Source organism: Kitasatospora sp. NPDC059327 (assembly GCF_042752535.1).
In the GTDB taxonomy this organism is placed as follows: Bacteria; Actinomycetota; Actinomycetes; order Streptomycetales; family Streptomycetaceae; genus Kitasatospora.
Window position 1 is genome coordinate 1 of the sequence record NZ_JBHYYB010000037.1, and the last position, 57,671, is coordinate 57,671.

Genomic DNA, 57,671 nt, shown 5'->3' on the forward strand with positions numbered 1-57,671 from the left:
GTCCGGGGGAGCTCCCGGACCGCCCCGCCGCCGCGTGTGCGCTACGGGACGTTGGCCTTCACCAGGCCGTTGAGGGCGGCGACCGGGTCGAGCGGGTTGGCGAACGACCCGCCGGGGACGGTCAGCTCGACGTTGGCCCCGCGCAGCGTGGTGGTGAGGCGGTAGCCGCCGTCGTCGAGCTTCTCGGACCACCAGGTGACGCCGTCGATGGTGGGGGAGATGTCCTTGGCGTGTTCGCCGTTCAGCTGCTCCGGCCGCTCCACGCCGCAGCGCAGCACGACGCGCGGCGAACTGGCCCAGGCGGCCACGTACGGGGAGGCGGGCGACGGATCCTTGCGGGCGTGGCCGAGCAGCTCCTGCGGCAGTGCCGCGGCCAGCGCCTGGCAGTACGTGGCGGCTCTGCCCGTGGGCGTCGGCACCTCGATCTTCGCGGGCGCGCCCCAGCTGCCGAGCAGTACCACGACGGTACAGCTCAGCGCCAGGGGCAGGGCGAGCCACCGGACGGGGGCGGGCAGGGCCGCCAGGAAGCGGGGGACGCGGGGTTCTCGGGCCACCCGGCGATGGTAACGGGGGCTTACAGGTGGACCACCGGACAGGTGAGGGTGCGGGTGATGCCCTCGACCTGTTGGACCTTGGCCACCACCAGGCGACCGAGGTCGTCCACGGTCTCGGCCTCGGCCCGCACGATCACGTCGTACGGGCCGGTGACGTCCTCGGCCTGGAGGACTCCGGGGATCCCGGCGATGGACCGGGCCACGGAGGTGGCCTTGCCGACCTCGGTCTGGATCAGGATGTATGCCTGTACCACGGGGGGACCTCCCGGCGGCTGGGTACGGGGGACGGCGCCGTGCTCGCCCGTTCGGGCGTCGGGGGTGGGGAACGGGCTCACCGGCATTCCGATCACCACGCTACCGCGCAGCGGGCCGGGGAGGGGAGACTTCGGCACCTCCGGAGGGCGTACGCTGCGCGCGGGGGACCGGGGGCGCACGAGTTCTGATTCCGATGGAAACGCGAGAGGACGGCAGATGCAGGGGACCGTGGGCGAGCTCGGCGAGTTCGGACTCATCAGGGAGCTGACGGCCCGGGTACCGCTCACCGACGCGGTCGACCTCGGTCCGGGGGACGACGCCGCGGTGGTGAAGGCACCGGACGGCCGGGTGGTCGCCACCACGGACGTCCTAATCGAGAACCGGCACTTCCGCCGGGACTGGTCGACCGCCTACGACGTGGGCCGCAAGGCCGCCGCCCAGAACCTCGCCGACGTGGCCGCGATGGGCGCGGTGCCCACCGCGATCCTGCTCGGCCTGGTCGCCCCCGCCGATCTGCCCACCACCTGGGCCACCGAGCTGATGGACGGGCTGCGCGACGAGTGCCAGGTGGCCGGCGCCACGGTGGTCGGCGGCGATGTGGTGCGCGGCGATGTCATCACCCTCGCCATCACGGCGCTCGGTGACCTCCAGGGGCGCGCGCCCGTGACGCGCTCCGGGGCCCAGGTGGGCGACGTGGTCGCGGTCACCGGCTGGCTCGGCTGGTCCGCCGCAGGGCTGACCGTGCTGCAGCGCGGCTTCCGCTCGCCGCGGGCCTTCGTCGAGGCGCACCGCCGGCCCGAGCCGCCGTACCACGCGGGCCCGGCCGGGGCCGAGTTGGGCGCCACCGCGATGGTCGACGTCAGTGACGGACTGGTGGCCGACCTCGGCCACGTCGCCCGGGCCAGCGCGATGGACATCGACCTGCGGGCCGCGGACTTCGACGTCCCGGCTCAGATGGCCGACATCGGCCAGGCGGTCGGGGTGGACCCGCTGGTCTGGGTGCTCTCCGGCGGTGAGGACCACGCGATCGTGGCGACCTTCCCGCGCGGTGTCCAACTCCCGGCCCGCTGGCGCGTGGTGGGTGAGGTGACCGGCCGGGCCCGGCCGTCGCGCGGCGGCCGGGTGACGGTGGACGGCGAGCCCTGGGACCGGGTCGGCGGCTGGGACCACTTCGCCGAGTGACCGGTACGCCGGTCGCCGCGACGGGTGGGTGACGGTCGGACACGGGTGACGCGGGTGACGCTCCGGACGAGCGGCGCACCGGTCCGGGCGGGTGGACCGCGTAGGCTTGCGCTCGATCGGGCCCACCCGCCCCCAGGCGTGGGTGGTCTGAACCACTGCGGAGCGGGAGAGCACAGCCACCATGCGCATCGGTGTCCTGACCAGCGGCGGCGACTGCCCCGGACTCAACGCGGTGATCCGCTCCGTGGTGCACCGGGGGACCGATGTGCACGGCGACGAGATCGTCGGCATCGAGGACGGCTTCCTCGGCCTGATCGAGGGCCGCACCCGGCCGATCTCGCACGACGACGTCACCGGTCTGCTGACCCTCGGCGGCACCATCCTGGGCTCGGCCCGGGTGCAGCGGGACCGGATCGCCTGGGCGGTGGAGAACGCGCAGACCCTCGCCCGGGACATCGGCATCGAGGCGCTGATCGCGATCGGCGGCGAGGGCACGCTGACCGCCGCCAAGATGTTCAGCGACGCCGGGCTGCCGGTGGTCGGTGTGCCGAAGACCATCGACAACGACATCGACGCGACCGACGTCACCTTCGGGTTCGACACCGCGGTGCACGTCGCGACCGACGCGATCGACCGGCTGAAGACCACCGCCGAATCACACCAGCGCGTGATGGTGGTGGAGTTGATGGGCCGGCACACCGGCTGGATCACCCTCACCGCCGGGATGGCGGGGGGCGCCCACGGCATCCTGATCCCGGAGAAGCCCTTCGACATCGAGGGGGTGGCCCGGATGGTCGAGGACCGCTTCTCCCGGGGCAAGAAGTTCGCGATCATCGCCGTCGCCGAGGGCGCGGCCCCGCTGCCCGGCACGATGCGCTTCGACCACGGCGACGTCGACCAGTTCGGCCACCGGACGTTCGGCGGGATCGGCAACCGGCTGGCCAACGAGCTGGAGAACCTGCTCGGCAAGGAGGCCCGGCCGGTCATCCTCGGTCACACCCAGCGCGGCGGCACCCCCACCGCCCGGGACCGGGTGCTCGCCACCCGCTTCGGCTGGCACGCGGTGGAGGCCGTCCACAAGGGCGCCTTCGGCCACTTCACCGCGCTGCGCGGCAACGACATCGCGCTGGTGCCGGTCGCCGAGGCGGTCACCCAGCTCAAGACCGTGCCGCAGGACCGCTGGGCGGAATCCGAAGCGGTGCTCTGAGGCGGCGCGGGTAGGTTGGGTCCCATGTCCCTCCCGTCCTCCGCCCCCGTTCCCGGCGGCCGCCTCCCGGCCGGCCCCTCCTCCGCACCCCCGCGGGTGCTCACCGTCGCCGGATCCGACTCCGGCGGCGGCGCCGGCATCCAGGCCGACCTCAAGGCGATGCTGGCCCTCGGCGTGCACGGCATGAGCGTGATCACCGCCGTCACCGCGCAGAACTCGCTCGGCGTCCAGGGGTACTGGGAGCTGCCGGCCGAGGCCGTCCGGGCCCAGTTCCGCAGTGTGGTGGACGACATCGGGGTCCAGGCCGTGAAGACCGGCATGCTCGCCTCGATCGAGCTGGTCGAGACCGTCTCCGAGCTGCTGGCCGGGGTCGGGGCCCCGGTGGTGGTCGACCCCGTCGGCGTCTCCAAGCACGGCGACGCGCTGCTGGCCGCCGAGGCCGTCGCCACCGTCCGGGAGAAGCTGCTGCCGGTCGCCACCCTCGCCACGCCCAACCTGCACGAGGTGACGCAGCTCACCGGGCGCACCGTCGAGGACGAGGCCCAGATGCTCGACGCGGCGAAGGCCCTGCACGACCTCGGGCCGCGCTGGGTCCTGGTCAAGGGCGGGCACCTGGAGGGCGAGGCCGCCGACCTGCTGTACGGCGGGCCGGGGGAGGAACACTGGTACCGCGCGCCCCGCTACGACAACCGGCACACCCACGGCACCGGCTGCACGCTGGCCAGCGCCATCGCCGCCCAGCTGGCCAAGGGCGAGCCGCTGCCCGCGGCGGTGGCCTCGGCGAAGGCCTACATCACCGGCGCGATCGCCGGCGGGTTCGCGCTCGGGGCCGGCATCGGCCCGGTGGACCACGCCTGGCGCTGGCGCTGAGCGGTCCCGGCCGGAAACGACCACGGGCGGGCCCGAGGGCCCGCCCGTGGCGGCTCCGAGCACGCTCGGAGGAACCGGCCGGTCCGAGAAACAGGAAGCCGGTCCACCCGAGGATGGACCGGCTTCCTGGAGGACCGGCTTACCGGTCTGCGCGTCAGCGCGAGACCTTACCGGCCTTGATGCACGAGGTGCAGACGTTGAGCCGCTTCGGCGTCCGCCCAATCACAGCGCGCACCGTCTGAATGTTGGGGTTCCAACGACGGGGGGTACGGCGGTGAGAGTGGGAGATGCTGTTGCCGAAGCCCGGCCCCTTGCCGCAGACGTCGCAGTTGGCAGCCACAGGAGTCACTCCAAGACTTCAGATCATTTACGTTCGAAACCCCGCCAACCCACCGGAGCACTCACGTGAACCAGATCAGATCAATGGGGTGAGCCTGGACTGTTCCAGGCAACCGGAAGAGCATACAACGCTTGCTTCCGTTCAACGAAACTACCACGTCTGCGCAGGTGATCGCTGCGCTCGCCGCTTCCGGCGGCCGCCCCCGGCCCCCGATAACCTGCCGGTACCACCCCTCGCCGCTGCCCTGACCGTGTCGCCGCCCGTCAGGCCATCACGGCGTCCCACCCGGAGGAGACCTGGTGCTGACCACGCTCGACGCCCCGGCCGTGCGCAGCTGGTGCCAGCTGGCCCTGCGCGCGCTCGGCCAGGCCCGCGAGGAGATCGACGCACTCAACGTCTACCCCGTCCCGGACGGCGACACCGGCACCAACCTCTATCTGACCGTCGAGTCGGCCGCCGCCGCCGTGGAGAGCCGCTTCACCGACCCGGCGGGCGGCCCGGCCCCCGGGCTGGCCGAGACCGCCCGGGCGATGGCCAGGGGCGCGCTGGTCGGCGCCCGGGGCAACTCCGGCGTGATCCTCGCCCAGTGGCTGCGCGGCACCGCTGAGCAGCTGGCCCGCGGCGGTGGCGCCGACCAGCTGCGGGCCGCCCTCCAGCAGGCCGCCGACTCCGCCTACCAGGCGGTCGCCGAACCCGTCGAGGGCACCCTGCTGACCGTCGCCCGGGTGGCGGCCCGGGAGGCGACCCGGGCCGGTGACGGGCTCGCCCAGGTCGCCGACACCGCCTACCGGGCGGCCCGGGACGCGCTGCGGCACACCCCCGAACAGCTCGCCGTCCTGGCCGAGGCCGGTGTGGTGGACGCCGGCGGACGCGGCCTGGTCGCCGTCCTCGGGGCGCTCGCCGACGCCGTGGCCGGCCACCAGCCGATGGGTCCGGTCGCGCTGCGCGGTGACGTCCGGCCGGTCGAGAGCTTCGAGGGCCCGCCCGTCGGCCACCGCCGCCCGCCCTCCGGCGCGCGGTGCGAGACCCCCCATCTGCGGCCGGCCGGTCCGGGACACCCCGCCTTCGAGGTGATCTACCTGCTGGACGCCCCGGACGAGGCGCTGCCCGCCCTGCGCGAGCGGCTCGCCGCACTGGGCGACTCGCTGGTGGTCGGTGGCGGCGACGGCCTCTGGAACGTCCATGTGCACGTGGACGACGCGGGGGCCGCCGTGGAGGCCGGGCTGGGGGCCGGGCGACCGCACCGGATCCGGATCACCCACTTCGCCGAGGCCGCCGCCCGGTCCGGCACCGCCGACGACCGGGGCGAGCGGGAGGAGCGGACCAGGGCGGTGCTCTCGGTGGTCTCCGGCGCGGGCCTGGCCGAGCTCTGCGAGCAGGCCGGCGCCGTCGTCCTGCACGCCGACCCGGACCGGCCCCCGGCCAGCGCCGAACTCGCCGCCGCCGTCCGCCGGGCGGGTGCCCGTGAGGTCGTCCTGCTGCTCAACGACCCCGAGCTGCGGGCCGCCGCGGGCGCCGCCGCCGCCCAGCTGCGCGAGGAGGGCGTGCGGATCGCCGTCCTGCCCACCCGCTCGCCGGTCCAGGGCCTGGCCGCGCTCGCCGTGCACGAGGCCGGCCGGCGCTTCGACGAGGACGTGGTCGCCATGACCTCCGCGGCCGGTGCCACCCGGTACGCCGAGCTCGCCGTCGCCGAGGGGGAGTCCTGGACGATGGCCGGGGTCTGCCAGGCCGGGGACGTGCTCGGCCTGATCGACGGGGACGTGGTGGTGATCGGCACCGGGCCGGCCGAGGTCGGGACGAGCGTGCTCGACCGGATGCTCGGCGCGGGCGGCGAACTCGTCACCCTGATCCTCGGCGAGGGCGTGGACGAGGAGCTGGCCGAGCGGCTGGTCGCGCACGCCCGGCACCGGCGGCCGGAGGTCGACGCGGTGGTCTTCCGCGGCGGCCAGGAGTCCGCGCCGCTGCTCATCGGCGTGGAGTAGCGGGCGGGCGGGCGGGTGGTGCGGTGGCGTCGGCCGGGCGCGGTGGGCGGCGCCGGGCCGCGGGTGGCGCCCGGAATGTCGGTCCGGTGGTGTAAACAAGGGCCTGATGGGCGCTCTCGATGAACCACTGACCAAGCTCGTCGGCGACCGTACCGCCAAGGTGCTCGCCGACAGCCTCAAGCTGCGCACGGTCGGGGACCTGCTGCACCACTATCCGCGGCGCTACGTCGAGCGGGGCCAGCTCACCAGCCTGGACGAGCTGGAGATCGACGAGCACGTCACCGTGCTGGCCCGGATCGAGAAGGTCACCCTGATCCCGTTCCGCGGCCGCAAGGGGGACCGCCTGGAGGTGGTCGTCACCGACGGCCGCAGCCGGCTCTCGCTGGTCTTCTTCAACCAGGGCTGGCGGCAGAAGGAGCTCAGGACGGGCGCCCAGGGCCTGTTCGCGGGCAAGGTCGGCGTCTTCAACCGCAGCCGCCAGCTGGTCTCGCCGGACTACCAACTGCTCGACGAGGACGCCGGATCGGACGCCGCCCGGCAGTTCGCCGGCCGGCTGATCCCGGTCTACGGCGCCAGCGCCCAGATGCCCAGCTGGAAGCTGTCCATCTGCGTCGAGACCGCGCTCGCCAAGCACCTGGACGACGTCGGCGAACCGCTGCCGGCGGAGCTGCGCGAGCGGCACGACCTGATCCCGCTCCCCGAGGCGCTGGAGCTGATCCACCGGCCGCGCGGCCAGGCCGACCGCGAGCGCGCCCAGAGCCGGCTCCGCTGGGACGAGGCCTTCGTCCTCCAGGTCGCGCTCGCGCGCCGCCGGGCCGCCGACTCGGCGCTGCCGGCCAAGCCGCGCCGGGCCCGCGAGGGCGGACTGCTGGACGCCTTCGACGCCCGGCTCCCCTTCACCCTCACCGACGGCCAGCTCAAGGTCGCCGCCGAGATCTTCGCCGACCTGGCCACCGAGCACCCGATGCACCGGCTGCTCCAGGGCGAGGTCGGCTCGGGCAAGACGCTCGTCGCGCTGCGCGCGATGCTCGCCGTGGTCGACGCGGGCGGCCAGGCCGTCCTGCTGGCGCCCACCGAGGTCCTGGCGCAGCAGCACCACCGGTCGATCGTCGAGATGATGGGGGACCTGGCCGAGGGCGGCCTGCTGGGCGGCTCGGACCTCGGTACCCGGGTGGTGCTGCTGACCGGTTCGATGGGCGTCCCGGCCCGCCGGCAGGCGATGCTGGACATGGCCTGCGGGGACGCGGGCATCGCGATCGGCACCCACGCGCTGATCGAGGACAAGGTGCAGTTCCAGGACCTCGGCCTGGTCGTGGTGGACGAGCAGCACCGCTTCGGCGTCGAGCAGCGGGACGCGCTGCGGGCCAAGGGTGAGCAGCCGCCGCACCTGCTGGTGATGACGGCCACCCCGATCCCGCGCACCGTCGCGATGACCGTCTTCGGGGATCTGGAGACCTCGGTGCTGGACCAGCTGCCGGCCGGCCGTTCGCCGATCTCCACCCATGTCGTCCCGGCCCTGGAGAAGCCCAACTTCCTGGCCCGGGCCTGGGAGCGGGTCCGCGAGGAGGTGGCCAAGGGCCACCAGGCCTACGTGGTCTGCCCCCGGATCGGGGACGAGGACCCGGCTGACCCCAAGAAGAAGCGCAGGTCCGCACCGGCCGAGGACCTGGAGGACCTCACCGGCGCGGAGGCGGGCGCGGGCGCCGCGAGCGACGAGCGGCGCCCCCCGCTGTCGGTCGTCGAGACCGCCGAGCAGCTGGTGAAGGGCCCGCTGGCCGGGCTGCGGGTGGAGATCCTGCACGGCCGGCTCGCGCCCGACGCCAAGGACGAGGTGATGCGCCGGTTCGCGGCCGGCGGGGTGGACGTCCTGGTGGCGACCACGGTGATCGAGGTGGGCGTCAACGTCCCCAACTCCACCGCGATGGTGATCATGGACGCCGACCGCTTCGGCGTCTCCCAGCTGCACCAGCTGCGCGGCCGGGTCGGGCGCGGCAGCGCGGCCGGGCTCTGCCTGCTGGTCAGCGACATGCCGGCGGGCAGCGCCGCCCGGGCCAGGCTGGAGGCGGTGGCCGGCACCCTGGACGGCTTCGAGCTGTCCCGGATCGACCTCGAACAGCGGCGCGAGGGCGATGTGCTGGGCCAGGCGCAGTCCGGGGTGAAGTCCTCGCTGAAGGTGCTTTCCGTCCTGGAGGACGAGGAGGTCATCGTGACGGCCCGGGCCGAGGCCACCCGACTGGTCGCCGAGGACCCGGGGCTGACCGCCCACCCGGACCTGCGCACCGCGTTGGAGAGCCTGCTCGACGCCGACCGCGCGGAGTACCTGGAGAAGGGCTGAACCCCTTCCCTGTCGGGAGCCCGGCCGGCGGGGTCGTCGGCCGGTCGATTGTCAGACCCCCGCGAGAGAATGTAGTTGTTCAGGGCGCGCCTCCAAGGTGCGTACCTGGCACGACACTTGGGGGTCCTGCCATGGCATTCCGTCATCTCAACGAGCTCCCGCTGGGCGACAAGGTCTTCCGGATCGAACTCGCCAGCGACGACGACCGCGAGGTCACCCTCACCCTCACCGGCTGGCGTGAGGGGGCGGCCGCCGCGCCGCTCGCCTCGGGCAAGCTCCGTCTGCCGGTCGAGGACGTCGCCTCGCTGCGGATCGCGCTCAACCGCGCGCTCCGGGCGCTGGCGATCGTCGCCGATGTCTCCGAGCCCATCCCCGACCGTGACGTACTGCGTGAGCTCTACCCCGGGCACGGCGCCCCCTGGGTGCCGCAGCACGAGGAGGAGCTGGTCCGGCGGTTCCACGACAGCGAGACCGTCGCCCGGATCGCCGCCCGCTTCGGCCGCACCCCCGACTCCGTCCGCACCAAGCTGCGCGAGCTCGGGCACGACCCGCGCCGCCCCGAGTACTGCCCGCCCGACGGCTGCCTCTCGTGGTCCCGCTACGCCTCGCCGGCGCTGCTCGGCGCGGCCGTCCCGGCGCGGCCGGCGGCGGACGCGAGCTGAACCGGTGCCCGCGGCCCCGGCGCCGGGGCCGCGGGCACCGGATCGCGCACCGGTCGGACGGTCGGCGCCCCGGGGTGTTCGCGGCCTCGGGGCGTCCCCGTCCCCCGGGGCCGTATAGCGTGGTCGGGCAGCGACGAAAGGACCTCCCACCACCATGACCCGCGTCATCGCCGGGGCGGCCGGCGGCCGCCGGCTGGCCGTACCGCCCGGCCGCAGCACCCGCCCGACCTCCGACAAGGCCCGCGAGGCGATGTTCTCCACCCTGGAGGCGCTGCGCGGCACCCTGCACGGGGCCCGGATGCTGGACCTGTTCGGCGGATCGGGCGCGGTCGGCCTGGAGGCGCTGTCCCGCGGCGCCGAGCACGTCCTGCTGGTCGAGGCCGACGGTCAGGCGGCCCGGGTGATCCGGGACAACGTCCGGACGATCGACCTGCCCGGCGCGGTGGTGGTGGCCTCCCGGGCCGAGAAGGTGATCGCCGGGCCGCCCCCGGAGACCCCGTACGACCTGGTCTTCCTCGATCCGCCCTACGTCGTCACCGACGACGAGCTGCGCGAGATGCTGATCACACTCCTGGCCGGGGGCTGGCTCGCGGCCGACGCACTCGTCACCGTGGAGCGCAGCACCCGAGGCGGCGAGTTCGGCTGGCCCGAGGGCTTCGAGGTGCTGCGCTCGCGCCGCTACGGCGAGGGCACGCTCTGGTACGGTCGCGCCGCCGCCGAGGCCCGCCCACACTCGTAGCGGGCCGAGGCCCGCAGGACCCGTCACCCCACGAGGGAGCATCCACGCCATGCGCCGCGCCGTCTGCCCCGGATCGTTCGACCCGATCACCAACGGTCATCTCGACATCATCGAGCGGGCCTCGAAGCTCTACGACGTGGTGCATGTCGCGGTCGCGATCAACCGGAACAAGCAGGGCATGTTCACCATCGACGAGCGGATCGCGCTGATCGAGGAGACCACCGCCAAGTACGGGAACATCGTGGTCGAGTCGCACCTCGGCCTGCTGGTGGACTTCTGCCGGGAGCGCGGCATCCCGGCGATCGTCAAGGGCCTGCGCGCCGTCAGCGACTTCGACTACGAGCTGCAGATGGCCCAGATGAACCACGGGCTGACCGGCGTCGAGACGCTGTTCCTGCCGACCTCGCCGACGTACAGCTTCCTGTCGTCGACGCTGGTCAAGGAGGTCGCCTCGTACGGCGGCGATGTCTCGCACCTGCTGCCGGAGACGGTGCACCGTCGGCTGGTCGAGCGGATCGCGCAGCGCAAGGCCGAGGCCCGGTAGCGGGCCGGCCGGTCCTCGGACCGGTCCGTTTCTGCCGATTCGTCACCACTTGTCGCCGGTCCGGTCCGATGGGCCGGTCCGGGCGTTGTGACCTCGCCCCGCAGTGGCCGTAAAGTCTGTGTTCCTGCCCTGCGGTGACGTCCACCGCGCCGGGCCTGCCTCCGCCGGACCGTCGGCGGCACACGGAAAGACGAAGCCCCGTGGACGTGCAGAACAAGGTCGACGAGATCGTCGCGGCCGTCGAGAACGCCCGCTCGATGCCGATGTCGGCCTCCTGTGTGGTGAACCGGGCCGAGCTGGTCGGTCTGCTCCAGGACCTCCGGGCCGCGCTGCCCGCCGAGCTGGCCCACGCCCAGTCGGTGATGGCCGACCACGAGCAGGTGGTCGCCGGTGCCGAGGCCGAGGCCGAGCGGATCATCCAGGGCGCGCACGCCGAGCGGGGCTCGCTGATCTCCGACACCGAGGTGGTCCGCCGGGCCCAGGCCGAGGCGGACCGGATCCTCTCCGAGGCGCGGGCCGAGGTCGAGACCAAGCGCGCCGAGGCCGACGACTACGTGGACAGCAAGCTCGCCAACTTCGAGGTCGTGCTCACCAAGACGCTCGGCGCGGTCGGCCGCGGCCGGACCAAGCTGCGCGGCGACTCCAGCGTCTTCGAGACCGGCTACGAGGGCGAGGGCGACGGCGAGGAGTTCCGGCCGCAGCCGCGGATCACCCCGAGCCCCGAGGTCGACGAGTACGTCGATGTGAAGCTCGCCACCCTGGAGAACGTCCTCAGCGCGACCCTGGAGGCGGTCGGCAAGGGCCGCGACAAGCTGCTCGGCAAGGCCCCGATCGACGAGCTGGGCGCCTACCTGGCCGCCGCCGACGAGGCCCAGCAGGCCAAGAACCGCGCCGAGGCGGTCGCGGCGGGCTTCGCCGCCGACCCCGACGGCGAGGAGGTGCCGTGGTACCGCGAGGAGGTGCCGCAGCAGCAGACCTGGCCGGAGCAGACCCCGGCCGCGGCCGGCTGGCAGGCCCCCGGCGCGGACCAGTACGCCGCCGCGCAGCAGCCGGGCGGGCAGTACGCCGAGGTCTACGGCGGCGGTTTCGACCCGGCGGGCCAGAGCGACCCGTACGGCGGCCAGTACGGGTACGGACAGCAGCAGCCGCAGCAGCCGCAGGGCTACCCGGTCGCGCAGGAGCAGAACGGCTACGGCTATCCGCAGCCGCAGCAGGGGTACACGGCGCAGCAGTACGACGCCTACGGCTACCCGCAGCAGCCCGCCAACCCGCCGGCCGTCGCCCAGCAGCACCAGCAGCAGCCCGGCCTGGACGAGACCAGCTTCTTCGACACCAGCATGATCGACATGACCAGGCTCCGGGAGCTCGGCGGCCGCTGAGCCCGGTCGCCGGCCGGGACCGAAGTTGGGCCTGGCCAAAGACTCCGGTAGTCTGACCACTCCGGCCTCTCCGTGCCGGACCCGTCGGTCTGCCCGCGCATCGTCCGGTGAGCAGCACCGCGCATCAGTTTTCTCAGGAAGTCAGGACACCTTGAACCGCCTCGACCACCGCGACCCCCTCGTGTTCGACACGCACGAGCTCGGACGTCGCCCGGGCTCGCTGCGCAAGGTGTCCCGCACCCTGGAGGCCCCCGAGGGCCTCGGGATCATTGATGTGATCGGCGTCCCGGAGAAGAGCGAGCTGCGGTTGGAGCTCCGCCTGGAGTCGGTGGTCGAGGGCGTGCTGGTGACCGGCACCGCCGAGGCCCTGATCGAGGGCGAGTGCGTCCGGTGCCTTGAGCCCGTCGAGGACGACATCGACGTGGACTTCCAGGAGCTGTACTACTACCCGGAGTCCGACGAGCGCCACCGCGCCCGGACCGCCGGGACCGAGGACCTCGACGAGGACTCGGAAGAAGAGACTTACCGTCTGGAGGGCGATTTCTTCGACCTCCAGCCGGTGCTGCGTGACGCGGTGGTGCTCGCACTGCCGCTGCAGCCGGTGTGCCAGGAAGACTGCCTGGGCCTGTGCTCCGAATGCGGAGCGCGCCTGAGCGACGACCCGACGCACCACCACGACGCCGCCGACCCCAGGTGGGCGGCACTGCAGGGACTCTCCGCCACCCCCGGCGACGAGGCCCGCGGCGAAGTCGCTGATCGGCGGCGGGGAATCAAGCACAGCGACACCCGTGAGGGTGCCGCCGAGAACCAGGAGAAGTAGCCGTGGCTGTTCCGAAGCGGAAGATGTCGCGCAGCAACACGCGCCACCGCCGTTCCAACTGGAAGGCCGTCGTTCCGGCCCTCGTGGCGTGCGACAGCTGCCACGAGCCGAAGCTCGGCCACATCGCGTGCCCGAGCTGCGGCACGTACAACCGTCGCCAGGTCCTCTCGGTCTGATCGGCGGGGTGTACGGATCGATGTCGGACAGTAACTCTTCCCGCAAGGCGACCATCGCCCCGAAGGCCACTTCGGGCGGCGGAAAGGCCGGCGGGCCGGCTTCGACCGAATACGACGTCCTGGAAGGGCGCCTCGGGTACACGCTCGAGCGCGCCCTTCTGGTGCGTGCCCTGACCCACCGCTCGTTCGCGTACGAGAACGGTGGGCTGCCCACCAACGAGCGCCTGGAGTTCCTCGGCGACTCGGTGCTGGGCCTGGTGGTGACCGACACCCTCTACCGCGTCCACCCGGACGTCCCGGAGGGCACGCTCGCCAAACTGCGCGCCGCGGTGGTCAACTCCCGCGCGCTCGCGGACGTCGGCCGGGGCCTGGAGCTCGGGACGTTCATCCGCCTCGGCAAGGGCGAGGAGGGTACCGGCGGTCGCGACAAGTCGTCGATCCTCGCCGACACCGTCGAGGCCGTGATCGGCGCCGTCTACCTGGACCAGGGTCTGGACGCGGCCACCGAGTTCGTCCACCGCCTGTTCGACCCGCTGATCGAGGAGTCCTCTCAGCTGGGCGCCGGCCTGGACTGGAAGACCAGCCTCCAGGAACTCACCGCCTCGGTGGGCATCGGAGTGCCGGAGTACGTGGTCGAGGAGTCCGGTCCGGACCACGAGAAGACCTTCACCGCCGCGGCCCGGGTGGCCGGCGAGGACTTCGGCAGCGGCGTCGGCCGCTCGAAGAAGGAAGCCGAGCAGAAGGCCGCGGAGAGCGCCTGGCGGGCGATCAAGGAGAAGTACGCCGACCGCCTGCCCGCCGGCACCTGAGCACGCAGTAGCCTTCCTCCTGCAGATCCCTGTCGCAGGAGGCTTGTTCCCGTGCCCGAACTCCCCGAGGTAGAGGTCGTCCGCCGAGGTCTGGCGAACTGGGTCGCCGGGCGGACCGTCGCCGGCGTCGACGTGCTGCACCCGCGCGCCGTGCGCCGCCAGGCGGGCGGGCCGGCCGACTTCGCCGCCCGGCTGACCGGCACCACGCTCGGCTCCGCGCAGCGCCGCGGCAAGTACCTCTGGGTGCCGCTCTCCGGCGCCGCCGACGGTCCGCCGGCCGGCGGGTTCTCGCTGATCGGCCACCTCGGGATGAGCGGCCAACTCCTCGTCCAGGACCCGTCGGTGCCCGACGAGAAGCACCTGCGGGTGCGCCTGCGGTTCACCGACGGCGGCCGCGAGCTGCGCTTCGTCGACCAGCGGACCTTCGGCGGGCTGGCCGTCGAGGAGGCCGAGGAGGGTGACCCGGAGGGCACGCCGCTCTCCATCGCGCACATCGCCCGGGACCCGCTCGATCCGCGCTTCGACGACGCCGCGTTCGTGGCCTCGCTGCGGGCCCGGCGCACCACGGTCAAGCGGGCGCTGCTGGACCAGACCCTGATCAGCGGGGTCGGCAACATCTACGCGGACGAGGCGCTCTGGCGCTCCAGGCTGCACTACGACCGCCCGACCGGCTCGCTCACCCGCCCGCAGGCGGCCGTTCTGCTGGCCCACGCGCGGGACGTGATGACGGCCGCCCTCGCCGTCGGCGGTACCAGCTTCGACAGCCTCTACGTCAATGTGAACGGCGAGAGCGGCTACTTCTCCCGGGACCTCGACGCCTACGGCCGCGAGGACGAGCCCTGCCGTCGGTGCGGCACCCCGATCCGCCGCGCCGCCTGGATGAACCGCTCCAGCTACTTCTGCCCCCGCTGCCAGCGCGTGCCGCGGGCGCGCGACGGGCGCTGAGGCCCGCCGGATCCGGCGGCGCCGAGGCCCGCCGGATCCGGTCCGGCGGGCGCGCGCCGTGGCTAACGCTTGGTGAGTTCGGGTTGCGGGTGGTCCGACCCGGCCGGGCCGTGGGTGTCCTGGCCGAAGTAGGCGACGCCGACCGCCGAGACCACGGCCAGCAGGAAGCCCACCCCGCCGAGCCAGGCCAGGCCGTCCTTGGAGGAGTCGCCGAGCCAGATGACGCCGACGGCCCCGGGCAGCACCGTCTCACCGACCACCAGGGCGGCGGTCGCGCCGTTCACCGAGCCGATCTGCAGGGCGACGGTGTGCACGTACATCCCGCCGATGCCGCCGACCAGGATCGCGTACAGGGCCGGGTCGGAGAGCAGCGCGCCGAGCTCGAAGGGCTGGACGCCGTTGAGGATCCGCACGCCGACGCCGAGCGCGCCGAAGCCGAGCCCGGAGAGCAGACCGGCGACGATCGCGCCGTTGGCGCCCATCCGCCGCACCAGCAGGCCGCCGCCGACCAGCAGCACGGTGGTGATCAGCAGCAGCCACCAGTGGAAGGAGATCGGCGCGTGGTGGCCGCCCTCCGGTCCGGCGGAGACGGCCAGCAGCACCAGCGCCGAGCAGAGCACGCCGATCGACGCCCACTCCAACTGCTTGAGCCGGATGCCGAGCAGCTTGATGCTCAGCACCGCGGTGATCACCAGGTTGGCGCTGATGATGGTCTGGGAGAGGAACAGCGGCAGCAGTCGCGCGGCCAGCGCTCCCAGGCCGAAACCGATGAAGTCGAGGACCGTGCCCAGGATGAACTCCCAGGTGACGGCGGCCTTCGCGGTGGAGGAGAGGCTGGGCCCGCCGTGCGCGGTGGTCCCGGCCGAGGTGCCCCCGGCGGCGGCCTCCTCCCGGGCGGAGCGACGTGATCCGACGGCCTGCAGGACCGAACCGGTGCCGTAGCAGGCGGAGGCCGCCACGGCGGTGACGAGGCCGATGAACACCCAGTTGCTCCGATCGGGAGAAGAGGTCAAGAGGAGGTAGGGGACCCAGGTACGGCCACCACTATGCCTGGTCGCGGGATGGGAGCCGGTCGCCCGGCTGCTGCCCGGCGACCGCTCGGCGGGCAGCCGTGGTCCTGCCGTGGGCCTGCCGGGACGGACGACCGGGCCGGCGGCCGGGTTCCCGCGGCGGCCGGTCTCGGGGGCGACCCGGGGAAACATCATCCCCGAGGAGGGCGGCGACCCCGGCGGACGGTGGGGGTGCGCGGGCCCACCCGTACGCGAAGGGGATGCCGCCGCGGCGGGCCCGGCGGGGTAGCGTCGATGACATGAGAACCCTTGCTCGACGACGATCCCGGAGCACCGGGGCATCGGCCCTGGTGGCGATGGTGCTCGGGCTGCTGCTCGTGCTGGCCCCGGCGGCCTCCGCGGCGGGCGGGCTGGACGACGCCGCCGCCGCGCTCAAGCAGGGCCAGGTGTACGTCGACCCGGCGATGACCGGCCGGTTCAGTCAGAGCCAGGCCGACGCCCTGACGGCGAAGATCCGCAAGGCCGACAAGCCGATCTTCATCGCGGTGGTCCCGGCGACCGACGCCTACGGCGCGAGCACGGTGATCCCGGACCTGCGCACCAAGGTCGGCATCACCGGCGTCTACGGCATCTGGCGGGGTGACCAGTTCCAGGCCCGCTCCGACAAGGCCGCGCTGCCGACCGCGAGCGCCGAGCGGATCGCGGGCGCGTCCCTGCGCTCGCACCCCGGCGACATCGGCGCGACCCTGAACGACTTCGTCGACACCGCCGCCCCCCAGGTCAAGGGCCACGGGGTGAACAGCGACTCCGGCGGCATCTCGACGGCGGCGGTGGTCGTCCCGCTGGCCCTGCTGGCGCTGGCCGGCACCGGCGTCTTCCTGCTCTTCCGCCGTTCCAGGAAGCGCAAGGAGGAGCAGCGCCGGGCCGAACTGGCCCAGCTGCGCCGGGTGGTGGACGAGGACATCACCGCCTTCGGCGAGGAGCTGGACCGGCTCGACTTCAGCCCGGGCGCCCCGGACGCCGACGACGTCCAGCGCGCCGACTACACGCACGCCCTCGACTCCTACGAGCGGGCCAAGCGCAGCATGGACGAGGCCAAGGGACCGGAGGACGTCAAACCGGTCACCGAGGCACTGGAGGACGGCCGGTTCGCCCTGGCCACGCTGGACGCCCGGCGGACGAAGCGGCCGGTGCCGGAGCGGCGTCCGCCGTGCTTCTTCGACCCGCGGCACGGCCCGTCCGTCCAGGACGCGGACTGGGCCCCGGCGGGTGGCGCGGCGCGGACCGTCCCGGTCTGCCGGGCGGACGCCGACCGGCTGGCCACCGGGCAGGACCCGGAGATCCGGACGGTGCCGACCGAGCACGGCCCGCAGCCGTACTGGAACGCCGGCCCGGCGTACGGCCCGTGGGCGGGCGGCTACTTCGGGGGCTTCGGCGGCGGCGGCCTGCTGCCGGGCCTGCTGGTCGGCACGATGCTCGGCTCGATGATGAGCTCCCCGGCCTACGGGTACGACGGTGGCGGCGGCTACGACGGCGGCTCCGGGTACGAGGGCGGCGACTTCTCCGGTGGTGACTTCGACTCCGGTGACTTCGGCGGGGGCTTCGACGGCGGCGGCGGTTTCGACGGGGGTGGCGGCGGGGGCGACTTCGGCGGGGGCTTCTGACCTCGCCGTCGCGACGACCGGGCCCGCGGTCCCGCCGGTGAACGGCGGGGCCGCGGTGCTGTGCGCGGTGCTGTGCGCGGGGCCGGGCCGTAGGGGCACGGCCGGTCGCGGCGAAGCGGGTGGTGCGGCGACGGGGGTGGCGCGGCGCTCCGCGGGTGGGCCCGCACCGATTGGGTTTGAGAACGCAACCCTGTGTGGCAGGCTGGCGGTGTGACCTCCCCCACGCCTTCGACCCCGCCCGCCCTCCCCGGCCGGCCCTGCTCGATCGCCGCCGCGCTCCACGTGGTCGGCGAGAAGTGGGCCCTGCTCGCCGTCCGCGAGCTGTTCTACGGCAACCACCGCTTCGACCGGATCGCCCGCAACACCGGCGCCCCGCGCGACCGGCTCACCGCCCGGCTGCGCGCGCTGGAGGAGGCCGGCGTGGTCGAGCGCCGCGCCTACAGCGAGCGGCCGCCGCGCTACGAGTACCACCTGACCGAGGCCGGCCGCGATCTCGCCCCGCTCACCCAGGCGCTGCTCGGCTGGGGCGACCGCTGGCTGCTCCCCGAGCCGCCGGTGAGCTTCGAGCACGCCCCCGGCGGGCACGAGCCGCACCCCTACGACCCGGCCTGGGTCTGCCGCACCTGCGGTGAGGAGGGCCGGCGCGCGGACCTCCAGGTGGAGATCCACAGTCCGGGCTGGACCGTGGACGGCCCGACGGCGCCGTAGCGCGGGCCGTGATCCGGCCGGATAGGGTCGGGTCCATGCACGGTCGCGACGCACACAGCGAGGAGCCGGTCCGGGTGACCGCCTGGGTGCGGGGCAAGGTCCAGCAGGTCGGCTTCCGCTGGTGGACCAGGGCCAGGGCGTTGGAGATCGGCCTGACCGGCTACGCGAGCAACCTCGGCGACGGCCGGGTCCAGGTGGTGGCCGAGGGGCTCGCCGCGGACTGCGAGCACCTGCTGGCCCTGCTGCGCGGTCCGGACACGCCCGGCGGCGTCACCGGTGTGACGGAGATCTGGACGGCCGTCGGCACCGGCTACCCGGGGTTCGAGATCCGCTGAGCGGGGTGCCGCCGGCGGTGGCTCTCCGGTCGCGGTCCGATCCCGTGAAACGATCGGCGGCCCTCGGTGTCATGCGGTTGCCATCTGGGCAGACTCGTGGTTGACTCCGCATCGAACGATGATCCACGAGCACCTGGTGGACCGGCCCGAGGCCGCCCGGCGTGACGACACCGCCAGGCAGGTGACAGGGGCGCGGTAGCGTGCGGTGATCGTGTTGACCCTTTCCGTCTTTGGTGAGACGCTGGAAACCCGCGCACACGACCGCGTTTATCCGGTAGGCGCACGCCCTCGTGAGCCCAGCTCACGGTGGTTGTGCCGTAGTGCCCAGCCAGCACTGCCGGTGGCGCGCCGCGCGTGCGTCCCCCTTCCCCCTAGACCTGTACCGTTCCGGTTCGGTCACTCAGCGTGGAGGACCATTCATCATGGCAAAGGCGCTTCTCGGGTACGTCGGCGGCCCCGACCCGCGAATGCTCTCCGAGATGCGACGGCTTCAGCAGCGCGTCCAGGATCTTGAGTCCGAGCTTCTTCGGATGCAGGCTGAGAACGACGCGCTCACCGCTGTCGCTGACGAGCACTCGCTGCTCAACAGCATCGATCTGGATCAGCGGGAGCCGGCTCTCACCTGAGTCCCGCCCGGTCCTCGCAGATCGACGCCGTTGTGCACTGAGCCGCCCCGATAAGGGACGCAGCTTGCAAGGGACGCCCTGTGTGGCGTCCCTTCGTCGTGTCCGGACGCCGTTGCCGTCGGTCCGGCCGGATACAGTCGCCGCTGGGGCCCTGGCGAGCGACGAGGAGACCGGCGCGTGCACCTGAAGAGTCTGACGCTGCGCGGGTTCAAGTCGTTCGCCTCCGCCACCACGCTGCGGTTCGAACCCGGGATCACCTGCGTGGTCGGCCCCAACGGCTCCGGCAAGTCCAACGTCGTCGACGCGCTCTCCTGGGTGATGGGCGAGCAGGGCGCCAAGTCGCTGCGCGGCGGCAAGATGGAGGACGTCATCTTCGCCGGCACCAGCGGGCGCGCCCCGCTCGGCCGCGCCGAGGTCAGCCTCACCATCGACAACTCCGACGGCGCGCTGCCGATCGAGTACGCCGAGGTGACCATCACCCGGACGATGTTCCGCAACGGCGGCAGCGAGTACGCGCTCAACGGCGACACCTGCCGGCTGCTGGACATCCAGGAGCTGCTCTCCGACTCCGGCATCGGCCGGGAGATGCACGTCATCGTCGGACAGGGACAGCTCGACTCCGTGCTGCACGCCGACCCGATGGGCCGCCGCGCCTTCATCGAGGAGGCGGCCGGCGTGCTCAAGCACCGCAAGCGCAAGGAGAAGGCGCTGCGGAAACTGGACGCGATGCAGGTCAACCTCAACCGGGTGCAGGACCTCGTCGCCGAACTGCGCCGCCAGCTCGGACCGCTGGGCCGGCAGGCCAGGATCGCCCGGCGCGCCGCCGGCATCCAGGCCGAGCTGCGCGACGCCCGGCTCCGGCTGCTCGCCGACGACCTGCTCACCCTGCGCGAGGCCGTCGAGGCCGAGGTCGCCGACGAGTTGGCGCTGAAGCTGCGGCGCTCCACCGTCGAGCAGGAGCTGGCCCGGGCGATCCAGCGGGAGGCCGTCCTGGAGGCACAGGTCCAGCAGCTCGGCCCGAGCCTGGAGGCTGCCCGGCAGACCTGGTACCGGCTCTCCGCGCTGGCCGAGCGCACCCGCGGCACTGTCGGGCTGGCCGAAGCCGGGGCCCGGCACGCGGCCGCCGGGGGAGCGGTCGAGGAACGGCGCGGCCGGGAGCCGGAGGAGCTGGAGCGGGAGGCCGAGCACGTCCGGGAGGAGGAGGCCGCGCTGGCCGAGGCGCTGGAGGAGGCCCGGTACGCGCTCGCCGAGGCGGTCGAGACCAGGGGCGGGCTGGAGCGCGCGCTGACCGCGGAGGAGCGGCGGCTCAAGGACGCGGCCCGGGCCATCGCGGACCGCCGCGAGGGGCTGGCCCGGCTGCAGGGGCAGGCGGCGGCCGCCCGGTCCAAGGCGGCCGCCGCCGAGGCGGAGATCGGCCGGCTCGCCGAGGCCAGGGACGAGGCCGTGCTGCGCGCCGAGGCCGCCCGGGTCGCGTACGAGGAACTGCGCGAGCGGGTCGACGCCTCGGCGGGGGACGACGAACGGGCCGACACCGCGCACGAGGCCGCCCGGGCGCGGCTCGCCGCCCTCGAACGCGAGCTGGCCGGCGCCCGCGAGAGCGCCGGCGCCGCCGAGCGTGAGCGGGCCGGGCTGACCGCGCGGCGCGAGGCCCTGGCGCTCGGGCTGCGCCGCAAGGACGGCAGCGGGGCCCTGCTGGCGGCCGGCGACCGGCTGGCCGGGCTGCTCGGCCCGGCGGCCGCGCTGCTGCGGATCGCCCCCGGGCACGAGGGCGCCGTCGCGGCGGCGTTCGGCGTCGCGGCGGACGCGGTGGCGGTCGACTCGGCCGTCGCGGCGGCCGAGGCCCTGCGGCTGCTGCGCGCCGAGGACGCCGGCCGGGCCGCGCTGCTCATCGCCGGCGGGCCCGAACCGTCCGGACAGCCGGGGGAGTTGCCGCCCGGCGCCCGCTGGGCCGCCGAACTGGTCGACGGGCCGGCCCCGTTGCTGCCGGCCGTGCGCTCCCTGCTGGCCGGGATCGCGGTGGTCGGCTCGCTCGACGAGGCGGTGCGGCTGGTGGCCGGGCAGCCGGCGTGGGTCGCGGTCACCGCCGAGGGGGACCGGCTCGGCGCGGGCTTCGCGTACGGCGGCGCGGGCGGTGCGCCGAGCCTGCTGGAGACCCAGGCGGCGGTCGACGAGGCGGCCCGGGCGATCGGCGAACTGGACGTCCGCTGCGCCGACTCGGCCGGACGGCTGGCCGAACTCGTCGAGCTGCGAGCGGAGTCGGCCGCCGAGCTGGACCAACTGGCCACCGCCCGCCGGAAGGCGGAGCGGGAGCGCGCCGAGGTGGCGGGCGCGCTCGGCCGGCTCGGCGGGCAGTCCCGGGCCGCCGCCGGCGAGGCCGAACGGCTCGCGGCCGCCGCCGCCCGGGCCGAGCGGGGGCTGGCCGAACTGCTCGCCACCGCCGAGGAGCTGGCCGAACGGCTCGCGGCCGCCGAGGAGTCGGCCGAGGCGGGGGAGGACGAACCCGACCCGGCCGAGCAGCAGCGGCTGGCCGAGGCCGCGGTCGGCGCCCGACAGGCCGAGCTGGAGGCCCGGCTCGCGGTCCGGACGCACGAGGAACGGGTCCGCGCGCTCGCCGGCCGCGCGGACCAGCTGGACCGGGCCGCCCGTGCCGAGCGCGAGGCGCGCGCCCGCGCGGCCGAGCGCCGACTGCGCGCCGAGCACGACGCCCGGGTGGCGAACGCCGTGGCGGCGGGCGCCCGGCAGCTGCTCGCCTGCCTGGAGGTGTCACTGGCCCGCGCGGACGCCGGGCGGGCCGCCGTCGAGCAGGCGCGCGCCGAACGCGAGACCGAGCTGCGGGACCACCGCGAACAGGGCCGGGAGCTCAAGGACGAGCTGGACAAGCTGGTCGACGCCGGCCACCGGGACGAGGTGCTGCGCGCCGAGAAGCGGCTGCGGATCGAGCAACTGGAGGCCCGGGCGCTGGAGGAGTTCGGCATCGAGGGCGGCGAGCTGCTCGCCTCGTACGGACCGGACCGGCTCGTCCCGCCGCCCGCGCCCGACGGCGACGAGGCGCCCGGTGAGCCGCGTCCGTACGACCGGGCCGAGCAGGAGAAGCGGCTGCGGGCGGCGGAGAAGGCCTACCAGCAGCTCGGCAAGGTCAACCCGCTGGCCCTGGAGGAGTTCGCGGCGCTGGAGGAGCGGCACACCTTCCTCGGCGAGCAGCTGGACGACCTCAAGCGGAGCCGGCGCGACCTGCTCGACATCGTCAAGGACGTGGACGAGCGGGTCGAGCAGCTGTTCGCCTCGGCCTACCACGACACCGCCGCCCACTTCGAGGGTGTCTTCGCGCGGCTGTTCCCCGGCGGGGAGGGGCGGCTGGTGCTCACCGACCCGGCCGACATGCTGACCACCGGGGTCGAGGTGGAGGCCCGGCCGCCGGGCAAGAAGGTCAAGCGGCTCTCGCTGCTCTCCGGCGGGGAGCGCTCGCTGACCGCGGTGGCGCTGCTGGTGTCGATCTTCAAGGCCCGGCCCAGCCCGTTCTACGTGATGGACGAGGTCGAGGCGGCGCTCGACGAGACCAACCTGCGCCGGCTGGTGGGGATCATGGAGGAGCTGAGGGAGAGCTCCCAGCTGATCGTGATCACCCACCAGAAGCTGACCATGGAGTCCGCCGACGCCCTCTACGGCGTGACCATGAAGGGCGACGGCATCTCCCAGGTGATCAGCCAGCGGCTGCGGCCGGAGGCGCCGACCCGGCGGCGGGCCGGCGGGGAGCGCCCGGAGCGGCCGGAGGAGAGCCGTACCGTTTCCGCGTAGTCCGCCTGCGGTCCGTCCGCGCCGTCGTCACGGATACTGGACGGGTTATGGAATACGTGATCCTTGCCGTAGTCATCGCCGTGGTCGCCATCGGCGCGATCGCGGGCCTCGTCGTTTCCGGCAGACGACGCCAGCAGCTCCCCCCGAAGTCGCAGGCGCCGGTCATCACGGCGCCCAAGACCCCGCAAGAGCCCCAGGTCGGCGAGGAGGCCGCGCCGCCGACCGAGGAGCCCCGACGCACCGTCGAGGAGGTCGAGCTCCCCGAGACCGAGGCCGCCCCCGAGGCGGTCGAGGCGGTCGAGGCCGAGCCGGCCCCGGCGATCGAGGTGCCCGAGCCCACCGCCGGCCGGCTGGTCCGGCTGCGCTCCCGGCTCTCCCGCTCGCAGAACTCGCTCGGCAAGGGGCTGCTCTCGCTGCTCTCCCGCGAGCACCTCGACGAGGACACCTGGGAGGAGATCGAGGACACCCTGCTCACCGCCGATGTCGGCGTGACCCCCACCCAGGAGCTGGTCGAGCGGCTGCGCACCCGGGTCAAGGTGCTCGGCACCCGCACCCCGGACGAGCTGCGCGCCCTGCTGCGCGAGGAGCTCGTCGAGCTGATCGGCACCGAGGCCGACCGCACGGTGCACTCCACCAAGCACGAGGACGGCCCGGCCGTCGTCCTGGTGGTCGGCGTCAACGGCGTCGGCAAGACCACCACCACCGGCAAGCTGGCCCGGGTGCTGGTCGCCGACGGTCGCACGGTGGTGCTCGGCGCGGCCGACACCTTCCGCGCCGCCGCCGCCGACCAACTGCAGACCTGGGGCGAGCGGGTCGGCGCGCGGACCGTCCGCGGCCCCGAGGGCGGGGACCCGGCCTCGGTCGCGTTCGACGCGGTCAAGGAGGGCATCGCCGAGGGCGCCGACACCGTCCTGGTGGACACCGCGGGCCGGCTGCACACCAAGACCGGCCTGATGGACGAGCTGGGCAAGGTCAAGCGGGTCGTGGAGAAGCACGGCCCGGTGGACGAGGTGCTGCTGGTGCTGGACGCCACCACCGGCCAGAACGGTCTGATCCAGGCCCGGGTCTTCGCCGAGGTGGTCGACATCACCGGCATCGTGCTGACCAAGCTGGACGGCACCGCCAAGGGCGGCATCGTGGTCGCGGTGCAGCGCGAGCTGGGTGTCCCGGTCAAGCTGATCGGGCTCGGCGAGGGCGCCGACGACCTGGCGCCGTTCGAACCCGGCGCGTTCGTGGACGCGCTGATCGGGGACTGAGCCCCGCCCTCCCGGTGAAGGGTCCGCTCCGCGAGGGGCGGGCCCTTCGGCATGTCCCGGGGCGGCGGGCGGGTGCGGTCCCGACCGGGTCAGGGCGGGTGGGGAGGGGCGGAGGGGGCCCGTGCGGGCGTGGTTCGTCCCGACGGCTCCGTACGGGCGGGGGAGGGGCGGAGGGCTAGGACGCGAGCCAGGCGGGCTCGGCGGTGCGCTCGCGGCCGCGGTGGCAGGCGTAGGCGAGGGTGCCGAGCAGCAGCCGGGCCTCGGGCGGGCAGCCGGCGTTGTCGCGGGTGGGCCGACGCAGCCAGCGGACCGGACCCAGGCCGCCGAGAACGGTGGGCGGTGCGGCGACGTAGCTGCCCTCGCCGTGGCAGGTGAGGTCGAGCGCGGCGTCGTCCCAGCCCATCCGGTACAGCAGGTCGGGGAGTCGGAGTGCGGTGCCGGCGGCGACCAGGAACTGCAGTCGGCCGGTGGGCGAGGCCAGGACCGGGCCCACCTGGGTGCCCATGCGCTCCAGCCGGACCAGCGCCTGGAGGCCGGCCTGCTCGGGGACGTCCAGGACGTCGAAGGCGCGGCCGGTGGGGAACAGGACGGAGACGTCCGGGGTGGAGCGGGTCGCGGCCGCGCCGCCGGGGGCGGGATGCAGGCCGGGCGCGGCACAGCGGACGGCGCCGCAGTGGCAGCGGTCCGCGGCGGTTGCCGGGCCGGCCGGGTTGCCGACGGTGACCGCCCAGCCCCAGCGACCGGTGTACTCCGCGGCCGCCCGGGAGGCCGTCACCCGGGTGCGGCGGCGTGCGCTCAGCGGGGCCAACCGCAGGTGCCCCAGTCGAAGTTCGCCGAACAGGTTGTCCATGCCTCCCCCAACAGAATCTCGTTGCCGATGGTTACGGGATGGTGACTTTGTGTTGATTGTCCGTTGCGTGGCGCGTGGTGCGGTGGCGGCGCGCAGCGCGTGGCGTGCGCCTGTTGCCGCGGTGTGCCTCGGGCGCCGCCTTGTGGGGGTCGGCGCCGATGCCGGATCGTCGTCTGCGCGAGGCGGTCGTCGATCAGGGTGGGCGGCAAACTCGCCTGGGGCTGCTGTGGGTTGCGGGTGACGGGCCGTGGTGCCGGTGGGGACTTGGCGGCCCGCATATGCCGGACCGCCGGGACTACCCAGTGAAGCGTGCGCGGGGTTGGATCGGTTCACTCCTGGGGGTGGCGAAAGGTGGCGTTTCGCCAGGGCCGCTCCCCCGGACCGTGTGCGGGGCATTACGTTCAGCACGCAGGCATCGTCGGGGAGTCCGCTTCCGGCCTCGTGGGGGCGGGAGTTGGGGAATCCGACGCCTCGTCCGCAAGGATGGCACACCAGTGCGACACGTGGTCCGGCAAGCGGTCTCGGCAGCACCTCGGGTACGGAAGAGCAGCACGTCTGGCAAGAGCCCGCAACCGTCGGGCGGTCACGATCGGGGGCCCCGCAGCAGGGGCCGGGCGGGATGGGGACGTTCCCATGGCAGAGAAGCAACCCAATGAGAAGCTGACCACGTGGTTCGCCCGCAGCGGCTGGTCCAAGGGTGAACTGGCCCGTCAGGTCAACCGCCGGGCCCGTCAGATCGGCGCCCACCACGTGTCCACCGACACCTCGCGGGTGCGGCGCTGGCTCGACGGGGAGCAGCCCCGGGAGCCCATCCCGAAGATCATGTCGGAGCTGTTCTCCGAGCGCTTCGGTTCGGTGGTCTCCATCGAGGACCTCGGACTGCGGGCCGCCATCCCGGTCTCCACCGTGGGCGGCGGCGTCGACCTGCCCTGGAGCGCGCCGCAGACCGTTCAGCTGATCAGCGACTACTCGCGCAGCGACCTGATGCTCAACCGGCGCGGCTTCCTGGGCACTTCACTCGCCCTGACGGCCGGTGCCGCGCTGATCGAGCCGATGCAGCGCTGGCTCACCCCCGGCGCGAACGGCGCCCCCACGCCGATCCTGACCGCGGCCAACGGCGGCGAGCCGTTCACCGGCAGGCTCTCCGAGCCCGAGCTGGAACTGCTGGAGCAGACCACCGTCATGTTCCGGCAGTGGGACGCCCAGAACGGCGGCGGGCTGCGCCGCAAGGCCGTCGTCGGCCAGCTCCACGAGGTCACCGACCTGCTCCAGGAGACCTACCCCGAGCAGACCACCAGGCGGCTGTTCCGGCTCACCGCCGAGCTGGCCCACCTGGCCGGCTGGATGTCCTACGACGTCGGCATGCACCCCAGCGCGCAGAAGTACTACGTGCTGGCGCTGCACGCCGCGAAGGAGGCCGGCGACCGCCCGTTCGGCGCGCTGATCCTCACCGACATGAGCCGCCAGATGATCCACCTCAACCGCGGCGAGGACGCCCTGGAGCTGATCCACCTCGCCCAGTACGGCAGCCGCGACACCGCCACCCCGCGCCAGCAGTCGCTGTTGTACGCGATGGAGGCGCGCGCCTACGCCACCATCGGCGAGGTGAACCGCTGCGCCCGGGCGGTCCGGCTGGCCGAGGACACCTTCACCGACATCCGCGACGGCGACGGCGACCCGGACTGGCTGAAGTTCTTCTCGCCGGCCGAGCTCAACGCCGAGAACGCGCACTCCTTCCGCGATCTCGCCTACCACTCCGACCGGGCCGAGCTCTACGCCTCGATGTCCGCGCCGGTCATGGAGCGGGCGGTCGACCTCTTCCGCCAGGACGGCGACCACGTCCGCTCCTACGCCTTCAACCTGATCGGCATGGCCAGCGTGCACCTGCTGCAGCGGGAGCCGGAGCAGGCCGTGGTGATGGCCGAGCAGGCGGTGGACATCGCCACCAAGGTGCGTTCGGAGCGGCTCAACTCCCGGGTCCGCAAGACCACCGAGGCCGCCGCCGCCCGGTTCAGCGGGGTGGACGCGATCAGCCGGCTCAAGGAGCGGGTGGTCCAGGACATCCCGGAGTACGTCTCGGTGGTCTGACCTGCGCCGACGTACCCTCCCAGCCCCCACCGACCGTGACGGCCGCCGCCGCCACGGTCGGTGGTGTTTCCGGTACTCCTCGTGCCGCGCGGCGGCACGGTAACCCATCGGCTCCGGCGCCACGGTCGTGGTTCACGTAGGCGTAACCCGCGCGTCGCCGTCGTCACGGTCGCGAAACACCGGGCCGCATCGACGGAAACCCGCCTTCGGCACGCTCCTTCCCATCGCCGACACCCCGGGTGGCACGGGACAGGTATCCCGGGTGTGGAGCGGCTTCCATTCATGAGGAGACGCCGATGCCGGACGGCTTCAGCGCGGGCGATACCGCCTTCGTGCTCATTTGCGCGGCCCTGGTCATGGTGATGACCCCGGGCCTGGCCTTCTTCTACGGGGGCATGGTCAGGGCCAAGAGCACGCTCAACATGCTGGCGATGAGCTTCCTCTCGCTGGGCATCGTCAGCGTGCTCTGGGTCCTCTACGGGTACTCGCTCAGCTTCGGCCCGGACGCCGGTGCCGGGCTGATCGGCAACCTGGACTTCCTCGGGATGCGCGGCATCGGGCTGAACGACCTGACCGGCACGATCCCGGTCACCGCCTTCTCCGCCTTCCAGCTGATGTTCGCGATCATCACCCCGGCACTGATCAGCGGGGCCGTCGCGGACCGGGCCAAGTTCACCGCCTGGGGCCTGTTCATCGCACTCTGGGTCACTGTCGTCTACTTCCCGGTCGCGCACTGGGTCTTCTTCTTCGACGGCGGCAACGGCGGCTGGCTCGGCGACCGCAACGGCGTGATCGACTTCGCCGGCGGCACCGCCGTGCACATCAACGCGGGTGTCGCGGGCCTGGCGCTCTGCCTGGTGCTCGGCAAGCGGGTCGGCTTCCGGAAGGACCCGATGCGCCCGCACAGCCTGCCGCTGGTGATGCTCGGCTCCGGGCTGCTGTGGTTCGGCTGGTTCGGCTTCAACGCCGGCTCGGCGCTGGCGGCCAACGGCGTCGCCGCGATGGCCCTGGTCAACACCCAGGTGGCCACGGGGGCCGCGCTGATCGGCTGGCTGGTCTACGAGAAGCTGCGGCACGGCGCGTTCACCACGCTGGGCGCCGCCTCCGGGGCGGTGGCCGGTCTGGTCGCCATCACCCCCGCCTGCGGCTCGGTGAGCCCGCTCGGCGCGGTCGCGATCGGTCTGATCGCCGGTGCCGCCTGCGCCGCGGCGATCAGCCTCAAGTACCGGTTCGGCTTCGACGACTCGCTCGACGTGGTCGGTGTGCACGCGGTCGGCGGCGCCATCGGCTCGCTGCTGGTCGGGCTCTTCGCCACCGGCACCGTCGGCCAGACCGCCAAGGGACTGTTCTACGGCGGCGGCCTGGAGCAGCTCGGCAAGCAGGCGATGGGGGTGGCCGTGGTCGGCGCCTACTCCTTCGTCCTCTCCTGGCTGCTGGCCAAGGCGATCGACCGCACGGTCGGCTTCCGGGTCGCCGAGGAGGTCGAGGTCGCCGGCATCGACCAGGCCGAGCACGCCGAGTCCGCGTACGACTTCAGCGCGCTGGGCGCCGGTCCGGCCCGGATCGCCCCCGCTCCGGCCGCGGCGGTGGTCGCCGGGACCGCCCCCGGGAACGCCGTGAAGAACACCGAGAAGACCGAGGTCGACGCCTGATGAAGCTCATCACCGCAGTCATCAAGCCGCACCGCCTGGACGACGTGAAGGCCGCCCTGCAGGCCTTCGGCGTGCACGGCCTGACCGTCACCGAGGCCAGTGGCTACGGCCGGCAGCGTGGCCACACCGAGGTCTACCGCGGCGCGGAGTACACCGTTGACCTGGTGCCCAAGGTCAGAATCGAGGTCCTGGTCGAGGACGACGACGCCGACCAGCTGATCGACGTCCTGGTGCAGGCCGCCAGGACCGGCAAGATCGGCGACGGCAAGGTCTGGAGCGTTCCGGTCGACACCGCGGTGCGGGTCCGGACCGGTGAGCGCGGCCCCGACGCCCTCTGAGCAGGACCCCCTCCCGCTAGGGCGTGTTTGCAAAGTCCCGCCGGGTCCGCGACGCCGGGCATCCCGCCCACCGCCGCGGCCTGGTCCGACGCGACTTTGCAAACACGCCCTAGCATCAGCACGATCCCGCAGGCGGGCCCGAGACCACCCCGTGGTCACGGGTCCGCTGACGGCGTATCAGCGCTCTTCGCCCGAATCGGTGCTCCACGGTCGAATCGGCGCGCTTCGCTCAACCGGACGACGACGGACGGGGACCCCGTATGACCACCCAGCCCGACCCGCGCTCCCGGCCCGCCGCCGGGCCCGGGACTCCCCCCGCTCACCCGTCCGGCGACGGCCCGCCCGACCACGGCACCGCCCGCGCCCGGCTGCTGGACACGCCCGGCCTGGTCGGGACCGCCCGGCGCACCGCACTGGCCGCGCTCACCGACGACTGGCTGGCCGGCCTGCTCGCGGCGGCCGGCGCCCCCGCCGGGGTCGCCCTGGTCGCGGTGGGCGGCTACGGGCGCGGCGAACTCTCGCCGCGCAGCGACCTCGACGTCCTGCTGCTGCACGACGGCCCGCTCGACCCGGCGCTGCCCGAACGCGTCTGGTACCCGGTCTGGGACGCCGGCGTCTCCCTCGACCACTCCGTCCGCACCCCCGCCGAGGCCCGGAGCGTCGCCGCCGCCGACCTCAAGGCCCAGCTCGGCCTGCTCGACGCCCGGCACGTCGCCGGGGACCAGGCCCTCACCGCGGGGCTGCGCTCCGCCGTGCTCGCCGACTGGCGCACCGGCGCCCCGAACCGCCTGCCCGAGCTGCGCGAACTCGGCCGCGAGCGGGCCGAGCGCCACGGCGAGCTCTCCTTCCTGCTGGAGCCGGACCTCAAGGAGGCCCGCGGCGGCCTGCGCGACGCGGTCGCGCTCAACGCGATCGCCGCCACCTGGCTGGCCGACGCCCCGCGCGACGGGCTGGACGCCGCCGCGACACGGCTGGCCGACGTCCGGGACGCCCTGCACCTGGCCACCGGCCGGGCCACCGAGCGCCTCAGTCTGCAGGACCAGGACCAGGTCGCCGAGCGGCTCGGGGTGCTGGACGCCGACACCCTGCTGCGGCAGGTGTACGAGGCCGCGCGGACCGTCGCCTACGCGAGTGACGTCACCTGGCGGGCGGTGGACCGGGTGCTGGCCGCCCGGACCACCCGGGGGCGGCGCTCCTCGCGGCTCTCCTTCCCGTTCACCGGGACCGGGCGGGGCACCGGCGCGGTGGGGCGCGGCGCCGTCCAGCGCCGCCCGCTCGCCGAGGGCGTGGTCGAGCAGGACGGCGAGGCGGTGCTCGCCCAGGGCGCCCGCCCGGCCGCCGACCCGGTGCTGCCGCTGCGCGCGGCGGCCGCGGCGGCGCAGAACGGCCTGACCATCTCCTACGCGACGGTGCGCCGGCTGGCCGCCGAGTGCCGCCCGCTGCCGGTGCCCTGGCCGGACGAGGCGCGCGAGCAACTGGTCACCCTGCTCGGCGCCGGCGAAGCCTGTCTGCCGGTCTGGGAGGCGCTGGAGGCGGAGGGACTGGTCACCCGGCTGCTGCCGGACTGGGAGCGCGTGCGTTGCCGGCCGCAGCGCAACGCGGTGCACCGCTGGACGGTCGACCGGCACCTGGTGGAGACGGCCGTGCGGGCGGCCGCGATGACCCGCCGGGTGGCCCGGCCGGACCTCCTGCTGGTCGCGGCCCTGCTGCACGACATCGGCAAGGGCTGGCCCGGCGACCACAGCGAGGCGGGTGAGGTGATCGTCCGCGACGTGGCGGCCCGGATGGGCTTCGACCACGAGTCCGTCGAGACGCTGGCGGTGCTGGTCCGCCACCACCTGACCCTGGTGGAGACCGCGACCCGGCGGGATCCGGACGACCCCGCCACGGTGGAGGCGATCACCAAGGTGGTCGCCACCCTGCCCCAGCTGGAGCTGCTGCACGCGCTGACCGAGGCCGACGCGACCGCCACCGGCCCGGCCGCCTGGAGCCGCTGGCGGGCCTCGCTGGTGGACGGCCTGGCGGCCCGGGCCGCCGACCGGCTGGCCGGCGCGTACCCGTCGCCGGCGCCCGGCCGGTGGGGCTCCCACGCGGGGGAGGCGGCGCCGACCGCCGAACAGGAGCGGCTCGCCGTCGAGGCCGCCCGGACGGCCGGCCCGGCGCTCTCCCTGCTGGCCCAGGCCGACGTGGACGAGTCCGGCGCCGAGCCGATGGGCGTGCGGCTGACCCTGGCCGTGCCCGACCGGCCGGGTCTGCTCGGCACCGTCGCCGGGGTGCTGGCCCTGCACCGGCTGACCGTCCGCTCGGCCGGCCTGCGCGAGCTGGACCCGATCGGCGCCGGCCCGGTGCTGCTGCTCTCCTGGACGGTGGCCGCCGAGTTCGGCGAGCTGCCCGAGGCGGCCCGGCTCCGGGCCGACCTGCGCCGGGCGCTGGACGGTTCGCTGGACGTCTCGCGCCGGCTCGCCGAGCGCGACGCGGCCGCCCCGCGCCGGCGCGGCATCCCGACCCCGCCGCCGCTGGTCGCGGTGGCGCCCGCGATGGCCTCGGCCACCGCGACCGTGCTGGAGGTGCGCGCCCACGACGCCCCCGGTCTGCTGCACCGGATCGGGCGGGCCCTGGACGGTGCCGGCGTCCGGGTCCGAACGGCGCACGTCAGCACGCTCGGCGCGGAGGCCGTGGACTCCTTCTACCTGACCGACCAGGCGGGCCGGCCGCTCTCCGCCCAGCGGGCCGGGGAGGTGGCGGCGGCCGTCCGGGCCTCGCTGGGCTGACCGCGGGCCGCCGGGGGCGTCGGGTCCGGCCGCTTCGGACGGGCCGTTCCGGCGGGCCGCCCGGGCCGGCTCCGGCGCGCCGGACGGGGGCCGCCGGACCGCCCCCGGACCGGTTCGCCCGGGGGTGGAGACCGTTGCCAGGGCGGCCGGATACCCTTGGGGGCGACGACCGTACTGATACCGATGCCGCAGAGGACCCGCGACGACGTGTTCGACACCCTTTCCGATCGCCTCGCAGCGACGTTCAAGAACCTCCGGGGCAAGGGCCGCCTCAGCGAGGCGGACATCGACGCCACCACCCGCGAGATCCGCATCGCGCTGCTGGAGGCGGACGTCGCGCTGCCGGTCGTGCGGGCCTTCATCAAGCAGGTCAAGGAGCGGGCCCTCGGCGCGGAGGTCTCCGGCGCGCTGAACCCCGCCCAGCAGATCATCAAGATCGTCAACGAGGAGCTCATCGCCATCCTCGGCGGCGAGACCCGCCGGGTGAGGTTCGCCAAGAACGGCCCGACGGTGATCATGCTCGCCGGCCTCCAGGGTGCCGGTAAGACCACCCTCGCGGGCAAGCTCGGGCACTGGCTGAAGAGCCAGAAGCACACCCCGCTGCTGGTCGCCTGCGACCTCCAGCGACCCAACGCCGTCAACCAGCTCCAGGTGGTCGCGGAGCGCGCGGGCGTCGCCTTCTACGGGCCGCAGCCCGGCAACGGCGTCGGCGACCCGGTGCAGGTCGCCCGCGACTCGATCGAGTACGCCAAGCAGAAGCAGTACGACGTCGTCGTCGTCGACACCGCCGGCCGTCTGGGCATCGACGCCGAGCTGATGCAGCAGGCCGCCGACATCCGGGCCGCGGTCAACCCGGACGAGGTCCTGTTCGTCGTCGACGCGATGGTCGGCCAGGACGCGGTCACCACCGCGCAGGCCTTCCTCGACGGTGTCGACTTCACCGGTGTGGTGCTGTCCAAGCTCGACGGCGACGCCCGCGGCGGTGCCGCCCTGTCGGTCGCGCACGTCACCGGCCGGCAGATCATGTTCGCCTCCAACGGTGAGAAGGTCGAGGACTTCGACGCCTTCCACCCGGACCGGATGGCCTCGCGCATCCTCGGCATGGGCGACATGCTCTCGCTGATCGAGAAGGCCGAGCAGACCTTCTCGCAGGCCGAGGCCGAGAAGATCGCCTCCAAGCTGCAGGGCGGCGGCAAGGACTTCACGCTCGACGACTTCCTGGACCAGCTGGAGCAGGTCCGCAAGATGGGCTCGATCTCCAAGCTGCTGGGCATGCTGCCCGGGATGGGCCAGATCCGCGAGCAGATCAACAACATCGACGACAAGGACGTCGACCGGGTCGGCGCCATCATCAAGTCGATGACCCCGGCCGAGCGGACCGACCCGAAGCTCATCAACGGCTCGCGCCGGCTGCGCATCGCCAAGGGCTCCGGTGTCCAGGTCGGCGAGGTCAACAACCTGGTCGAGCGGTTCTTCGAGGCCCGCAAGATGATGTCGGCGATGGCCTCCGGCAAGGGCATCCCCGGTATGCCGGGGATCCCGGGCATGGGCGGCGGCTCGAAGAAGTCCGCCAAGAAGGCCCCGGCCGCCAAGGGCAAGCGCAAGAGCGGCAACCCGCTGAAGCGCGCGCAGGAGGAGGCCGCGGCCGCCGAGCGCCGGGCGCTCGGCCCGGGCGCCGGCCAGGCGCCGGCCCAGGGCGGCGCGTTCGGCCTCGGCGCGGGCAAGGGCCCGTCCGACTTCGAGCTGCCCAAGGAGTTCAAGGACCTGCTGTAGGTCCGCCCGCCCCGGGTGCCCGGCCGTCACGGCCGGGGCGCGCCCGTCGGGCAGGTGTACGGCCCGTCGTCCCGGTGCATTCCGGGCGGCGGGCCGTTCGTATGTCCGATGATGGTGGGGTGAGAGTGACGATCAGGGCCCCGCGGGCCGAGGACGAGGTTGTGTACGCCGAAGCGGTCCGCCGGTCCGCCGAGCACATCGGGCGGTGGAACCCGGTCGAGCCGAACGGGCTTCCGGACCTCCTGGAGCGGCAGGGCGCCGGTCTGCGCACCTTCCTGATCATCGATCAGGCCACCGGCGGGCTGGTCGGCAAGGTCAACATCGCGAACATCGTGATGGGCCGGTTCTGCAACGGCGCGCTCGGCTACGACTCGTACCTGCCGTTCGCCGGGACGGGGCGGATGACCGAGGGCATGCGGCTGGTGGTGGACCGCTGTTTCGGACCGCAGGCGGCCGGTGGCCTCGGCCTGCACCGCCTGGAGATCAATGTGCAGCCGGACAACGGCCGTTCGATCGGCCTGGCCAAGCGGCTCGGCTTTCGGCACGAGGGCTACACGCCCCGGATGCTCTTCCTGGGCGGTGCCTGGCGGGACCACGAGCGCTTCGCGCTGACCGCCGAGGAGTGGTCCGGGCCGGGGGAGTGACCGGCAGCCGGATCGCCGGTAGCCGGGTGCGGGCGGGCCGGGTGCGGGCGGGCCGGGGGTGGCCGGGGCGGGGGCGGGGTCGGGCCGGGGTGCGGGCCGGGCGGTGACGGGGTGCGGGCCGCGTCCGGGGTGCGGCGTTGCGGCTGTATCACCTGGGTGAATGTCCGTATTGTCCGATGGGTGACCGATCCCGTGCCGCCGCGCCAGACTCCTGGCCAGCCCTGGCGCTCCGAGGGCGCCCCACCCCCGACGCCTCCGCGCCGCAAGATGCCGGGCGGCTGGGCGGGGCTCGTGCTCACCGCCCTCGCGGTGTTCCTGATCACCGACCTGCTGCTGTCCTTCTTCGGCACCGCCGGCGCGACCACGATCTCCTACACCGAGTTCAACAACCAGCTGAACAACGGCAACGTCACCAAGATCTACTCCAAGGGCGACTCCATCGAGGGCACCCTCAAGAACGCGGCGCCCAAGCCGGACGGCGGCAAGGGCGACTACACCGAGTTCGACACCCAGCGCCCCTCCTTCGCCGGCGACAGCCTGTGGACCACCCTCCAGCAGCAGGGCGTCGAGGTCACCGCCAAGCCGGTGGTCCAGCAGCGCAGCTTCCTCGCCAACCTGCTGCTCTCACTCGCCCCGATGCTGCTGCTGATCCTGATCTGGGTACTGCTCGCCCGCCGGATGGCCGGTGGCATGGGCGCCGGCGCGCTCGGCCGCAAGGCCCCGCCCAAGCCGGTCACCGCCGACCAGGGCAAGCGCACCACCTTCGCCGATGTGGCCGGGATCGACGAGGTCGAGGCCGAACTCGCCGAGGTGGTCGACTTCCTGAAGAATCCGCAGCACTACCGCAGGCTCGGCGCCAAGATGCCGCGCGGTGTGCTGCTGGCCGGTCCGCCCGGCACCGGGAAGACCCTGCTCGCCCGGGCCGTCGCCGGCGAGGCCGACGTGCCGTTCTTCTCCGCCTCCGCCTCGGAGTTCATCGAGATGATCGTCGGGGTCGGCGCCGGCCGGGTCCGGGAGCTGTTCGCCGAGGCCCGCAAGGTCGCCCCCGCGATCATCTTCATCGACGAGATCGACACCATCGGCCGCCAGCGCGGTGGCGGTGGCGGCACGGGCGGTCACGACGAACGCGAGCAGACGCTCAACCAGATCCTCACCGAGATGGACGGTTTCTCCGGCTCCGAGGGCGTCATCGTCATCGCCGCCACCAACCGGGCGGACGTCCTCGACCCGGCCCTGCTGCGCCCCGGGCGCTTCGACCGCCGGGTCACCGTCAGCCCGCCGGACCGCGACGGCCGGGCGGCCATCCTGCGCATCCACACCCGCGCCGTCCCGCTCGCCGGGGACACCGACCTCAACCAGCTGGCCAAGGTCACCCCGGGGATGACCGGCGCCGAACTGGCGAACCTGGTCAACGAGGCCGCGCTGCTGGCGGTCAAGCGCAAGCAGGACGCGGTGGGGGAGCGGGACCTCTCGGACGCGCTGGAGAAGGTCCAGCTGGGCGCCGTCCGGCCGCTGGTCATGCCGCAGGCCGAGCGGGAGCGCACGGCGTACCACGAGAGCGGGCACGCCCTGCTCGGCATGCTCCAGCCGGGCGCCGACCCGGTCCGCAAGATCACCATCGTCCCGCGCGGCCGCGCCCTCGGCGTCACCCTGTCCACCCCCGACACCGACCGCTACTCGTACACCGAGCCCTACCTGCGCGGCCGGATCATCGGCGCGCTCGGCGGGATGGCCGCCGAGCAGGTGGTCTACGGCGTGATCACCACGGGTGCGGAGAACGACCTGGAGCAGGTCACCAACATCGCCCGCGGGATGGCCGGCCGCTGGGGCATGAGCGAGCGGGTCGGCCGGCTCACCGCCGTCCCCTCCGACCCGCAGGGCGCGTACGGGCTCTCCGCCGCGCCGACCACGCTGGACGCGGTCGACGAGGAGGCCCGGCGGATCGTCGCCGAGTGCTACGAGGAGGCGGTGCGGCTGCTGACCGACCAGCGGGCCCGGCTGGACGCGCTGGCGGCGGCGCTGCTGGAGGCCGAGACGCTGGACGAGGAGACGGCCTACCGGGCCGCCGGGATGCCGCGGAAGGCGCTCGACCAGGCGTGAGCCGGCCTGACGGGGGCGTCCGCGGTGGTCGCGGGCGCCCCCGTTCGGGGTGTGGCCGTCGTTGGTCCCAGGGCTCGCCGGGTGGCTTCCCGCCGCCGCCGGGTGCCGGGGGTGCGGTGGCCCGGTCGTCCAGTACCGCCAGGGTGTGGGGCCCCCGGGCCCTCCGGGTTACCGCGGCTGGTCGGCGACCAGGTACCGGAAGACGTTCTCCATCCGGACCGAGCCGTCCTGGCGCAGGTACGGATGCAACGCCTCCTCCAGTTCCTTCGCCACCAGGGAGAGCCCGGAGAACTCCGCCGCCGCGTCGTACAGGCCGGTGGAGAGCAGGCCGCGCACCGCGCTGTCCAGGTCCGGATAGGCGAACGGGCAGCTCACCCGGCCACTGCCGGCCGGGCGCAGGCGGGCCGGTGCGAGCAGGTCCTCCAGGGCGCCGGGCGTGCTCAGCCCGAACGGGTCGCGTGCGGTGGCGCGCCCCGCCATCCGGCGGGCCACGTCCAGCACGGTCGCGCTCTCGCAGCGCTCCGGCGGACCCCAGGCGGCCAGCACCACGTGCCCGCTGCGCAGCGTCAGCCGGGCGGCCTCGGCCACCACGCGCCGCGGATCGGCGGCCCCCGGCAGCTGCTCGAAGACCGTGACCAGCGAATAGGCCGAGCGGGGGACACCGACCGGCGGCCGGGCACCCGCGCCCACCCGCAGCCGACGGTCTCTCGCCAGCTCGCGCAGCTCGTCGTGCGGCTCCAGGCCGGCGACCTGGGCACCCCGTTCGGCGGCCAGCAGCAGTGCCAGGCCGGAGCGGCAGCCCAGGCCCAGCACGCTGGTCGCCGGGCCGACCTCCAGCCGGTCGTAGACCGCCCCGTAGAGCGGTACCAGCATGCGTTCCTGGATCTCCGCCCAGTCGCGCGCCCGCGCGGGCCAGGCGCTCGCGGACTGCCGGTCGTGCGGTGGTGCGCCTGCGGGTCGTACGGTCGTGCCGGTCGTTCCAGCTGAAGCCATCGCGGCCTCCCATCCGGTCCTTCGGTGTGCTGCTACGGCTCCCCCAAAGTCCCGCCCCACTCCAGCGAACAGCGGCTCGGGCGCGGCGTCCAGAGGGGTGCGGGGTGGTGCGCGCGTGTCGCGGGCGTGCGCCCCCTGGCGGAACCGGGGCGTCCGCCGGCCGGCGCGGCGGCCGGGCGCCGTCACGGCCCGTCCGGGAGGGGGACGGCTCGGGGGCGAACGGGTTCCGTGGAACGGATTCGAAGTCAGGCCCCTTGTCCCCGTACCATTCGCCCCATGGCAAAGGCACCCGTTCTCACCCCCCAGGCGGACGACTTCCCGCGCTGGTACCAGGACCTCATCAACAAGGCCGAGCTGGCCGACAACGGTCCGGTGCGCGGCACCATGGTCATCCGACCGTACGGCTACGGCCTGTGGGAGCGGATGCAGCAGGAGATGGACGCCCGCATCAAGAAGGCAGGCGCGCAGAACGCCTACTTCCCGATGTTCATCCCGCAGTCGTACCTGACCAAGGAAGCCGAGCACGTCGAGGGCTTCGCCCCCGAGCTCGCGGTGGTCACCCACGGCGGCGGCAAGCAGCTGGACGAGCCGGTCGTCGTCCGGCCCACCTCCGAGACCATCATCAACGAGTACTTCTCGAAGTGGGTGCAGAGTCACCGCGACCTGCCCCTGCTGATCAACCAGTGGGCCAACGTGGTCCGCTGGGAGCTGCGTCCGCGGGTCTTCCTGCGCACCACCGAGTTCCTCTGGCAGGAGGGCCACACCGCCCACGCCACGTACGAGGACGCCCGCGAGTACGCCTCGATGATCCACACCCAGGTCTACGGCGACTTCATGACCAACGTGCTCGGCATCGACGTCGTGCTCGGCCGCAAGACCGCCAAGGAGCGCTTCGCCGGCGCGATCAACACCCTCACCCTTGAGGGCATGATGGGCGACGGCAAGGCGCTGCAGATGGGCACCAGCCACGAGCTGGGCCAGAACTTCGCCAAGGCGTTCAACACCACCTACCAGCTCCAGGGTGCCGAGCGTGAGTACGTCTGGCAGACCTCCTGGGGCGTCTCGACCCGTATGGTCGGCGGCCTGATCATGTCCCACGGCGACGACAACGGCCTGCGGGTGCCCCCGCGTCTGGCCGCCGTCCAGGCCGTCGTCCTCGCCATCAAGGGCGACGACGCGGTGATCGCCAAGGTGCGCGAGATCGGTGCCCGGCTGGAGGCCGTCGGCATCCGGGTGGTCGTCGACGACCGCACGGACACCCCGTTCGGCCGCCGCGCCGTGGACTGGGAGCTCAAGGGCGTACCGCTGCGCATCGAGGTCGGTCCGCGCGACCTGGAGAACGGCACCGCGATGCTGGCCCGCCGCATCCCCGGCGGCAAGGAGCCGGTCACGATCGACGCGCTGGCCGAGCTGCTGCCGGGCATCCTGGAGGAGGACCAGGCGCTGCTGCTGCGCCAGTCCCGCGAGCGCCGCGAGTCCCGCACGGTCGACGTGACCAACCTCGACGAGGCCGTCGAGGCCGCCGCCACCGGCTGGGGCCGGATCTCCTGGGCCGAGCTGGGCCCGGAGGGCGAGGCCAAGCTGGCCGAGCAGGGCGTCTCGGTGCGCTGCATCATCGCCGCCGACGGCTCGGTGCCGCAGACGGACGACCAGGACGGCAACATCGCGATCGTCGCGCGCGCCTACTGACCGGCGCGCGCTCGCGCCGGCACGCCGCCAGTCGGCGTGCCGGCGGCGGCGCGCCGCGAGTGGCGCCCGTGGTGGGTCGACGGCGGCGCGGCGCGAGTGGCGCCCGTGGTGGCGCGCCGAGGGGTGGTGCCGGGCGGGTCGTCTGGTGGTGCCGGGCGGGTCACCGGAAACGTCGACGGCGCGGCGGGGACGTCTCCCGCACATCGATGGATGCCGGTGGTCGTGATGTCGGAAACCGACAGGTACTGGCGATTACTGGCGGCCGGTGGCAATGGTCCGCTAGCCGCCCGACAACGGTTGGACATCCGTCGGACATCCTGCCGACAACCGCCGTCGGGAATTCCGGCGGTAACCATCCAGGGCCCGTCTCACCTGTCGACATCCCTACTGGCCGGTCAACTGCCGGTATTAACGGAATAGCGGTACGGTGTACGGCCCGTGGCCCTGTCAACTCGACAGGACCGCGGGCCGTCCGTCCTGGGGGCGACAGCCCGTCCCCGGACGGAAATGACGAGGCCCGCCGAGCTGCGACGGGCCCAAACCGGCAGGGGGTTGGTCTTGCGTCAGATCCGGAACGCGCATTTCGCGCGGGCTCGTACATTCCTGAGAGTTTCCTGGGAATTCCAGGGGAACGGGAACACGCGGAACATCGGCTCGCACTCCATCGTTGGTCTAGCGTGAGCACGACACAGCCCCTCGTTCTCGCGGCCGAACTGGCCGCCGCCTGGAGTGACATCCAGGCCTTCCATCAGGATCTCCCCGACCTCGCCTCGCCCGAGGCGTTGATCGGCGAATCCTCCTCGGCCTGTGGCACGCGGCTCGGTTTCGAGCGGCTCCTCCACGAGGCTGCCCACGGTCTGGCCGCGGCCCGGGACATCCGGGACACCTCGCGAGCCGGCCGCTACCACAACCGGCGCTTCCTGCTCCTGGCTTCCGAGCTGGGCCTGGCGCACCCGGTCGAGCCGCACGCGAGTAGCGGCTTCTCCCAGGTGACCATGCTCAAGGAGACGCAGGAGCGGTACGCCGAGACCATCGAGCGTCTGGACCGCGCCCTCGGCGCGCACCAGGAAGCGGTGGCCGGCGACGGTGTGTCGCGCGCGTTCCGCGGCCCGGCCGCCCGGCACGGTTCCTCCGGGGGCGGAGTCCGGGTCAAGGCGGTCTGCGGGTGCGGGCGGAACGTCCGCGTGGTGCCGTCGGTGCTCGCGCAGGCGTCCATCGTCTGCGGTGCCTGCCAGCAGCCGTTCAAGATCGCCTAGCGTGGGGAGTCGGCCGGCGACTGTGCGGGCAGCGCGTCCGGCCGGAGCGATCGACGGCCTTGGTCGGCAGGGTCGATCGGTATGACCGATCGGCTGTCCTGACCGACATCATCTGTGAGGTGTTGGGCTGACCGGGAGCGGGGGCTCCCGGTCGGACCGGTTCTCTCCGGAGCGCTTCGGCGCTTCCCCGCCCCCACCTGTCTGCTTCCTCCTCCCTTCTCCGCCTTCCCTCCTTCCTCGGTCCCGGGCGGCCGGGGGCACTCCTGCCCCGGGCGGCCTCGGCGACCCTGGGGGGTTCCGACGGCGCCGGCGGCCCCGTCCGGCCCTGTCCGGCCCTGGAGTTCGGGCCGGCCCTGCTTCGCCCGGGTGCTCCGCTCCCGTTCCGCTGCCCGATTCCGCTGCCCGATTCCTGCTTCCGGTCCTGCGCCCGGTTCGCTGCCCGGTGCCTGCGCTCCATCGCGGTGCCGCCGGGCCGAAGCCCGCCAGGGCGAGCCGACCGGGCTCGCAGGTCTCTGTTCCGCGCTGCGGGCCCGCACGCCGCGGGTCCGCGCGGTTGCGCGTCCGCCCGGTCGGGGTCGGGCCGAGCGGGCGGCGGCGAGGCGGTTCGCGGCGGTATGGCAGAATGGACAGCTGAGTACTCGGCAGCCGAGCAGGACCCCTCTCTCCTACGGCTGGCGTGTCCCTTGAACGGCCAGCCTCGCAACCCCACGCGACGGTGCGGCCGCTCACCCACGTCAACACCAGGAGAATCCACTCCCGTGGCAGTCAAGATCAAGCTCAAGCGTCTCGGCAAGATTCGCTCCCCGCACTACCGCATCGTCGTCGCCGACGCCCGCACCAAGCGTGACGGTCGCGCCATCGAGGAGATCGGCATCTACCAGCCGACCTACAACCCCTCGAAGATCGAGGTCGACGGCGAGCGCGCCCAGTACTGGCTGTCCGTCGGCGCCCAGCCGACCGAGCCCGTGCTCGCCATCCTCAAGCTGACCGGCGACTGGCAGAAGTTCAAGGGTCTGCCGGCTCCGGCGCCCCTGCTCGTCGCCGAGCCCAAGGTCGAGGACTTCTCGCACCTGTTCGCGAAGGCCGTCGCCGGCTTCGAGGACGCCACCACCGGTGTTGCCATCACCCCGAAGGCCAAGAAGTCGGACAAGGCCGAGGCTGACGCCGACGCCGCCGCCGAGGCCTGATCGTGATCGAGGACGCCCTCGACCACCTGGTGAAGGGCATCGTCGAGCACCCCGACGAGGTGCAGGTGCGTTCGCGCAACCTGCGTCGGGGTAACACCATCGAGGTGCGTGTGCACCCCGATGACCTCGGCAAGGTGATCGGCCGGGGTGGCCGCACGGCGCGCGCACTGCGCACCGTGGTCGGCGCCCTCGGCGGTCGCAACGTCCGGGTCGACCTGGTCGACGTGGACAGCATTCGCTGACGCTGCTGCTCGTTCAGCCGTCAGGCTTGAGGCCGACCGGGACGCATGTCGTCCCGGTCGGCCTTTCTCTGTTTCCAGCCGCCCCTCGCAGGGCCTCCGCCATCGCGGCCCTGCTTCCCGGCATCAGCGCCGGCAGCGGTCAGCAGTACCGATCGCCGGCACCCAGTACCCAGCACCCATCCAGGAGAACGATCACCGTGCAGCTCGTCGTCGGCAAGATCGGCCGCGCCCACGGCATCAGGGGGGACGTCAGCGTCGAGGTGCGCACCGACGAGCCGGAACTCCGGCTCGGCCCCGGCGCCGTCCTGCTCACCGACCCCGCGTCGGCCGGACCGCTGACCGTCGAGTCCGGCAAGGTGCACAGCGGCCGGCTGCTGCTGCGCTTCGCCGGCGTCAAGGACCGCAACGACGCGGAGGCGCTGCGCGGCACCATCCTGATCGCCGACGTCGACCCGGAGGAGAGCCCCGAGGACCCGGAGGAGTACTACGACCACCAGCTGATCGGCATGGACGTGGTCCTGCTCGACGGCACCCCGGTCGGTGAGCTCACCGAGGTCGTCCACCTGCCGTACCAGGACCTGCTCACGGTGGAGAAGCCCGACGGGACCGAGGTGCTGGTGCCGTTCGTCACGCGCATCGTGCCGACCATCGACCTGGAGAACCAGCGCATCGTGATCGACCCGCCGGGCGGTCTGATCGACCCGGAGCAGGCCGAGGTCGTCCAGGGCGAGTCGGACGAGCCGGGTGCGTCGGAGGATTCGGTGGAGTCGGAGGACTCGGAGTGACCGCCGAGGAACTGTCGCCGCAGGAGCCGGCCACCCCGCAGGAGCCGGTTGCCCCGTCGGAGCCGGTCGTCGCGCCGGAGCCGGCGGCCGTGGCAGGGCTGCCCGCGGCGCAGGGCGTTCAGGACGGGATGCGGATCGATGTGGTCACGATCTTCCCCGAGTACCTGGAGCCGCTGAACATCTCCCTGGTCGGCAAGGCCCGTGCCCGCGGCCAGCTCGATGTGCACGTCCACGACCTGCGGACCTGGACCTACGACATCCACCGGACGGTCGACGACAGCCCGTACGGCGGCGGCCCCGGCATGGTCATGAAGCCCGAGCCGTGGGGCGAGGCGCTGGACGGTGTGCTGAGCCGTGGCCCCGAAGGGGAGGTGCCCACCCTGGTGGTGCCCACCCCGAGCGGTCGCCCGTTCACCCAGGAGCTCGCCCAGGAGCTGGCCGGGCGTCCGTGGCTCACCTTCACCCCCGCCCGGTACGAGGGCATCGACCGGCGGGTGATCGAGGAGGCGGCCACCCGGATGCCGGTGGTCGAGGTGTCGATCGGCGACTACGTCCTGGCCGGCGGCGAGGTCGCCGTGCTGGTGATGGTCGAGGCGATCGCCCGGTTGTTGCCGGGGGTGCTCGGAAACGCCGAGTCCCACCGGGACGACTCCTTCGCGCCCGGCGCCATGGCCGACCTGCTGGAGGGCCCGGTCTACACCAAGCCCGCCGAGTGGCGTGGCCGGACCGTCCCGGACGTACTGCTCAGCGGCAACCACGGTCGGATCGCCCGCTGGCGGCGTGAGCAGGCCTTCGCCCGGACGCTGGCGAACCGGCCCGATCTGGTCGGGCGCTGGCAGAACGGGAGCTTCGACAAGAAGGACCGTGCGGCACTGAGCGTTCTCGGCCTGGCCTGGGACGAGCGGCTCGGCCGATTTCGGTCTGTGGTCGATGGTGTGGAAGAATAGGTCGCTGCTGTCTGTCGCTGGGCCCTTCTCGTAGGGGTCACGTGGTCCGGTGCCCCCGCCACGGGGGGATCATCGCCAACCGATGCGGCCCGCAGCGAACCCCATTGTGACGAACTTCCGTGGGCGGCCCGTGGCGCCTGCGATGGAGAGCAACATGAGCAACAAGCTCGCTGCTGTCGACGCGGCTTCGCTGCGTAGCGACATTCCGGCCTTCCGCGCCGGTGACACCCTGAAGGTCCACGTCCGGGTCATCGAAGGCAACCGCTCTCGTGTCCAGGTCTTCCAGGGCGTCGTCATCCGCCGCCACGGCGCCGGTGTCGGCGAGACCTTCACCGTTCGCAAGGTCAGCTTCAACGTCGGCGTGGAGCGGACCTTCCCGGTCCACACCCCGGTCGTCGAGAAGATCGAGGTCGTGACCCGCGGTGCGGTTCGCCGCGCCAAGCTGTACTACCTGCGTGACCTCCGCGGCAAGGCCGCGAAGATCAAGGAGAAGCGCGACCGCTGATCCACCGGCCCCCGGCCCTGCCGGGGGATCGGAGCGCTCTAGGGGGCGCGGCTGCCGCACGGTAAGCTCAGCCCCCGATGAGCACGCACGAACCATCCGCGGACCGCGACGGCTGTCCCGCACCCACCGGTGCGGACTCGCCGTCGCGGTCCGCGGTCGTTTCCGCGGCCGCGCCCGTCGAGGAGCCGGCGGTTGGCCCGGAGACCGGGCCGAGCACCGGGCCGGGGACCGAGTCGGAGCGGGAGGCGGCCCGGCGCACCGAGGGGGAGGCGGCCGGCGACCTGGCGGAGGAGACCGAGGCGTCGCCCCGTTCGCGCTCGCGCGACGCCCTGTTGCTCGTGGGTATCTGCCTGCTCGCGCTGCTTCTGGTGAACGCCTTCGTGGCACGGCCGTTCTCGGTGCCCTCCGGCTCGATGGAGAACAGTCTGCGACCGGGTGACCGCCTGCTCGCCAACCAACTGGCCTACTCCTTCGGGGGGCACCCGCAGCGCGGTGATGTGGTGGTCTTCGACGGGACGGGCTCCTTTCGGCGCGGATCGGCCGAGCCGTCCGGGGTCCGGGGTGCGCTGCGCTCGCTCGGCCAGGACCTCGGCCTGGCCCCGGCGGGCGACTCGATCTACGTCAAGCGCGTCATCGGTGTCGGCGGGGACCGGGTGACCAGTACCGGGTCGGGTGCGCGGATCACCGTCAACGGAGTGTCGGTCGACGAGTCCTCCTACCTCGCGCCGGGGGACGAGCCCTCCGACGTGGCCTTCGACGTGGTGGTGCCGGCCGGCAAGTTGTGGGTCATGGGGGACCACCGCAGTGCCTCCCGTGATTCGCGGGACCACCTGGGTGAGCCCGGCGGCGGCTTCGTGCCCGAGGGCAGGGTGATCGGACGCGCGGAGTGGGTGGTCTACCCCGTCGGTCACTGGGCCGGCCTGGACCGGTCGGCGGCGTTCGCCGCGGTAGGGGGGACCGGTGGCCATGGGGACCAGAGGTAGGGGCCGGCTGGCCGACCGACCGGCCGCCGCACCCGCGGACCGACCGGCGGGAGCACCGGCGCCGGAGGTGTCGGGGCCCGCCCGCGGTCGGGCCGCCCGCCGTCGCACCGCCCGCCGCGCCGCTCGCCGCCGCAAACGGTCCCTCCTGCACGAGATTCCGCTGATCGTCCTGGTGGCGTTGTTGGTGGCACTGGTGATGAAGACCTTCATGGTGCAGGTCTTCGTCATTCCCTCCGGCTCGATGGAGCAGACCATCCAGGTCGGTGACCGCGTGCTGGTGGACAAGCTCACCCCCTGGTTCGGCGCCGAGCCGGAGCGCGGCGATGTGGTCGTGTTCAAGGATCCGGGCGGGTGGTTGGAGGCCGACCACGAGCAGTCCACGGACGGACCGGTGCTGCGCGGGGCCAAGCAGGTCCTCACCTATGTCGGGCTGCTGCCGTCCGACAGCGAGCAGGATCTGATCAAGCGGGTGATCGGTGTCGGCGGAGACACCGTGGAGTGCTGCGACGAGCGCGGCCGGGTCAGCGTGAACGGCACGGCGGTCGACGAGCCGTACCTGTCGCCGGGCAACCCGCCGTCCCGCCAGCCGTTCAAGGTGAAGGTGCCGCAGGGGCGGCTCTGGGTGATGGGTGACCATCGGGACGTGTCCGCCGACTCCCGTTTCCACATGGGGAATCCGGGTCAGGGCACCATCCCGCTGAGCGGTGTGGTGGGTCGGGCGTTCGTCATCGCGTGGCCGGTCGGCCGGGTTCATCAACTTGATGCGCCGGGTTCACTCTCCTCGCTGGCACGGTCCGCGGACGCCCGGGGAACTGGGCCGGATTCGATGGATGTTGGGCCGCTTCCGAAGGAACCTCCGCTCGTTATGGGTGTGTTGGGCATCCTTCCGTTCGTCGGCCGAAGGCGTGGGCAGCCTCCGGAGTAGGTCCACCCCGTCTGCCCGCCGGCCGGGTGGAGCGCGTGGGAGCGCGAGCCGGATGCCCGGGAGTGATAGAGAAGTGCTGGTACGGCCGGTGCGTGACAAACGGTCGTGTCCGGAGGCTGTGCGGGTGTCAGGTGTGCCCGAGGAGGGCGGCCCTGGGGCCGTGTCGTGGTCGATGGTGGAGGTAGTGCCCGCTGTGCGGCACTGTGAGCGCGGACGCGCAGGCGTCCGCACAGCTGGGAGGAGACGTTGTGGGGGATTTGGTGATCGGCGCCCGCTCAGGCGCCGGAGAGCCCGAGGGCTCCGGTCATCGGTCGGAACGGTCGACTGAGTCCGCCGTGTCCGCGACCGCCCCGGAGGACGCGGCGGTTCAGTCCGCCGACGAACAGGGCAGCGGCGCGGACGGTGCCTCCGACGACTCTCGGGACGAAGCGGGTTCCGAGGGCGAGTCGGAGACGAAGGCGGCCGGCAAGGAGCACAAGCAGCGCTCGTTCTGGAAAGAGCTGCCGATCCTGATCGGCATCGCGCTGGTCCTGGCGCTGGTGATCAAGACCTTCTTCGTCCAGGCGTTCTCCATTCCGTCGGAGTCGATGCAGAACACGCTTCAGGTCGGCGACCGCGTGCTCGTGGACAAGCTGACCCCGTGGTTCGGGGCCGAGCCCGAGCGTGGCGAGGTCGTGGTGTTCCACGACCCGGGTGGCTGGCTCGCGGACGAGCCCACCAAGCAGAGCAGCAACTCCTTTGTCCGGGGAGTTCAGGACGTACTCAGTTTTGTCGGCCTGATGCCCTCCGAGAACGAGAAGGACCTGATCAAGCGGGTCATCGCGATCGGCGGGGACACCGTCGAGTGCGAGGGCGAAGGCCCGGTCAAGGTCAACGGGATCGCCCTCGACGAGCCCTACGTCTTCCCTGGCAACACCCCCTGCGGGACGAAGCCCTTCGGTCCGGTGAAGGTGCCGGACGGTCGGATCTGGGTGATGGGAGACCACCGCGCGGACTCGCTGGACTCCCGGTTCCACATGGACCAGCCGGGTGGCGGCACCGTTCCCGTGGACGAGGTCATCGGTCGTGCCTTCGTGGTGGCCTGGCCGATCAACCACTGGGCCACGCTGCCGGTGCCGAAGACCTTCGACCAGAAGGGGCTGGCGGCGGCCGTGCCGTTCGTGCCGCCCGTGGCCGGGGCGGTCGGCGCTGTCGGCCTGCTTCCGCTGGTGCGCCGGATGAGGGACCGGTCGGAGCGCGAGAAGCAGTCCTGACCACCACCGGGTCGCCCCCGGGTCTTGCGCGGGCCGTGGTACCGACGAGTAATCTGCTCGGACGTGCCACGGCCCGCCGGGTTTTCCGCCTGTGGTCCCGGCGTGCCATGAGCGTTTCCGGGTCGGGCAGGGGTGGATGGTTTCGATGAGCGGTGTCGTGACAGAGACGGCAGGCCGCCCGCCTGCGGCCGCGCGGTCCCGGCGCAAGCCGTCCACCGTGCTGCAGGGCGTCCTGATCGGGCTCGGCCTGGCCCTCCTGGTCGGTGGCTTCGTGGTGATGGCCCTGGACTACCGGCCGTACCGCATTCCGACGGGCTCGATGTCGCCGACGCTCAAGGCCGGGGACACCGTCCTGGCCCGGCAGATCGACGGCAAGGCCGTGGGCCGGGGTGATGTCGTGGTCTTCCGCGACCAGGCCTGGGGCGGTGAGCTGATGGTCAAACGGGTGGTCGCGGTCGGCGGCGACACCGTGGCGACCACCGGGGACGACCCGCGGCTGACCGTCAACGGCAAGCCGGTGGACGAGCCCTACCTGGCGGCTCAGGGACTGCAGGGGAGCGCGTTCGGCGTGGCGGTTCCTCCCGGTCGGCTCTTCCTGCTGGGGGACAACCGGCAGGGGTCGCTCGACTCCCGTCTCCACCTGGAGATCGACGGCGGCACGATCTCCGCCACAGAGGTGGAGGCCCGGGTGGAGGCCACCGTGCTGCCGTTCGGTCGGACGGGCATGTTCACCCGTACCGCGGCCTTCGACGGACTCGGCGGGTCGAAGGCGGGTGGGCCCGGGCCGTTGGAGCCGGCCTTCTACGCCACCGTGGCCGGTGCGGCGCTGATCGTGGTGACCTGCGCGGTGGGCGGGGTGGCCGGCGCGGTCCGACGGCTGGGACGCCGCCGAGCCGGCTGACCGCCGCAGCGGGTGCGGCCGCACCCGACGCCGCGACCTCGGTTCGAGCCGGAGGCGACGCCGCCGTGACCGCCGCTGTCCGCGGCCCGGCCGCTCTGTCGAACATCGCCCCGGACGGTCCTGCCGGGTGGCAGGATCGGGGGAGCCGGTCGGACGACCGGGGGGAGGGGGAGAGGCAGAGATGACGGCCAAGCGCCGCAAGGCTTCGCGGATCCTGCTGCTGGACGGGCAGGACCGCCTGCTCCTCTTCCAGGGGTCGGACCCGGCGGTGCCGGGTGTCACCTGGTGGTTCACCCCCGGGGGAGGCCTGGAGCCGGGGGAGGGCATTCGCGAGGCCGCGATGCGCGAGCTCGGCGAGGAGACCGGGCTCCGGGGAGTGGAACTGGGGCCCGTGGTGGCGTACGGCACGGCTTCGTTCTCCTTTCGGGAGCAGCGCTACGAGCAGGAGCAGTGGTTCCACCTGGCCCGGACCGTGGAGACGGTGCTCGATCATTCGGGAATGGGTGGGGACGAACACGCCCAACTGCTCGCGGCACGCTGGTGGACGGTCGAGGAGCTGAGGGCGACCGCCGAAACGATCTATCCGGTCGGGCTGGCGGACTTCCTGGGGCGACTGTTGGCCGAGGGGCCGCCAGTCACGCCGGTAAGGCTCTGAGGGTGAGTGCGGTGGTCCACAATGGGTGGACGTGACAAGTTGAGGGGACGCCTGGATGAGTGCCGAAGATCTCGAGAAGTACGAGACCGAGATGGAGCTCAAGCTCTACCGGGAGTACCGGGACGTCGTCGGCCTGTTCAAGTACGTGATTGAAACCGAGCGACGTTTCTACCTCACCAACGACTACGAGCTGCAGGTGCACTCGGTCCAGGGCGAGGTCTTCTTCGAGGTGTCGATGGCGGACGCGTGGGTCTGGGACATGTACCGGCCGGCCCGGTTCGTCCGCAAGGTCCGGGTGCTGACCTTCAAGGACGTGAACATCGAGGAGCTCGCGAAGAGCGATCTGGAGCTGCCCTCGGACGACTCCGGGTTCGGGAACTGACGTTGGACCGCTCGGTCCTGCGGTGTCCAGGGGAATTTCGACTTTCCCTGGATTCTCACCCCTGCGGGTGACAGAAGTTATCCACAGGGCCGGGTTATCCACAGGAAGTAGCAAGCCTCTGGCCCGGCCCCGGGCCGCACGGCAACCTCCGCGGCGGAGGTGGTCACCGTGCAGGACACCAAGCGCACCACACGCAAGCAGAGCGAGACGGCGAAGTCCCGGCCGGGCGGGCAGGCCCGGCGCAGGGCGGCGAGGCCGCCGGAGGATCGTCCGGCGGAGCTGCCCGGTCTCGACGAGGGGTCGGCTCCGCCGCGCCCGTCGCGGGCCGCTCCGGCGAAGGCTCCGCCGGGGCGCGGCACGAACAACGGCCTCGGCCGCTACGGGGAGCGGGTCGCCGCCCGTCGGCTCGCCGAGAGCGGGCTCCGGATCCTGGACCGCAATTGGCGCTGCGTCGAGGGCGAGCTGGACATCGTCGCCCTCGACGGGGACACCCTGGCGGTCTGTGAGGTGAAGACCCGCTCCGAGCGGGGCTTCCAGCAGCCGAGCGAGGCCATCGACCGGACCAAGGCCGCCCGGCTCCAGCGCCTGGCGGAACGCTGGGTGGCCGAGCGCTGGCCCGGCCACTTCGCCCGGCTGGCCGGCCCGGGGTACCAGCCCGCTCCGGCGGATCCGCAGTGGCCGCCCGTCCCGCCCGGAGGGGTACGGATCGACCTGGTGGCGGTCATCAACCGCGCCCGGGGCGCCGCCTCGGTGGACCATCTGCGGGGGGTGGTCTGAATGGCCTTCGCCCGTACCTGCTCGGTCGCCCTGGTCGGCGTCGACGGCGTGATCGTCGAGGTCCAGGCGGACCTTGAGCCCGGAGTCGCCGCGTTCACCCTGGTCGGTCTGCCCGACAAAGCCCTGTCCGAGGCCCGCGACCGGGTACGCGCGGCCCTGGTGAACAGCGGAGAGGTCTGGCCCCAGCGAAAGCTCACCGTCGGGCTCAGCCCCGCCTCGGTGCCCAAGAGCGGTAGCGGCTTCGACCTCGCGGTGGCCTGCGCCGTCCTCGCCGCCGCCGAGCGGCTGGAGCCGTCGTCCATCGCCGACCTGCTGATCATCGGGGAGCTGGGGCTCGACGGCCGGGTGCGTCCGGTGCGCGGCATCCTGCCGTCGGTGCTCGCCGCCGCCGACGCCGGTTACCGGAGGGTCGTGGTGGCCGAGCAGACCGCCGCCGAGGCCTCGCTGGTCCCGGGTGTCACCGTCATCGGCGTGCGCAGCCTGCGCCAACTCGTCGCGCTCCTCACCGGCGCCCCCGAGCCGGACGAGCCGCCGGACCCGGTCACCGGCCGCCCGGACCCTCTGATGGCCGGACTGATGCTCCCCACCGCGGGGGTGCGTGGTCTGCCCGACGAGGGAGCCCCGCGACTCGACCTGGCGGACGTGGCCGGCCAGTACGAAGCCCGACGGGCACTGGAGATCGCCGCCGCGGGCGGTCATCACCTGTATCTGAAGGGCCCGCCGGGCGCGGGCAAGACCATGTTGGCGGAGCGATTGCCCGCGCTGCTGCCGCCGCTCACCCAGAAGGAGGCCCTGGAGGTCACCGCCGTGCACTCCGTGGCCGGACTGCTTCCGGCCGGGCGGCCGCTGATCAACTGCGCGCCGTACTGCGCCCCGCACCACTCGACCACCATGCCGGCGATCGTCGGCGGCGGGAGCGGGCTGCCCAGACCGGGTGCGGTCTCGTTGGCCCACCGGGGGGTGCTGTTCCTGGACGAGGCTCCGGAGTTCCCGGTCCGGGTGCTCGACGCGCTGCGCCAGCCGCTCGAATCGGGGGAAGTGGTGATCGCCCGATCGGCCGGATCGCTCAGGTTGCCGGCCAGGTTCCTGCTCTGTCTGGCCGCGAATCCCTGCCCCTGCGGGCGGTACTCACGCCGGGGCGAGGGGTGCGAATGCACTCCGGCGATGGTCAGTCGGTACCAGGGCCGGCTGTCCGGGCCGTTGCTCGACCGGGTCGACCTCCAGGTCCAGGTCGCCCCGGTGACCAGGGTCGAGCTGATGGAGCGGGACGCCACGGCGGAGGACACCGCGACCGTCGCGGCCCGGGTGCTGGCGGCGCGGGAGCGTGCGGCCGCCCGGTTGGAGCACACGCCGTGGCGGACCAACGCCGAGGTGCCCGGCCACGAGTTGCGCACGCGGTGGCAGCTGGGGCCCAACGCCCTGAACGACGCCGCGCGCCAGCTGGAGCGCGGTCTGCTGACCGCCCGCGGCCTGGACCGGGTGCTCCGGGTCGCCTGGACGGTCGCCGATCTCGCCGGCCGGGACCGCCCGGACCAGCGGGACGTACGGACGGCGCTCGTGCTCCGCACCGGCGTGGAGCAGGGGCTGCCCCTGGTCGGGCGTTCCTCCGGCCGGCCAGGCAGCGGGTCGCTGCCGCAGAGCGGGGTGAAGGCCGGGGCGAAGGGCGACCGGCCGCTCCGGGCCGACCCACCCGAGGTGACCCCCGATCAGCGGCCGAGCGACAAGGAGACGTGAGCATGAACCAGACGGTGCACCACCCGCAGCACTCCCCCGAAGCCGGCCGGGGCACCGAGTCCGAGCGTCTCGCCCGGGCGGCGCTGAGCCGACTCAGTGAACCGGGGGACGCGGTCCTGGGCCGCTGGCTCACCCAGCTCGACGCCGGCGACGTCGTCCGGGCGATCCGGGACGGCACCGTCCCCGACCACCCGGGCCTGGACGCGGACCGCCTCGCCGCCTACCGGGCCAGGCTCGTCGACGTCGACGCCGCGGCCGATCTGGAACGTGTGAGAAGCGTCGGTGGGCGCTTCATCATTCCGGGCGACACGGAATGGCCGAGCCAACTGGACGATCTGGGGGACGGCAGACCGCTCGGGCTCTGGGCGGCCGGGACGGGTTCGCTGCGGCTGCTCGCCCTCCGCTCGGTCGCGGTCGTCGGGGCGCGGGCCTGCACGGCCTACGGCGCCCACGTCGCCGGGGAGCTGTCGGCGCAACTGGCCGAGCGGGGGTGGGTCGTGGTCTCCGGGGCGGCGTACGGGATCGATGCCTCCGCCCACCGGGGCGCGCTGGCCGTCGGGGGGATGAGCATCGCGGTCCTCGCCTGTGGTGTCGACGTGGCCTATCCGAGGGGCAACGCCCAGCTGATTCGCCGGATCGCCGCCCAAGGGTTGCTGGTGAGCGAGCTCCCACCGGCGGAGCACCCGAACCGGTTCCGGTTCGTGCTGCGCAATCGCGTGATCGCGGCACTCACCCGAGGCACGGTGGTGGTCGAGGCGGCGATGCGCAGTGGGGCGCTGAGCACCGCCAGACGGGCCCGCGACCTCAATCGGCACACGATGGGCGTCGCCGGCCCGGTGACCTCGGAGCTCTCGGCCGGGGTGCACGCCCTGATCCGCGCCGGCGCCACGCTGGTCACCGACGCGGCCGAGGTGGCCGAGCTGATCGGGGCGATCGGTGACGATCTCGCACCGCAGCGCAGTGGGCCGGTACTGCCGAGGGATCTGCTCGAACCGGCGGTGGCGAGAGTGCTGGAGGCCGTCCCGGCCACGGCGGAGGGCGCTCCGGTGGAGCGCCTGGCCCGGCAGTCGGGGCTCCCGCCGGACGAAGTGCTCCAGCGGCTCTACGAGTTGGGGTCACTGGGCTTCGTGGAGCGGCACGGTGCCCACTGGCGGTTGGTGCGGGGGAGATGAGGGAGCAGGGCGGAACGGGGGTGATCGGGGCGTGACCGGAGGTGTGGTGGTCGGCGAGTGGCAGGGAGACGGCTCGTCGGCCGGGATTTCACCCCCGGCGCGGGACTACGGCGACACGAATGCCACCGGATCGGGGGACGACCGAGTGGCGGTAGCACATTGCAGTGAGTCGGTCACGCTACGCTCGCACTGCCTTCCCTATCAGCACATGACTCGGCAGAACGGCGCAGACCAACGCATGCCCACACACATTCCCGGACACAGAGTGACCGGTGGCGCCCGGTCCTCGGGAGGGCCGCGGACCGAGCGGCGCCCCGTGACCGAGTTCCCGCCCAAGGCGACGGGTGCGATGGGGGCCCTGGCCCGGCAGGGTGGCCGACCGGCGCACGCCGGCGCGTACGCCGGTCGGCCGGACGAACCCGGTACGCCTGACGCCTCCGAAGCAGCCGCTACGCCCGACGCGGTCGTCAGGTCCGAGACGCCCGGGGTCCCCGGGCCGGGGCAGCGCCAGGACGCGCCGCCCGCTCCCACCGGGACACCGGCGCCCCGACGGCAGCCCGGCGGCCCGGAGCGCACCGCGCTGGAGGAGCTCTGGCGCTCCTACAAGGAGACGGGCGATCAGCGGTTGCGGGAGCAGCTGATCCTGCACTACTCACCGCTCGTCAAATACGTGGCGGGTCGGGTCGGGGTCGGGCTGCCGTCCAACGTCGAGCAGGCCGACTTCGTCTCCTCCGGCGTCTTCGGGCTGATCGACGCGATCGAGAAGTTCGACATCGACCGGGCGATCAAGTTCGAGACCTACGCGATCAGCCGGATCCGCGGCGCGATCATCGACGAACTCCGGGCGCTGGACTGGATCCCGCGTTCGGTGCGGCAGAAGGCCAAAGCGGTCGAGCGGACGTACGCGACGCTGGAGGCCCGGCTGCGCCGCACTCCTCACGAGCCCGAGGTCGCGGCCGAGATGGGCATCGCGATCGAGGACCTCCACGCCATCTTCAGTCAGCTCTCCCTCGCCAACGTGGTGGCGCTGGACGAACTGCTCCACCCGGTGGGCGAGGGCGGGGACCGGCCGAGCCTGGGCGACACCCTGGAGGACCGCGGCGCGGACAACCCTGTGGAGGTGGCCGAGGACCGGGAGCTGCGCAGGCTGCTGGCACAGGCGATCAACACCCTGCCCGAGCGGGAGAAGACCGTCGTGACCCTCTACTACTACGAGGGCCTCACCCTCGCGGAGATCGGCCAGGTGCTGGGGGTGACGGAGAGCCGGGTCAGCCAGATCCACACCAAGTCGGTGCTGCAGCTGCGAGCCAAACTGTCGGACATCCGGTAGGCCTGCCGTCCGCGCCCCCGTTCCCGGGTCCACCGCCCTCGGGTGTCCGGTCGCGGTGCCGAGCGGGAGCTGCCACGACGGCTCCTCCGAGCCGCCGCGCCTCCCTGTCATGCGCGGCGCCGTATCGGTGGGGTGTAGGGCTCCGTACAGTGGGACAGTGCCGAAGATCCGAGCGGCCACTCTGGCCGAGCACCGACAGCTGCAGCGAGCAGCACTCCTCGATGCTGCCCGCAGCCTGCTCACCGAGGGGGGAATGGATGCCCTGACCTTCCCCGCGCTCGCGGCGCGCACCGGGCTGGCGCGCTCCTCGGTCTACGAGTACTTCCGTTCCCGTGCCGCCGTGGTCGAGCTGCTCTGCGAGGTCGACTTTCCGCTCTGGGCGGCCGAGATCGAGGCCGGGATGGAGAGCTGCGACACGGCGGAGGCCCGGATCGAGGCCTATGTCCGGGGTCAGCTCGCGCTGGCCGGGGATCCTCGGCACCGGGCGGTGGCGGCGATCTCGGCGCTGGAGCTCGACGAAGCGGCGCGGGAGCGGATCCGGGCCGCTCACGGCAAGCTCGTCGGACTGGTGGTCCAGGCTCTCCAGGACCTCGGTCACGAGCAGCCGAGGCTGGCGGCGGGCCTGTTGCAGGGGATCGTGGAAGCCGCCGTGCGGCAGGCCGAGCAGCGTGCCGCCGGCGGTCCGGCCGAGAGCCCGGACGTGATCGCCGACGCCGCTGTCACGCTCGCCCTGCACGGCCTGGGCGGGGCCTGACCCTCACCGGCCTCACCGGCCTCACCGGCCGCGCCCGAGTGGGAGCAGCCGGGTGGCACCCGCGCCGAACAGTGCCAGGGGGTCGAGATACCGGTCGCCGCGCAGCAGTCCCCAGTGCAGGCAGTCGTGGCCGCCGCAGTGGGCGGCGCCTGGGGCGAGCTGCCCGAGCACCTGACCGGCCGTGACGGTGGTGCCGGTGGTGAGGGCAGCGGTGACGGGCAGATAGGTGGTCCGCAGCGGCGGGGTGCCGGATGCCGGGTGCGTGACGGTGACCACCGGTCGGCCCGCCACCAGGCCGGAGAACGAGACCACTCCGGGGGCCGCCGACCGGATGTCCGCACCGACGCCGGCGGCGAGATCCACGCCCCGATGCCCGGCGGCCCACGGCGTCGCCGGTGCCTCGAACCGCCTGAGCGGCCCACCCGGAGCGCCCACCGGCCACACCCGTCCGGCACCGGTACCAGCAGCGACACCCTCACCGACCCCGGTACCGACCCCGTCACCGACCCCGGCGGCATGGCCGACCGACCCCGGCAGGACGGTCAGCAGGACCGCCGTGACCACCAGCAGCGCGAGCAGCAGTAGCCGATGATCGGGCCCGGGCCCAGGGGGTGGGGGCAGTGCCGGCGCCGTGCCCCTGTTGCCGACAGTGCGGGACGCGGGGGCGCCCGCGTCCCGCACTCTCGTGAAGGCGCGGACGGGATCGGCGAAGCCGGAGAACACGGACGGGGTGGCGGCGCGGGGGGCAGTGGTCATGGCGTCGAGGCTGTCCGCCGGGGGGCGGGTCCGACCACCCCCGCCCCGATTCCTGTGGATAACCGGCCCCTGTGGACAGTCGCCGTCCCCCCAACGGGTGGCGCACCATCGAACGCGGCCCAGCCACGACCCCGACCACGGGCTCCGGCCCACGAGCCCCCGAGCACGCCGTCCCACCACCGCGCCGCACCGCCTCACCGGCCGTCCCACCCGTCCCCCCACCGACCGCCGGTCCCTGTGGAGTCGCCCGCTGCTCGGCGCTTCCCGTACACTTCACACGCGACCCGGTCTGCCGGGTCGACTTCGCACGCCCCGCCACCGGTGGACGGATGCGGCTCAGCCGCCGCCCCCGCCTGGTGCGAGTGCCGCTCGGTCCGCCGAGCCCGATCCGGTCTTCGGACCAGTCGGGCCGAAGCGGCTCGGCACGTTCGGGGCGTCAGGCGTGGCTGTCACCTGGCTGCCACGGACAAAACCGAGCCTGACCCGGCCGCACGCAGACGCCGAGCGGGGAGCGCCACCGCGCGACCCACGTCGTCGACTGCGCGGGAGCCGGGCGCAACACCTTAGGAGTACGGCTATGGCCGTCGTCACGATGCGGGAGCTGCTGGAGAGCGGCGTCCACTTCGGTCACCAGACCCGCCGCTGGAACCCGAAGATGAAGCGCTTCATCATCACGGAGCGCAACGGCATCTACATCATCGACCTCCTGCAGTCGCTGAACTACATCGACCGCGCCTTCGAGTTCATCAAGGAGACCGTTGCCCACGGCGGCAGCGTCCTCTTCGTCGGCACGAAGAAGCAGGCCCAGGAGGCCATCGCCGAGCAGGCCACCCGCGTGGGCATGCCCTACGTGAACCAGCGCTGGCTCGGCGGCATGCTGACCAACTTCTCGACCGTCTACAAGCGTCTGCAGCGCCTCAAGGAGCTCGGCGAGCTGGACTTCTCGGACGTGGCCGGCTCCGGCCTCACCAAGAAGGAGCTCCTGGTCCTCCAGCGCGAGCACGACAAGCTGGAGAAGACCCTCGGCGGTATCCGCGACATGCAGCGCGTTCCCAGCGCTGTCTGGATCGTGGACACCAAGAAGGAGCACATCGCGGTCGGCGAGGCCCGGAAGCTCAACATCCCGGTCGTCGCCATCCTCGACACCAACTGCGACCCCGACGAGGTCGACTACAAGATCCCGGGCAACGACGACGCGATCCGCTCCGTCACCCTGCTGACCCGTGTGATCGCCGACGCCGTCGCCGAGGGCCTCAAGTCCCGCGCGGGTGTCGCCAAGGGCGACGCCAAGGTCGAGCCGGGTGCCGACCAGCCGCTGGCCGACTGGGAGAAGGACATCCTGGAGGGCGAGAAGAAGGCTGAGGAGGCTCCCGCCGCCGACGCCGCCGCCGAGGTCGAGGCCCCCGCCGCCGAGGCCCCCGCCGCCGAGGCTCCGGTCGCCGAGGCGCCCGTTGCCGAGGCTCCGGCCGCTGACGAGGCTCCGGCCGAGCAGGCCTGACGTACCAAGGGTGAGGGGCACTCGCCGGTACGACACCGGTAAGTGCCCCTCTCTCCCGTGCCGGGACCGAACCGACGGCCCCGGCACAACTCCACGCAGACACGCGAGACGCGAGAAGAGATTCACACCATGGCGAACTTCACCGCCGCGGACGTCAAGAAGCTCCGTGAGCTCACCGGCGCCGGCATGATGGACTGCAAGAAGGCCCTGGACGAGGCCGAGGGCAACGTCGACAAGGCTGTCGAGCTGCTCCGCATCAAGGGCCAGAAGGGCGTCGCCAAGCGCGAGGGCCGTGACGCCTCCAACGGCGCCGTCGCCGCGCTGATCGCCGAGGACAAGAAGTCCGGCGTCCTGGTCGAGCTGAACTGCGAGACCGACTTCGTCGCCAAGGGTGACAACTTCGTCAAGGTCGCCGACGCGATCGCCGCCCACGTCGCCGCCACCGCCCCGGCCGACCTGGACGCCGCGCTGGCCTCCGAGATCGAGCCCGGCAAGACCGTCCAGCAGTTCGTGGACGAGGCCAACGCCGCGCTGGGCG

53 protein-coding genes (1 of these 53 running past the window's edge) are annotated in these 57,671 nt (G+C 73.1%); 46 read left to right on the plus strand and 7 right to left on the minus strand.

Features of this window, described 5'->3' with window-relative positions:
• Positions 1–41: 41 nt before the first annotated feature.
• Both ACFXHB_RS22570 and ACFXHB_RS22575 read right to left on the minus strand, forming a co-directional pair.
• Positions 42–554 carry a DUF3515 domain-containing protein gene (locus ACFXHB_RS22570; protein WP_380576395.1) on the minus strand — a complete coding sequence of 171 codons (513 nt, stop codon included), beginning with the start codon at positions 552–554 and terminating at the stop codon, positions 42–44.
• A gap of 20 nt (positions 555–574) precedes the next feature.
• Complete coding sequence (locus ACFXHB_RS22575) at positions 575–808, minus strand: Lrp/AsnC family transcriptional regulator (RefSeq protein ID WP_380576452.1); 234 nt, start codon at positions 806–808, stop codon at positions 575–577.
• Between the two features lie 217 nt (positions 809–1,025).
• On the opposite strand from ACFXHB_RS22575, the gene ACFXHB_RS22580 reads away from it, so the two are divergent.
• The 3 genes from ACFXHB_RS22580 (at position 1,026) to thiD (ending at position 4,068) form a co-directional block, all read left to right on the plus strand.
• Entirely contained in the window at positions 1,026–1,991 is a 966-nt protein-coding gene (locus ACFXHB_RS22580; protein ID WP_380576396.1) for a thiamine-phosphate kinase, read from the plus strand.
• A gap of 181 nt (positions 1,992–2,172) precedes the next feature.
• Positions 2,173–3,198, plus strand: a complete 1,026-nt coding sequence (locus ACFXHB_RS22585; RefSeq protein WP_380576397.1) for a 6-phosphofructokinase — start codon at positions 2,173–2,175, stop codon at positions 3,196–3,198.
• Between the two features lie 24 nt (positions 3,199–3,222).
• Complete coding sequence (gene thiD, locus ACFXHB_RS22590; RefSeq protein ID WP_380576398.1) at positions 3,223–4,068, plus strand: bifunctional hydroxymethylpyrimidine kinase/phosphomethylpyrimidine kinase; 846 nt, start codon at positions 3,223–3,225, stop codon at positions 4,066–4,068.
• A 154-nt stretch (positions 4,069–4,222) separates the two neighbouring features.
• On the opposite strand, the gene rpmB is transcribed toward thiD, so the two are convergent.
• Entirely contained in the window at positions 4,223–4,408 is a 186-nt protein-coding gene (gene rpmB / locus ACFXHB_RS22595) for a 50S ribosomal protein L28 (protein WP_014138233.1), read from the minus strand.
• A 299-nt stretch (positions 4,409–4,707) separates the two neighbouring features.
• Between rpmB and ACFXHB_RS22600 the strand changes: the two genes are divergently transcribed.
• From ACFXHB_RS22600 to mutM, 10 genes are all read left to right on the plus strand, one after another.
• Positions 4,708–6,390: a DAK2 domain-containing protein gene (locus tag ACFXHB_RS22600; RefSeq protein ID WP_380576399.1), complete on the plus strand. Its 1,683-nt coding sequence runs from the start codon at positions 4,708–4,710 to the stop codon at positions 6,388–6,390.
• A gap of 106 nt (positions 6,391–6,496) precedes the next feature.
• Positions 6,497–8,725 (plus strand): ATP-dependent DNA helicase RecG, encoded by a 2,229-nt coding sequence (gene recG, locus ACFXHB_RS22605; RefSeq protein ID WP_380576400.1) that lies wholly within the window; start codon positions 6,497–6,499, stop codon positions 8,723–8,725.
• A 131-nt stretch (positions 8,726–8,856) separates the two neighbouring features.
• Entirely contained in the window at positions 8,857–9,387 is a 531-nt protein-coding gene (locus ACFXHB_RS22610) for a hypothetical protein (RefSeq protein ID WP_380576401.1), read from the plus strand.
• Positions 9,388–9,541: 154 nt separating this feature from the next.
• A complete protein-coding gene (gene rsmD, locus ACFXHB_RS22615) occupies positions 9,542–10,126 on the plus strand; it encodes a 16S rRNA (guanine(966)-N(2))-methyltransferase RsmD (protein ID WP_380576402.1) in 585 nt (194 codons plus the stop codon).
• Between the two features lie 49 nt (positions 10,127–10,175).
• On the plus strand, positions 10,176–10,670 hold the full coding sequence (gene coaD, locus ACFXHB_RS22620) for a pantetheine-phosphate adenylyltransferase (RefSeq protein ID WP_380576403.1): 495 nt from the start codon (positions 10,176–10,178) through the stop codon (positions 10,668–10,670).
• A 200-nt stretch (positions 10,671–10,870) separates the two neighbouring features.
• Positions 10,871–12,049 carry a cell division initiation protein gene (locus ACFXHB_RS22625; RefSeq protein ID WP_380576404.1) on the plus strand — a complete coding sequence of 393 codons (1,179 nt, stop codon included), beginning with the start codon at positions 10,871–10,873 and terminating at the stop codon, positions 12,047–12,049.
• Positions 12,050–12,200: 151 nt separating this feature from the next.
• Entirely contained in the window at positions 12,201–12,869 is a 669-nt protein-coding gene (locus ACFXHB_RS22630; protein WP_380576405.1) for a YceD family protein, read from the plus strand.
• A 2-nt stretch (positions 12,870–12,871) separates the two neighbouring features.
• Positions 12,872–13,045 (plus strand): 50S ribosomal protein L32, encoded by a 174-nt coding sequence (rpmF, locus tag ACFXHB_RS22635; protein WP_188303282.1) that lies wholly within the window; start codon positions 12,872–12,874, stop codon positions 13,043–13,045.
• A 20-nt stretch (positions 13,046–13,065) separates the two neighbouring features.
• Positions 13,066–13,854, plus strand: coding sequence for a ribonuclease III (gene rnc / locus ACFXHB_RS22640; RefSeq protein ID WP_380576406.1), 789 nt, complete (start codon positions 13,066–13,068; stop codon positions 13,852–13,854).
• A 51-nt stretch (positions 13,855–13,905) separates the two neighbouring features.
• Entirely contained in the window at positions 13,906–14,799 is an 894-nt protein-coding gene (gene mutM, locus ACFXHB_RS22645; RefSeq protein WP_380576407.1) for a bifunctional DNA-formamidopyrimidine glycosylase/DNA-(apurinic or apyrimidinic site) lyase, read from the plus strand.
• Between the two features lie 62 nt (positions 14,800–14,861).
• On the opposite strand, the gene ACFXHB_RS22650 is transcribed toward mutM, so the two are convergent.
• On the minus strand, positions 14,862–15,782 hold the full coding sequence (locus tag ACFXHB_RS22650) for a hypothetical protein (RefSeq protein ID WP_380576453.1): 921 nt from the start codon (positions 15,780–15,782) through the stop codon (positions 14,862–14,864).
• 326 nt (positions 15,783–16,108) lie between these two features.
• Between ACFXHB_RS22650 and ACFXHB_RS22655 the strand changes: the two genes are divergently transcribed.
• From ACFXHB_RS22655 to ftsY, 6 genes are all read left to right on the plus strand, one after another.
• The gene (locus ACFXHB_RS22655) at positions 16,109–17,473 is read left to right on the plus strand and encodes a hypothetical protein (protein WP_380576408.1); all 1,365 of its coding nucleotides are present in this window, start codon (positions 16,109–16,111) and stop codon (positions 17,471–17,473) included.
• A 210-nt stretch (positions 17,474–17,683) separates the two neighbouring features.
• Positions 17,684–18,181, plus strand: coding sequence for a winged helix-turn-helix transcriptional regulator (locus ACFXHB_RS22660; protein WP_380576409.1), 498 nt, complete (start codon positions 17,684–17,686; stop codon positions 18,179–18,181).
• 35 nt (positions 18,182–18,216) lie between these two features.
• The gene (locus ACFXHB_RS22665; RefSeq protein ID WP_380576410.1) at positions 18,217–18,516 is read left to right on the plus strand and encodes an acylphosphatase; all 300 of its coding nucleotides are present in this window, start codon (positions 18,217–18,219) and stop codon (positions 18,514–18,516) included.
• Between the two features lie 422 nt (positions 18,517–18,938).
• Positions 18,939–19,142, plus strand: a complete 204-nt coding sequence (locus ACFXHB_RS22670; RefSeq protein ID WP_030243474.1) for a hypothetical protein — start codon at positions 18,939–18,941, stop codon at positions 19,140–19,142.
• 177 nt (positions 19,143–19,319) lie between these two features.
• The gene (gene smc / locus ACFXHB_RS22675; protein WP_380576411.1) at positions 19,320–22,937 is read left to right on the plus strand and encodes a chromosome segregation protein SMC; all 3,618 of its coding nucleotides are present in this window, start codon (positions 19,320–19,322) and stop codon (positions 22,935–22,937) included.
• Positions 22,938–22,984: 47 nt separating this feature from the next.
• Positions 22,985–24,193 carry a signal recognition particle-docking protein FtsY gene (gene ftsY / locus ACFXHB_RS22680; protein WP_380576412.1) on the plus strand — a complete coding sequence of 403 codons (1,209 nt, stop codon included), beginning with the start codon at positions 22,985–22,987 and terminating at the stop codon, positions 24,191–24,193.
• 175 nt (positions 24,194–24,368) lie between these two features.
• On the opposite strand, the gene ACFXHB_RS22685 is transcribed toward ftsY, so the two are convergent.
• The gene (locus ACFXHB_RS22685) at positions 24,369–25,043 is read right to left on the minus strand and encodes a bifunctional DNA primase/polymerase (RefSeq protein ID WP_380576413.1); all 675 of its coding nucleotides are present in this window, start codon (positions 25,041–25,043) and stop codon (positions 24,369–24,371) included.
• A gap of 633 nt (positions 25,044–25,676) precedes the next feature.
• Here ACFXHB_RS22685 and ACFXHB_RS22690 point away from each other — a divergent pair.
• The 7 genes from ACFXHB_RS22690 (at position 25,677) to ftsH (ending at position 36,409) form a co-directional block, all read left to right on the plus strand.
• Positions 25,677–27,131: a hypothetical protein gene (locus ACFXHB_RS22690; protein WP_380576414.1), complete on the plus strand. Its 1,455-nt coding sequence runs from the start codon at positions 25,677–25,679 to the stop codon at positions 27,129–27,131.
• Positions 27,132–27,427: 296 nt separating this feature from the next.
• Entirely contained in the window at positions 27,428–28,783 is a 1,356-nt protein-coding gene (locus tag ACFXHB_RS22695; RefSeq protein ID WP_380576415.1) for an ammonium transporter, read from the plus strand.
• Complete coding sequence (locus ACFXHB_RS22700) at positions 28,783–29,121, plus strand: P-II family nitrogen regulator (RefSeq protein WP_380576416.1); 339 nt, start codon at positions 28,783–28,785, stop codon at positions 29,119–29,121. The genes ACFXHB_RS22695 and ACFXHB_RS22700 overlap by 1 nt, the downstream gene beginning before the upstream one ends.
• A gap of 260 nt (positions 29,122–29,381) precedes the next feature.
• Positions 29,382–31,892 (plus strand): [protein-PII] uridylyltransferase, encoded by a 2,511-nt coding sequence (locus ACFXHB_RS22705; protein ID WP_380576417.1) that lies wholly within the window; start codon positions 29,382–29,384, stop codon positions 31,890–31,892.
• Positions 31,893–32,099: 207 nt separating this feature from the next.
• The gene (gene ffh / locus ACFXHB_RS22710) at positions 32,100–33,665 is read left to right on the plus strand and encodes a signal recognition particle protein (protein WP_380576454.1); all 1,566 of its coding nucleotides are present in this window, start codon (positions 32,100–32,102) and stop codon (positions 33,663–33,665) included.
• Between the two features lie 101 nt (positions 33,666–33,766).
• On the plus strand, positions 33,767–34,309 hold the full coding sequence (locus tag ACFXHB_RS22715; RefSeq protein WP_380576418.1) for a GNAT family N-acetyltransferase: 543 nt from the start codon (positions 33,767–33,769) through the stop codon (positions 34,307–34,309).
• Between the two features lie 180 nt (positions 34,310–34,489).
• The gene (gene ftsH / locus ACFXHB_RS22720) at positions 34,490–36,409 is read left to right on the plus strand and encodes an ATP-dependent zinc metalloprotease FtsH (protein ID WP_380576419.1); all 1,920 of its coding nucleotides are present in this window, start codon (positions 34,490–34,492) and stop codon (positions 36,407–36,409) included.
• A gap of 168 nt (positions 36,410–36,577) precedes the next feature.
• On the opposite strand, the gene ACFXHB_RS22725 is transcribed toward ftsH, so the two are convergent.
• Positions 36,578–37,402: a class I SAM-dependent methyltransferase gene (locus tag ACFXHB_RS22725; RefSeq protein WP_380576420.1), complete on the minus strand. Its 825-nt coding sequence runs from the start codon at positions 37,400–37,402 to the stop codon at positions 36,578–36,580.
• A gap of 276 nt (positions 37,403–37,678) precedes the next feature.
• Here ACFXHB_RS22725 and proS point away from each other — a divergent pair, with 276 nt between their 5' ends.
• From proS to ACFXHB_RS22815, 18 genes are all read left to right on the plus strand, one after another.
• Entirely contained in the window at positions 37,679–39,091 is a 1,413-nt protein-coding gene (proS, locus tag ACFXHB_RS22730) for a proline--tRNA ligase (protein ID WP_380576421.1), read from the plus strand.
• A 677-nt stretch (positions 39,092–39,768) separates the two neighbouring features.
• Positions 39,769–40,347, plus strand: coding sequence for a hypothetical protein (locus tag ACFXHB_RS22735; protein WP_329489769.1), 579 nt, complete (start codon positions 39,769–39,771; stop codon positions 40,345–40,347).
• 758 nt (positions 40,348–41,105) lie between these two features.
• A complete protein-coding gene (gene rpsP / locus ACFXHB_RS22740) occupies positions 41,106–41,534 on the plus strand; it encodes a 30S ribosomal protein S16 (RefSeq protein ID WP_360641223.1) in 429 nt (142 codons plus the stop codon).
• A 2-nt stretch (positions 41,535–41,536) separates the two neighbouring features.
• Positions 41,537–41,776 carry an RNA-binding protein gene (locus ACFXHB_RS22745; protein WP_030306741.1) on the plus strand — a complete coding sequence of 80 codons (240 nt, stop codon included), beginning with the start codon at positions 41,537–41,539 and terminating at the stop codon, positions 41,774–41,776.
• Positions 41,777–41,973: 197 nt separating this feature from the next.
• A complete protein-coding gene (rimM, locus tag ACFXHB_RS22750; RefSeq protein WP_380576422.1) occupies positions 41,974–42,561 on the plus strand; it encodes a ribosome maturation factor RimM in 588 nt (195 codons plus the stop codon).
• A gap of 128 nt (positions 42,562–42,689) precedes the next feature.
• Positions 42,690–43,508: a tRNA (guanosine(37)-N1)-methyltransferase TrmD gene (trmD, locus tag ACFXHB_RS22755; RefSeq protein ID WP_380576455.1), complete on the plus strand. Its 819-nt coding sequence runs from the start codon at positions 42,690–42,692 to the stop codon at positions 43,506–43,508.
• A gap of 154 nt (positions 43,509–43,662) precedes the next feature.
• A complete protein-coding gene (gene rplS / locus ACFXHB_RS22760; RefSeq protein WP_063347674.1) occupies positions 43,663–44,013 on the plus strand; it encodes a 50S ribosomal protein L19 in 351 nt (116 codons plus the stop codon).
• A 77-nt stretch (positions 44,014–44,090) separates the two neighbouring features.
• Positions 44,091–44,996, plus strand: coding sequence for a signal peptidase I (gene lepB, locus ACFXHB_RS22765; RefSeq protein WP_380576423.1), 906 nt, complete (start codon positions 44,091–44,093; stop codon positions 44,994–44,996).
• Between the two features lie 172 nt (positions 44,997–45,168).
• Positions 45,169–45,921: a signal peptidase I gene (gene lepB, locus ACFXHB_RS22770; RefSeq protein WP_380576424.1), complete on the plus strand. Its 753-nt coding sequence runs from the start codon at positions 45,169–45,171 to the stop codon at positions 45,919–45,921.
• Positions 45,922–46,169: 248 nt separating this feature from the next.
• The gene (gene lepB, locus ACFXHB_RS22775) at positions 46,170–47,174 is read left to right on the plus strand and encodes a signal peptidase I (RefSeq protein ID WP_380576425.1); all 1,005 of its coding nucleotides are present in this window, start codon (positions 46,170–46,172) and stop codon (positions 47,172–47,174) included.
• 157 nt (positions 47,175–47,331) lie between these two features.
• Positions 47,332–48,075 carry a signal peptidase I gene (lepB, locus tag ACFXHB_RS22780; protein ID WP_380576426.1) on the plus strand — a complete coding sequence of 248 codons (744 nt, stop codon included), beginning with the start codon at positions 47,332–47,334 and terminating at the stop codon, positions 48,073–48,075.
• Positions 48,076–48,256: 181 nt separating this feature from the next.
• Entirely contained in the window at positions 48,257–48,730 is a 474-nt protein-coding gene (locus ACFXHB_RS22785; protein ID WP_380576427.1) for an NUDIX hydrolase, read from the plus strand.
• Positions 48,731–48,785: 55 nt separating this feature from the next.
• Positions 48,786–49,112, plus strand: a complete 327-nt coding sequence (locus ACFXHB_RS22790) for a DUF2469 domain-containing protein (RefSeq protein ID WP_148642766.1) — start codon at positions 48,786–48,788, stop codon at positions 49,110–49,112.
• Between the two features lie 279 nt (positions 49,113–49,391).
• Positions 49,392–49,889 carry a YraN family protein gene (locus tag ACFXHB_RS22795; RefSeq protein WP_380576456.1) on the plus strand — a complete coding sequence of 166 codons (498 nt, stop codon included), beginning with the start codon at positions 49,392–49,394 and terminating at the stop codon, positions 49,887–49,889.
• A complete protein-coding gene (locus ACFXHB_RS22800; protein WP_380576428.1) occupies positions 49,890–51,623 on the plus strand; it encodes a YifB family Mg chelatase-like AAA ATPase in 1,734 nt (577 codons plus the stop codon).
• 2 nt (positions 51,624–51,625) lie between these two features.
• Positions 51,626–52,795, plus strand: a complete 1,170-nt coding sequence (gene dprA / locus ACFXHB_RS22805) for a DNA-processing protein DprA (protein ID WP_380576429.1) — start codon at positions 51,626–51,628, stop codon at positions 52,793–52,795.
• Between the two features lie 316 nt (positions 52,796–53,111).
• Positions 53,112–54,125: an RNA polymerase sigma factor WhiG gene (whiG, locus tag ACFXHB_RS22810; protein WP_380576430.1), complete on the plus strand. Its 1,014-nt coding sequence runs from the start codon at positions 53,112–53,114 to the stop codon at positions 54,123–54,125.
• Between the two features lie 181 nt (positions 54,126–54,306).
• Entirely contained in the window at positions 54,307–54,879 is a 573-nt protein-coding gene (locus tag ACFXHB_RS22815) for a TetR/AcrR family transcriptional regulator (RefSeq protein ID WP_380576457.1), read from the plus strand.
• A 21-nt stretch (positions 54,880–54,900) separates the two neighbouring features.
• Here ACFXHB_RS22815 and ACFXHB_RS22820 read toward each other — a convergent pair whose 3' ends face one another.
• Positions 54,901–55,635 carry a peptidoglycan DD-metalloendopeptidase family protein gene (locus tag ACFXHB_RS22820; protein WP_380576431.1) on the minus strand — a complete coding sequence of 245 codons (735 nt, stop codon included), beginning with the start codon at positions 55,633–55,635 and terminating at the stop codon, positions 54,901–54,903.
• 577 nt (positions 55,636–56,212) lie between these two features.
• Between ACFXHB_RS22820 and rpsB the strand changes: the two genes are divergently transcribed.
• Positions 56,213–57,133 carry a 30S ribosomal protein S2 gene (gene rpsB, locus ACFXHB_RS22825; protein ID WP_380576432.1) on the plus strand — a complete coding sequence of 307 codons (921 nt, stop codon included), beginning with the start codon at positions 56,213–56,215 and terminating at the stop codon, positions 57,131–57,133.
• Between the two features lie 129 nt (positions 57,134–57,262).
• Positions 57,263–57,671, plus strand: partial view of a translation elongation factor Ts gene (tsf, locus tag ACFXHB_RS22830; protein WP_380576433.1) — the 5' end (the start) only. Its footprint extends 431 nt past the window's final position; 409 of the gene's 840 nt are visible here — the first part of the coding sequence; it begins with the start codon at positions 57,263–57,265; the stop codon falls past the right edge of the window.

Coding starts and splice junctions, on each gene's coding strand:
- ACFXHB_RS22580 (WP_380576396.1), top strand. CDS start 1,026: ATGCAGGGGACCGTGGGCGAGCTCGGCGAGTTCGGACTCATCAGGGAG.
- ACFXHB_RS22585 (WP_380576397.1), top strand. CDS start 2,173: ATGCGCATCGGTGTCCTGACCAGCGGCGGCGACTGCCCCGGACTCAAC.
- thiD (WP_380576398.1), top strand. CDS start 3,223: ATGTCCCTCCCGTCCTCCGCCCCCGTTCCCGGCGGCCGCCTCCCGGCC.
- recG (WP_380576400.1), top strand. CDS start 6,497: ATGGGCGCTCTCGATGAACCACTGACCAAGCTCGTCGGCGACCGTACC.
- ACFXHB_RS22610 (WP_380576401.1), top strand. CDS start 8,857: ATGGCATTCCGTCATCTCAACGAGCTCCCGCTGGGCGACAAGGTCTTC.
- rsmD (WP_380576402.1), top strand. CDS start 9,542: ATGACCCGCGTCATCGCCGGGGCGGCCGGCGGCCGCCGGCTGGCCGTA.
- coaD (WP_380576403.1), top strand. CDS start 10,176: ATGCGCCGCGCCGTCTGCCCCGGATCGTTCGACCCGATCACCAACGGT.
- rnc (WP_380576406.1), top strand. CDS start 13,066: ATGTCGGACAGTAACTCTTCCCGCAAGGCGACCATCGCCCCGAAGGCC.
- ACFXHB_RS22655 (WP_380576408.1), top strand. CDS start 16,109: ATGAGAACCCTTGCTCGACGACGATCCCGGAGCACCGGGGCATCGGCC.
- ACFXHB_RS22665 (WP_380576410.1), top strand. CDS start 18,217: ATGCACGGTCGCGACGCACACAGCGAGGAGCCGGTCCGGGTGACCGCC.
- ACFXHB_RS22670 (WP_030243474.1), top strand. CDS start 18,939: ATGGCAAAGGCGCTTCTCGGGTACGTCGGCGGCCCCGACCCGCGAATG.
- ftsY (WP_380576412.1), top strand. CDS start 22,985: ATGGAATACGTGATCCTTGCCGTAGTCATCGCCGTGGTCGCCATCGGC.
- ACFXHB_RS22685 (WP_380576413.1), bottom strand. CDS start 25,043: ATGGACAACCTGTTCGGCGAACTTCGACTGGGGCACCTGCGGTTGGCC.
- ACFXHB_RS22690 (WP_380576414.1), top strand. CDS start 25,677: ATGGCAGAGAAGCAACCCAATGAGAAGCTGACCACGTGGTTCGCCCGC.
- ACFXHB_RS22695 (WP_380576415.1), top strand. CDS start 27,428: ATGCCGGACGGCTTCAGCGCGGGCGATACCGCCTTCGTGCTCATTTGC.
- ACFXHB_RS22700 (WP_380576416.1), top strand. CDS start 28,783: ATGAAGCTCATCACCGCAGTCATCAAGCCGCACCGCCTGGACGACGTG.
- ACFXHB_RS22705 (WP_380576417.1), top strand. CDS start 29,382: ATGACCACCCAGCCCGACCCGCGCTCCCGGCCCGCCGCCGGGCCCGGG.
- ACFXHB_RS22715 (WP_380576418.1), top strand. CDS start 33,767: ATGTCCGATGATGGTGGGGTGAGAGTGACGATCAGGGCCCCGCGGGCC.
- ACFXHB_RS22725 (WP_380576420.1), bottom strand. CDS start 37,402: ATGGCTTCAGCTGGAACGACCGGCACGACCGTACGACCCGCAGGCGCA.
- proS (WP_380576421.1), top strand. CDS start 37,679: ATGGCAAAGGCACCCGTTCTCACCCCCCAGGCGGACGACTTCCCGCGC.
- trmD (WP_380576455.1), top strand. CDS start 42,690: ATGCGGATCGATGTGGTCACGATCTTCCCCGAGTACCTGGAGCCGCTG.
- rplS (WP_063347674.1), top strand. CDS start 43,663: ATGAGCAACAAGCTCGCTGCTGTCGACGCGGCTTCGCTGCGTAGCGAC.
- lepB (WP_380576423.1), top strand. CDS start 44,091: ATGAGCACGCACGAACCATCCGCGGACCGCGACGGCTGTCCCGCACCC.
- ACFXHB_RS22785 (WP_380576427.1), top strand. CDS start 48,257: ATGACGGCCAAGCGCCGCAAGGCTTCGCGGATCCTGCTGCTGGACGGG.
- ACFXHB_RS22790 (WP_148642766.1), top strand. CDS start 48,786: ATGAGTGCCGAAGATCTCGAGAAGTACGAGACCGAGATGGAGCTCAAG.
- ACFXHB_RS22800 (WP_380576428.1), top strand. CDS start 49,890: ATGGCCTTCGCCCGTACCTGCTCGGTCGCCCTGGTCGGCGTCGACGGC.
- dprA (WP_380576429.1), top strand. CDS start 51,626: ATGAACCAGACGGTGCACCACCCGCAGCACTCCCCCGAAGCCGGCCGG.
- ACFXHB_RS22820 (WP_380576431.1), bottom strand. CDS start 55,635: ATGACCACTGCCCCCCGCGCCGCCACCCCGTCCGTGTTCTCCGGCTTC.
- rpsB (WP_380576432.1), top strand. CDS start 56,213: ATGGCCGTCGTCACGATGCGGGAGCTGCTGGAGAGCGGCGTCCACTTC.